The sequence below is a fragment of the Pseudomonas sp. F1_0610 genome (genome assembly GCF_047470865.1).
Taxonomy (GTDB): Bacteria; Pseudomonadota; Gammaproteobacteria; order Pseudomonadales; family Pseudomonadaceae; genus JAZDRH01.
In genome coordinates this window covers 56,504-113,825 of sequence record NZ_JAZDRH010000007.1, presented here as the reverse complement: position 1 = coordinate 113,825, position 57,322 = coordinate 56,504, and the positions used below count along the sequence as shown (strand labels likewise).

Sequence of the window (57,322 nt, the reverse complement as noted above, 5' to 3'; positions counted from 1 at the left end):
CTGAAATACGTACGCCTACGAGTACTTGCCCACGATTATTGAAGACACGCACGAGATCGCCATCTTTGATTCCACGCGATTTCGCATCCGTAGCGTTCATATAAATGGGCTCTCGCCCTTGTACACTATAAGTGGCACGGTATTCGTCCGATTCACACATTTGTGAATGTAAGCGTTGGTCGGGATGTGAAGATTGCAGCCAAATGGGAAATTGGCTAGACAAAGGCCCGCCGTGTGAGCGCTCAGCTTTCTCCATCCAGGTAGGGTGCCCCTTGCAGTCTGGATAGTTAAAACTCGCAATTTTTCGGCTATAGATTTCAATAAAGCCTGATGGCGTGCCCAAAGCGTTAATTTCAGGATCTTCACGAAATTCGGCGTGGCGTACCCAGTTTTGACCTTCTCCGAAGTCGACGTAGCCTGTTTGCCAAAATTCAGTAAAAGGAGGCATTGGATATTGGGCTTTATTGGCTTCACGACATTCTTCGTATAACAGCTCAATCCATTGCATTTCATCTAGTTTGCGTGAGTAGGCATCAGCCTTGCCAAAACGTTTGGTTAGCTCGTGGAAAATATGCATATCTGTACGTGATTGATAGAGCGGATCAACCAAGCGCTGCATAGCTAATATTCCTCGCGTGCAATAAGCGCCATATACATCAATATCATTGCGTTCAAATTGTGTGCAAGCAGGTAAAACAATATCAGAAAAACGGCAAGTAGCATTCCAGGAATAGTCAACAGTGACAACCGTCTCTAATGCTTGAAAAGCTTGTTGCATGCGGTTGTGATCTTGATGGTGATGCCATGGATTACAGCCACAAAAGACGGCCATTTTAAAACCAGGGAGCGTCACTTTGCTGCCGTTATAATCAATCACAGTGTTGGGCTTAAGCAACGCATCTATCCATCGAGCAACAGGCATAACAGCAGAAACACCGCGATAATCCTTATTGGTGTATTTAGGTGTAACACCTTCATCAGGGTTTAGCGGAAAGGCGCCTGGACTGGCAGCGCTAGTTGCAGGTACGCCAATACCACTGTAGTGATGTGAATAACTAATGCCTCCGCCAGCTAAACCAATTTGTCCAATCATAGAAGCAATAATGGCTCCCATCCAATAAGGCTGTTCACCATGTTGCTGGCGCTGTACTGCCCAGCCAAACATCAATTGAGTACGATCTTGAACCAGTAGGCGGGAAAATTCACGAATGGTATCAGCAGGTACGCCACAGATTGTTTCTGCCCATTCTGGTGTTTTTTCAATGCTATCTTCTGTCTTGCCTAAAACATAAGGAATAAAGCGTTCAAAACCCAGCGTATAAGTTTCTAGAAAGGCTGTATCATGTAAGTTTTCAGTGTACAGCGTATGGCAGATAGCCAACATAAATGCCACATCAGTGAGCGGGTTTAATTGGATTTGCTCACAGCCTAAGTAGTTTTGAGTTTTACTTTTTACAGGGTCAATACTGATAACCCGAATTTCTTTATTGGCTATTTTTTCTTTGAGCTGCTTGAAGTACTCATAGGATTCATGTGTTTCACAGTTCCAGCCAACCTGTAGGTTTTTAATTGGGTCGTTCGCCCAAAACACAATAAGCTTGCTGTTTTCAAGGATTAATGGCCATGAAGTGCCTTGCGCATAGACTTCAGTTGAGCCTAGTACATAAGGCATTATTACTTGGCCAGCGCCAGTAGAGTAATCGCCTGCTTTACTAACAAAGCTGCCGTGCATGGCAATAGCACGATTCATATGGTTGCCACAGCTGTGTATTTGTCCTGTTTGCCGCCAGCCAGTAGCACCAGCATATAAGCCAGAAGGACCATAGGTTTGCTGGATACGTTCGAGTTCCTCGTAAAAAAGATCAATAGCTTCGTCCCAAGTGACGCGAACGAAACGGTTATCTCCACGCTGGCTTCTATCACTTTTTTCTTTATTGCGTAGCCAATCTAAACGCACCATGGGATAGCGAATGCGAGAAGGGTTGTGGACTAGCCCGCGAATACCATTAAGCATATCCGTTGGGTTTTTATCTTTTTCAAAGGCAACCACTTCTGCAATTTCACCATTGGCGATGCGGGCGCGCAATGCGCCCCAGTGCGAGCCAGAGATTTTCCATTGGCTGGTGGCACCTGCTTGAGCTGCCCGCGCCATACCTTTGACAGTTAAACTCGGTGCAAATAAAGCGCTCACACCTGCTACTAGAGAGCCTTGGAGTAAACGGCGGCGGCTAGTGGAGAGAGGTGTCGTCATTATTAATGCTCCTGTTTATTTGCAAAATCAGAAGAGTGTGATTGCAGGTATTTGAGTACCAAACTTTGAGTTTGCTTGTTCATATTGGTGAACCCCACCATGCCATCAAATAATCCTGGCCAAGTGTTAGCATCAAAATGGTCGACAGCAGGTTGAGCGTGGCAGACGCTACAATTGCTTTGGTAAGTATCTTTTGCGTAATCCCATAGGTGATCTACTTTATCTGTCAGGTTTTCAGATTTCACCCAGCCAGTTAATTTGACCTGCTGCCAATCTAGCCCAGTCATGTCATCTTCTTTTTTATTGAGGATATTGATGGCATCACTTTGGGCAAAATCTTTCTCCAAAATAGCAGAGCGAATATTTAACCCAAAATCGTTATAGAGAACACGACCAAAGCCTTTATCTTTACGCCAAGCGTCAATAGAAACCTGCAATGCTTTGTCTTTTTCTTGTGTGAGTTGTAATGGCGTAGCAGCTAAAAGTGTGCCCACTTCTTCAGTTAAAGCGGGGTCTTTATAGAGTTTAGTTTCAACAATAGGGTAATAGGTATGTGTGTTTTTGTAAGATAGATGGTTGTTCTGACTAATGAGTGCTTGTAGTTTTGGATCTAATGAATTACCCATTTCAGGTAGATGGTGTGCAATACCTTTATGGCAATCAATGCAGCTTTGGTTGCGAGCGGCGGCGGCACGCATTTGAGTTTGTGCTTTAAGCGACATTTTGGAGAAATCCATGCTCTTATAATCATGGCAGTTTCGACATTCTAGCGAGCCATTTTTGCTCATACGGTTCCATTCGCGCTGAGCGAGCACAAGGCGTCTATCTAAAAACTTTTCACGCGTATCAATAGTGCCAACAATGGCTGAATATACTTCATTACTGGCTTGCATTTTTCGTGCAATTTTATCTGTCCAATTATGCGGAACGTGGCAATCAGAACAAATGGCACGCACTCCTGAGCGGTTGCTCCAGTGAATGGTTCCTTGTAACTCTTGGTAAGGGTTGTCACGCATGGCGTGACAACTGGTACAAAATTCTTCAGTATTTGTCACTTCCATGGCGGTATTAAATCCACCCCAAAAAATAATTCCAGCCAAGAAACTCACAACAGTTAGAACACCTAAGCTAATTTTTGTGGCAGGTTTGCTAATAGTGTTCCAGAATATTTTTATTAATTTAAACACGCTGACCTCCCTTTACTGTGTTAACCAAACTATCAGTCCATAAGCCCCAATAAAGCCAAGTGTTAGAATAGGGAATACAATGGCAACAATGGTAAAGAAAGAGAGCCATTCACGGCGTTTCGTTGGTTGGTCATTGGTATCATCTTGATGCATAAAGACTCCAAACAGGCTTTTGTGAATTGCTTATCTTTTTCGTAATTAAGTATTTATTAACAAAATATCAAAAGCTATGAAGTGGGTCTGTTTTTAAGAATTAATAGTTATATAGAAAAAGATATAACCGAGTGTAATAGTCTGAATTGCTAGGTGTAAGGACGTTTGAAATATGGTTATAAGCAATGAAACATTGATTAATCAGTACTTAGATGCGCTCTGGTTGCAACGTGGTTTGTCGCAAAATACACGCAGTGCTTATCACAGTGATCTTACGCATTTTGCAGCATGGCTTGAGGTGAAACAGCAGGTGCGCTTGGATCAAGTTGAGCGGTTACATGTTTTGGACTATTTAGCGTTTCGCATGCAAGAAAACTATAAGGCACGTTCTACTGCGCGCTTTCTTTCAGGGGTACGCGGTTTTTATCATTATTTGTTAGAAGAAAAGCGTATCGAAAAAGACCCTACATTACAGGTAGAACTTCCTAAAGTGGGGCGTGCTTTACCGGCCTCATTATCTGAAGCTGATGTAGAAGCATTACTAGCAGCTCCTGACTTAACAGATACTTTGGGCATACGTGATCGCTGCATGTTAGAAGTGCTATATGCTTGTGGACTACGTGTAACTGAGTTAGTTAGCCTTAGGTTGGACGAAGTTAATCTACGGCAAGGGGTTATTCGTATTACAGGTAAAGGTGATAAAGAGCGTCTAGTACCACTGGGTGAGCAAGCGATTGATAGTTTGACAGATTACTTACAGGGAGCACGCTTAACCTTGCTACAAGGTAGGGCTTCAGATGTAGTGTTTCCCAGCAATAGAGCAGTGCAAATGACGCGTCAAACATTCTGGCATCGCATTAAGTTGCACGCACAGGTTGCTGGGATTAATAAACACTTGTCGCCCCATACATTGCGTCATGCCTTTGCTACGCATTTGCTTAATCATGGTGCGGATTTGCGAGTTGTACAAATGCTGTTAGGCCATACAGATTTATCAACAACGCAGATTTATACGCATGTGGCACGTGCCAGATTGCAGCAACTACATGAGCAGCATCATCCAAGGGCATAGTACTTGGGCGGATTATTCAATAATGACTGATACGTTTTTTTGCCAAATGTGATAGCCTTACAGGCTACTTTTTCATGATCTAGCAAGTTGCAGTGCTAGAGATAAGAACTTTAATTAAATTGCTTTTCAATTCATTTTACGGGGAAGATATAGCGTGAAACCGGTAAAAGTTGGTATATGTGGACTAGGTACTGTGGGTGGCGGTACCTTTAACGTACTCAAGCGCAACGCAGAAGAGATTACCCGTCGTGCGGGTCGCGCTATAGAGGTTGTGCAAGTAGCTACCCGTGCACTGAACCCTAACTGCGATACCAGCGATACGCTTATTACCGATGATGTATTCACCGTTGTTACTAACCCTGAAATTGATGTGGTCGTTGAGCTAATTGGTGGCTACACCATTGCAAAAGATCTCGTTTTGCAAGCAATAGAAAACGGCAAGCATGTTATTACAGCCAATAAAGCGCTCATTGCAGTACATGGCAATGAAATTTTTGCTAAGGCCCGTGAAAAAGGCGTGTGTGTTGGTTTTGAGGCTGCTGTAGCTGGTGGCATTCCTGTTATTAAAGCTATTCGTGAAGGCTTAGCAGCTAATCGCATTAACTGGTTAGCTGGCATTATTAATGGTACGGGCAACTTTATTTTAAGCGAAATGCGTGAGAAGGGCCGTGCTTTTGAAGATGTGCTAAAGGAAGCTCAAGCACTAGGCTATGCCGAAGCTGATCCAACGTTTGATGTTGAAGGCATTGATGCAGCTCATAAGCTAACTATTTTGGCATCTATCGCTTTTGGTATTCCATTACAGTTTGATAAGGCCTATACAGAAGGCATCACTCAGTTGACGACAACAGATGTGAATTATGCAGAGAAACTAGGTTATCGCATTAAGCATTTAGGTGTGGCGCGTCGTACTGAGAAAGGTATTGAATTACGTGTACATCCTACATTAATCCCTGCAGATCGTTTAATCGCCAATGTTAATGGTGTGATGAATGCAGTTATGGTGAATGGCGATGCCATTGGCGATACTTTGTATTACGGCGCTGGGGCTGGCATGGAGCCAACCGCTTCGGCTGTTATTGCAGATATTATTGATGTTGCGCGTGTTATGGAAGCAGAGCCAGAAGCACGAGTCCCTTATCTAGCATTCCAAACAGATGCATTATCGAGCTTGCCGATTCTGCCAATCACTGACTGTGAAAGTGCGTACTATTTACGTATTCAAGCCAGTGATAATCCAGGTGTACTAGCCAAAGTAGCGTCTATTATGTCTGAGCGTGGAATCAATATTGAGTCTATTATTCAACAAGAAGCGGATGAACAGGAAGGCAAGGTGCCAATGATTCTTGTAACGCATCGCGTAACAGAAAGTCGTATTAATGATGCAATTGTTGCACTTGAAGCGCTAGACAGCATTACAGGTAACGTAGTGCGTATTCGTGTTGAGCAGTTAACTAATTAATTGGCGTAAGGCTAACAGGTTTAGATATGCGTTATATCAGTACTCGCGGCAATGCGCCGGCATTGAATTTTGAAGAAGTATTATTAGCTGGCTTGGCTAATGATGGTGGACTTTATGTTCCAGAAAATCTACCTCGCTTTACGCTTGAGCAGATTCAATCATGGAACGGCTTGCCTTATCATGAGTTGGCTTTTCATGTGATGCGCCCTTTTGTTGAGGGAAGCATTAGTGATGCAGACTTTAAACAAATCCTTGAAGAAACCTATGCGGTTTTTGCGCACGCAGCGGTTGCGCCATTGCGTCAGCTCGATAGCAATGAGTGGGTATTGGAGCTGTTCCATGGCCCGACCTTAGCATTTAAAGATTTCGCTTTGCAATTGTTAGGCCGTTTGCTTGACCACATGCTGACTAAACGTAATGAGCGTGCTGTTATTTTGGGCGCTACTTCAGGTGATACTGGATCTGCGGCTATTGAAGGTTGTCGCCGTTGCGAGAATGTGGATATTTTTATTCTGCATCCACATAACCGTGTTTCTGAGGTTCAGCGCCGCCAGATGACGAGCGCCATTAGCGATAACATCCATAATATCGCTATCGAAGGTAATTTTGACGATTGCCAAGAAATGGTCAAAGCTAGTTTCGCTGACCAAGCCTTCTTAAAAGGCACACGCCTAGTGGCAGTTAATTCTATTAACTGGGCACGGATCATGGCGCAAGTGGTGTATTACTTCCATGCTGCATTACAAGTAGGTGCGCCGGCACGCTCCGTTGCGTTCTCTGTACCAACTGGTAATTTTGGCGATATTTTTGCGGGCTACTTGGCGCGAAATATGGGTCTGCCAATCAATCAATTGATTGTGGCAACCAACCGCAATGATATTTTGCATCGCTTCATGAGCGGCAATCAGTACTTTAAAGATACCTTGCATCCAACATTATCGCCGTCAATGGATATTATGGTGTCGTCAAATTTTGAGCGCCTTTTATTTGATATGCATGGTCGTAACGGTGCTTTGGTCGCTCAATTAATGGATGACTTTAAGGCCACAGGTAAGCTTGCGGTAGAAGAGGATCGTTGGATTGAAGTGCGTAAGCTATTTGACTCACTCGCTGTCAATGATGAGCAAACCTGCGCAACTATTGCTCAGGTTTATGCCCAAACTGGTGAGTTACTAGATCCTCATACGGCTATTGGGGTTCATGCCGCACGTGAGTGTCGCCGTAGCTTGGCAGTGCCAATGATTACACTAGGCACAGCGCATCCTGTTAAATTCCCAGAAGCAGTCGAAAAGGCAGTGCCTGGCAAAACACCAGCGCTTCCTGCGCATATGGTCGATTTATTTGAGCGTGAAGAGCGTTGTACTGTGCTGGCGAATGATATTAAGGCAGTACAAAACTTTGTTAGTCAGCATGGAAATCGCGGTAAAGCTTTGTAAATCGCGATATTGAGTAATTTAAAATCCTGCAATGCTTTGGCTTTGCAGGATTTTTTTTGCTAAAAGATTTAATTATATGTGACAAAATATTTTATCTATTGTCTATAGAATGGTCATGATGCGTTGCTGTAAATACTATTCTGCTTTTGCTTGTTCTGCTTTTTCAAGAGTTATTCTTGCTTGTGTTCATGTAAAACAAAGTCTTTATTGCCCGTACTTGTTGCGCTAAGAAATTACTCAATAGCGCTAACAACATGACATTGAATGCGTTGCGTTATGCAAGTTGCTGCCCCAACTAAAAACTAACTTTAGAGACAATGTATGAAAAAAATCTACTCTGCGTGCTTAATTATGTTTGCTTTGCTATTTAGTAGCCACAGTTATGCTGGTATTCCTGTATTTTTTGGTGAAAGTGATGAGCTTTATCCTATTGAAGAAGTAGCGCCTATTAAAGTAGGTCGAGACGAATATCAACTAGGTTTTAGGGTTTATACCAAGTGGTTTATTTTTGGCTTATATGCTCAGGATAAAGGCTATATTCTGATTGATAAGCACAACAAGAATACCTATATTTTTCTAGATGCTGGCTTAGTAAAAGATTTGCAAGCTGATGATTTGCTGCCCCAAACTCTGCCTAGCTATAGCGTACCAACCTTGGAATATTTAAAAGGTTTTTCCTTATGGATTGCATTGTTAGTTCTAGGCTTTTTTGTGCTAAAAGGTATTTTCTCTAAGAAAGAAGAGGAAGAGGTCGCGGCTTAGTGTTTCTGCTGGCAGTATAGCTGGGACAGTTGTGCTGCCAGTTTTAGTGTCCTATGTGGCTTAATTGCTTTTCGCTCGTCTTACTTTGCAATCTGATTTATGCAAGATGCCTTTTATGAGCTTAAGAGCATTTCTAATTATTATTTGTTGTATTACCTGTTCGAGTATTAGTTTTATAGCGCAAGCTAAAACAGTGCGTTCTATGCCATTTTTGTTTGGCGAGTCGGACGTGTTGCATCCTGTTGAGCCCAGAACTTTTGTTCACTATCAGGGTGTTGATTATGTTTTGGGCTTTCATCTAACTAAGCAATGGTTTTTTTTAGGTTTAGGATTGACTGATAAAGGGTACGTACTTCTTAATCCTTATGGTAACACTAGTTATTTGCCCCTAACGGGCGAGCAAATTGCTTATTTACAGCAACAAAAACAACTGCCACAGGCACTACCAACCTATAAAATTCTACTCTTTGACTACATCACCGCCTATTCATTATGGTTGTTTTTATTGAGTGTAAGTATTGCTCTTTATTATGGAGTACGGGCTTTACGTCGAGTGCCATAAATGAGTATTACATCATGTAATATTGAGCCTATTAGTACTGTGACTAGTGTTAAAAACGGACTAGGTTTAGTATGAAAACTGTAGTTCTTAGCTAGTCATTGTTAAAGTTTATGGCATCAAGTGAAGCTGTTTTTAAGGTGAGAGGCTAAAAAGAGTGGTGATAGACTGTAACCATAAAGCCATTGGTAATGACATCAGGTGTTATTACTAATCATAGTAATTAAGGGATTTATATGTCAGATCAAGGCTCTAACCAGTTTAGCTTGTTAGTTAAACGTCGATTTGCCCCGTTTTTTTGGACGCAGTTTTTAGGGGCTGCTAATGATAATGTTATGAAGTTTGCCTTCATCATTATGGCAACCTATCAAATTTCATTATTTGGCTTATCTGCCACCTCCGCTTCGGCTTTAATTGGTGGTGTGTTTATCCTTCCGTTTTTCCTTTTTTCAGCCACTTCTGGCCAGCTAAGTGATAAGTACGATAAAGCTTGGATGATGCGCCATATAAAAAATATGGAAATCTTAGTTATGGCAGTGGGGGCGGTTGGTTTTTATTTGGCTGATCCGGTGTTATTACTTGTTTGCACATTCTTTATGGGCTTGCAGTCAACCTTATTTGGTCCCGTCAAATATGCCTATCTGCCAGAAGCTTTGAGCGATAGAGAGTTACTTGGCGGTAATGCGGTTGTTGAGTCAGGTACTTTTATTGCCATTTTATTAGGGCAGATTGTTGGTGGTAGTTTTATAGAGATTCCAGAAATAGGCGGTACTTGGGTTGCAGGTATTTGTTTATTACTCGCTATTTTAGGACGTATTGCCGTGCAGTTCGTACCTGGCCAGCAGGCACTAAACCCTCAGCTGAAAATTAATTTAAATCCTTTTTCTGAAACTTGGCGCAATTTAAAGTTTGCTCGTCAAACCCCAGCAATTTTTCACTCTATGCTAGGTATTAGCTGGATGTGGTTTTTAGGTGCTGCTTTTTTAAGTTTATTCCCAGAATATGCTCAGAGTGCGTTGCAAGGAATGCCGTCAGTAACCTTAGCTCTGTTAGGAGTGTTTTCTGTTGGTATTGGCGTTGGCTCATTACTTTGTGAGGTTCTTAGTCGTAAGCAAGTTGAAGTGGGGTTAGTGCCCATTGGTGCATTAGGTATTACGATTTTTTGTGTTGATTTTTATTTTGCTAGTCAAAACCTACCCAATCTTGGCGAGAGTTCTTTAGTTGCTTATCAGTTCTTTTGGAGTGGTGACTACTGGCGAGTTATCTTGGATTTAGGCTTCATTAGCTTGTTTGCAGGATTATATAGTGTACCCATGTATGCACTTATTCAGCAGCGCTCAGAACCTGAATATCGCGCGCGTATTATAGGTGCAAATAATATTTTAAATGCGTTATTTATGGTGGTTAGCGCTATTTTAGTGATGTTGTTTAGTACGCTGGGCTTGAATGCCGCTCAGATTTTTTTAGTAATAGGATTGCTTAATTTATTAGTCACAACCTATATCTTCTTATTAGTGCCAGAGTATTTTTGGCGCTTAGTGGCTTGGGTGTTAACAGCATTGGTATATCGCTTTGATGTGCGCGATAGAGAGCGTATCCCAAGCCAAGGCGCAGTAGTGCTAACCTGCAACCATGTGAGCTTTATTGATGCAGTGTTATTACTTGCCGCTAGCCCGCGCCCAGTTTACTTTTTGATGGATCACAGGGTTTTTCAGTCTAAGGTATTAGGTGCTGTGTTTCGTGCAGGTAAGGCGATACCTATAGCGCCACAAAAAGAAGATCCAAAAATTTACGAAGAAGCCTTTATTAAAGCTGCCCAGGTATTACGCGATGGCGATATTTTAGCTATTTTCCCAGAGGGCGCTATTACTCGAGATGGCCTGATGCATGAGTTTAAAGGTGGTTTAATGAAAATTCTGAACCAAGTTCATGAAGAGGGTAAGTCTGTACCAGTAGTGCCAATGGCATTATTAAATTTATGGGGCTCTTATTTTAGTCGTATTGATGGGCCAGCCATGAAAACGCCGTTTCGTCGTGGTTTTTGGTCGCGTGTTATTTTAAAAGTAGATGAGCCTATTAATAGTAAGGATATTACTATGGATATCTTGTATGAAAAGATTCGCGCATTAGGGGTTAAGTCTGTATTGGATGTTCAGTCATCTAACTCTGAAACAGAAAAGCCTATTCAATAGAATAGGCTTTTACTGTTTTACAGATACTAAAAAACCGGCATAAGCCGGTTTTTTAGTAGCAGATCAATTAAGCAGCAGCTTGAAGAGCTTTTAAATGCTCGTTCAGGCGGCTCTTATGACGAGCTGCTTTGTTTTTATGGATGATGCCTTTGTCAGCCATACGATCAATTACTGGTACTGCCAGTACGTATGCTGCTTGAGCTTTTTCCAAATCTTTGGCTTCGATGGCTTTTACCACATTCTTGATGTGGGTGCGCACCATTGAGCGTAGGCTACCGTTATGGCTGCGACGCTTCTCAGCCTGTTTAGCGCGTTTCTTGGCGGAAGGGCTGTTGGCCACCGTCGAACTCCTCGAAAACTTCTGAATAAAAGAAATAAAATAGGTCGCGAATCATACCGCAATGATGCTTGATGTCAAGCTAAAACCTAATACTGCACATCAGATTACGACCAACCGCGCTAAGTGTACCTGAAATTTTCATTCACAGCACCTCTTAGGCTAAATAAAGTGGAATTGCGTAACAATTCATTTGCTGCATCTTCTTATCTAGCATCTATAAGCACATCAGACTAAACTTGGGTGCTTGAGCCAAAAGGGGGCAAAATGGCTGAAGTAATTGCTAAAAAAGAATCAGGTTTGTTGCGCTCAGGCATAGTGGTGAGTGTAATGACATTATTATCACGCGTGTTGGGTATGGTGCGTGATGTAGTGATTGCCAATTTTTTTGGTTCTAGTGCGGCGGCGGATGCTTTTTTTGTCGCCTTTAAAATTCCTAATTTTTTACGTAGGCTGTTTGCTGAAGGGGCTTTTGCCCAAGCATTTGTGCCTGTGCTTTCTGAATATAGAACTAAACGCAGTCTGGCAGAGGTAAAGCAATTAGTTGATCGAACAGCTGGCACCTTAAGCTTTGTGCTGACTATTTTGACAATGCTCGGAATTGTTTTTGCGCCTTATATCATGATGCTGTTTGCTCCAGGTTTTAAAGATGATCCAGCTAAAATGGCGCTTGCTGGCGACCTTTTACGTATCACTTTTCCCTATTTAATGCTGATCTCTCTAACCGCTTTTTGTGGTGGTATTTTAAATAGTTATGGCCGTTTTGCAGCACCTGCTTTTACTCCTGTCTTGCTCAATCTCTGCATGATTTTATCGGTGTTATTTTTAACGCCTTATTTTGACCAGCCAGTTATGGCTTTAGGATGGGGCGTTTTTATTGCAGGTATTGTGCAGCTTATTTTTCAAATGCCATTTTTAATGCAGTTAAAATTACTGCCTATTCCTCGGCTAGTACGTAAAGACGAAGGTGTTAGACGTATTTTGATGCTCATGTTGCCGGCATTATTTGCTGTGTCCGTAAGTCAGGTGAACTTGTTACTGGATACAGTGTTAGCTTCATTTTTGGAAAACGGCAGCGTGTCTTGGTTGTATTATGCTGATCGTTTATCTGAACTGCCGTTAGGTGCCTTTGGTATTGCGATTGGTACCGTTATTTTGCCAGCGTTATCGCGGCAGCATACAAAAGAGAATGTAGAGGAGTTTGCCAGCACTATTGACTGGGCGTTGCGCATGGTTTTATTAGTAGGTGTGCCAGCAGCCTTAGCTTTGGGTATCTTAGCGGAGCCGTTATTAGCTACGCTTTATCACTATGGCAAAATGACCGATGCCGACGTGCACCAAGCGGCTCTAGCATTGCAAGCTTATTCGTTAGGCGTGTTGACCTTTATGCTGATTAAAGTACTAGCCCCAGGTTACTTTGCTCGGCAGGATTTAAAAACGCCAGTCAAAATTGCCGTGTTTTGTATGGTAGCGAATATGCTGTTTAACCTGATTTTAATTTGGCACTGGAAACATGTGGGTTTAGCTTTTGCTACTTCATTATCCTCTGTGTTTAATGCTGGGTTATTACTTTTAGGCTTGCAGCGGGCTGGCGTTTATAAAGCACAAAAAGGCTGGATAAAATTCCTTCTACAGTTGTTGGTAGGCTGTGGGTTAATGGTCGCCTTTGTGCTTTGGTATAATCAGCCTACTGAACTTTGGCTACGCTGGTCATGGGATAAGCGTGCTTGGGAAATAGCTATTTTAGTGGTCGGCGGAATTTTTAGTTTCGTCGTAGGGCTTGCAATAACAGGAGTTCGTTTACGCCATTTACGCCGTTAAACACTTTAAGCGTGAACAAATTAACCTGCTGTGGTTATAATCAGAGTCTTTTGTAAGTAAGTGCAGTCGTTATGCAGCTGATCCGTGGATTACAAAATTTACACAACTTCCATCATGAGTGTGTAGCAACCATAGGTAACTTTGATGGCCTTCATATTGGCCATCAGGCTATTTTGTTACGCCTTAAAGAAAGTGCTGCACTACTTAATCTACCTACCTGTGTGATTATTTTTGAACCGCAACCGCGTGAATTTTTTAATCCTGAAACAGCGCCTATACGATTAACACGTTTACGTGAAAAGTTAGAACTATTACAGCAAGCAGGCATTGATTATGTGCTCTGTCTTCATTTTAATAAGCGTCTGCGTCAGCTAAGTGCGGATGATTTTGTACAACAAATTTTAGTACAGGGCTTGCATGTCAAACACTTACAAATTGGTGATGACTTCCGTTTTGGCTGTGATAGATCTGGTGATTTTGCTTTCTTACAACAACAAGGTGAGTGTTTTGGTTTTACGGTTGAACCAACAGGCACTATTGAATTAGATGGTGTACGCGTCAGTAGTACGCGTGTACGAGATGCCTTGGCGCAGTCTGATTTTGCCTTGGCGCAGCGCCTTTTGGGGCGCCCCTATAGTATTACAGGGCGTGTTCTTTATGGGCAGCAGTTAGGGCGTACAATTAACGCACCTACAGCCAATGTACAATTAAAGCGGCACAAAGCCCCAGTTTGTGGGGTGTTTTTAATTAAAGCTACTCTGGTTAATGGAAAGGTGATTCCTGGTGTGGCTAATTTAGGTGTACGTCCTAGCGTTAAAAGCGATGGCAAGGCACACTTAGAGGTGCACTTATTGGACTTTTCTGGCAACTTATACGGCCAGCCTTTACATGTAGAATTTTTGCAAAAAATCCGTGATGAAAAGCGCTTTGCGTCTTTAGCTGAATTGCAAGAAGCTATTGCCGCTGATATTGCCTATGGCCGCTATCATTGGCAGCATTTTCACACCCTTTGATATAAGCGATTTGAGAACAAACATGACCGACTATAAAGCGACACTGAATTTGCCGGAAACGGCATTCCCGATGAAGGCGGGTCTTCCAACCCGTGAACCTAAAATGCTTGAGTATTGGGACAGCATTAATCTGTACCAAAAAATGCGTAACATCGGAAAAGGTCGCCCACGTTTTATTTTGCACGATGGCCCTCCTTACGCTAATGGTGCAATTCATATAGGTCACGCGCTTAATAAAATTCTCAAAGATATTATTGTTCGCAGCAAAACGATTGCAGGTTTTGATGCACCTTATGTGCCTGGGTGGGATTGTCATGGTCTGCCGATTGAGCACAAAGTAGAAGTACAACACGGTAAAAACTTACCTGCAGATAAAGTGCGTGGGCTATGCCGTGAATATGCGTCTGGGCAAATATCTGAGCAAATGCAGGGCTTTATTCGTCTTGGCGTCTTAGGTGAGTGGGATAACCCATATAAAACAATGAACTTTGCCAATGAAGCAGGTGAAGTACGTGCTTTAGCAAAGTTAGTGGAAGGTGGTTTTGTATTTAAAGGCTTAAAACCGGTTAACTGGTGTTTTGACTGTGGTTCAGCCTTAGCTGAAGCTGAAATTGAGTATCAAAACAAAACATCAGATGCTATTGATGTAGGTTTTAGCTGTGTTGATGTTGAAAAACTTTCTAGTGCCTTTGCTGTTAAGTTAGATAAACCAGTCCAAATTGTTATCTGGACAACTACCCCTTGGACGATCCCGGCTAACCAAGCCCTAAATATTCATCCAGAAGCAGATTATGCACTGGTTGATGTAGGTGATAAGTATCTGATTTTAGCGGAAACCTTGGTTGAAACTAACCTAGAGCGTTATGGTTTAGAAGGTAAGGTGGTTGCTCGTGCTAAAGGTGAAGCGCTAGAGCTTATCAATTTCCAACATCCATTTTATGCACGTTTATCTCCAGCCTACCTTGCAGAATATGTTGAGTTAGATTCAGGTACAGGTATTGTTCACTCAGCGCCTGCTTATGGTGAAGATGACTTCTATACCTGTAAACGCTATGGCATGACCAATGATGACATTATTAGCCCAGTGCAAAGTAATGGCGTGTATGTGGATAGCCTTGAATTTTTTGGTGGACAGTTTATTTGGAAAGCGAACGCCAATATCGTTGCTAAGCTTGAAGAAGTAGGCGCTTTACTAAAACACCAGCCTATTAACCACAGCTATATGCATTGCTGGCGCCATAAAACACCTTTGATCTATCGTGCTACAGCGCAGTGGTTTGTTGGCATGGATAAGCAGCCAGCACAAGGCAAAACCTTACGTGAGCGCGCATTAGAAGGCGTAGATAGTACGGCTTTCACGCCTGCATGGGGTAAGGCGCGTTTGCATAATATGATTGCTGATCGCCCAGACTGGTGTATTTCTCGTCAGCGTAACTGGGGCGTTCCTATTCCTTTCTTCTTACACCGTGCCACAGGAGAGCTGCATCCAAATACTGTTGCCTTAATGGAAGAGGTAGCCAAACGCATAGAGTTAGAAGGCATTGAGGCTTGGTTTAAGCTAGATCCTGCCGAGTTACTTGGCGCAGAGGCGGAACAATACGAAAAAGTAACAGATACACTTGATGTATGGTTTGACTCTGGTACTACACATTGGCATGTATTACGCGGATCACACCCTATTGCGCATCAGCAAGGTCCAGTAGCTGACCTGTACTTAGAAGGTTCTGACCAGCATCGTGGTTGGTTCCATTCCTCTTTACTAACAGGCTGCGCCATTGATGGGCATGCGCCTTATAAAAGCTTGCTAACCCATGGTTTTACTGTAGATGAGCAAGGGCGTAAGCAGTCAAAATCACTGGGCAATATTATTGAACCACAAAAAGTGATTGATAAACTAGGCGCCGATATTCTACGTCTTTGGGTATCCTCAACTGACTATTCAGGTGAAATGGCAGTTTCTGATACTATTTTGCAACGCAGTGCCGATGCTTACCGTCGTATTCGTAATACAGCACGTTTTTTACTCTCAAACCTCAATGGTTTTGATCCGGCGAAAGATCTTGTGGCTAACGATAAGATGCTAGATTTAGATCGTTGGGTAGTTGATGCGGCTGCATGCTTGCAAGAAGAATTACAAAGCGCTTATACCGAATATCGCTTCCACCATGTATATCAAAAAGTGCACAACTTCTGTGTACAAGAGCTAGGTGGTTTCTACTTAGACATTATTAAAGATCGTCAGTACACCACAGGCGTAGACAGTTTGGCGCGTCGTTCGTGCCAAACGGCGATGTATCACATTGTCGAGGCACTTGTACGTTGGATTGCGCCAGTTCTATCATTTACTGCAGATGAAATTTGGGCGTTTTTACCAGGTGAGCGTAATGAGTCAGTCATGCTTAATACATGGTACGAAGGCTTAGCTAAACTGGATGCGAATAGTCGTTTTGACCGTGCATTCTGGGAGCAGTTAATGCAAGTAAAAACCGCCGTAAACAAAGAGCTAGAAAATCAACGTGCGAATAAAGCCATTGGTGGAAATTTACAAGCTGAAGTGACTCTTTATGCCGATGAAGCCTTAACCCAATTACTGGCTCGCTTAGAAGATGAATTGCGTTTTGTGTTAATCACCTCAGCGGCCACAATAGCGCCGTTAGCGAGTGCGCCTGAGACAGCAACTTTGACTGAACTTAGCAATTTACGCCTGCAGGTTGTCAAGTCAAACCATGCCAAGTGTGGTCGTTGCTGGCACCACCGTGGGGATGTAGGAAGTAACGCTGCTCATCCTGAGCTATGTAACCGCTGTGTTGATAATATCGAAGGCACTGGTGAGGTACGTCACTACGCTTAGGTAGTGACATTTTCAGTCTTTTAAGGAAGCAGTATGAAAGCAGCTTTGGGCAAATTGCCATGGTTATGGATTAGCGTTGTCACCTTTATTATGGATAGGGTGAGCAAGCTTTGGTTCGACACTAACCTAGAGATGTACCAACAGATTAGTGTGATTCCAGATATTTTTAGCTGGACACGCTTATATAATAAAGGCGCCGCTTTTGGCTTCTTAGCTGACGAAAGCGGTTGGCAGCGTTGGTTTTTTGCCCTTATCGCCCTTGCTGTAAGTACTGTTTTAGTTGTTTGGCTAAAGCGCCTAAAATCTCATGAAACCTGGGTTGCTATTGCTTTAGCTTTAGTCTTAGGTGGTGCTTTAGGTAATCTGTATGACCGTATCTTGTTAGGGCACGTGATTGATTTTGTGTTGGTGCATTGGAAAGACCAATGGTATTACCCTGCCTTTAACTTAGCAGATACAGCCATTTGTATTGGAGCCTTTATGTTAATTATTGATATGTTTAAAGGCTCAAAAACTAAAGGCAGTGCAGCTGTTGGAGAGAACAAATGAATGAACAACGTATTGGCGAACAAAGCCGCGTAACACTGCATTTTGCTTTGAAATTAGATAATGGCGATGTAGTCGATAGTAACTTTGAGAAAGAAGCGGCATCCTTTGCCGTGGGTGATGGTAGTTTATTACCAGGTTTTGAGCAGCAGCTTTATGGCTTGAAGGCTGGCGATAAGCGCAGCTTCGAGATTCAACCAGAGCAAGGTTTTGGGCAACCCAATCCGCAGAATGTGCAAGTAATGCCGCGTAGCCAATTTACAGATATGGAATTAGATCATGGCATATTGGTTATCTTCCAAGATGCAGCCAAGGGTGAATTACCAGGTGTCATTAAAGACTTTGATGACACTCAGGTAACAGTGGATTTTAATCACCCACTAGCAGGGCGAGTAATCACCTTTGATGTTGAAATTATTGATGTCCACAACGCATAGTTTTACGCGTTAGGAGTCTGTACATGCAAATTAAGCTGGCTAATCCTCGTGGATTCTGTGCGGGCGTAGATCGCGCCATCGAAATCGTCAACCGCGCTCTTGAAGTATTTGAACCGCCTATTTATGTACGTCATGAAGTAGTGCATAACAAATTTGTGGTTGAAGACTTGCGTAATCGAGGTGCTATTTTTGTTGATGAGCTTGATCAAGTACCAGATGACAATATAGTTATTTTTAGTGCACATGGTGTTTCTAAAGCTGTGCGTGATGAAGCTGAACGTCGTGGTTTAAAAGTATTTGATGCAACCTGTCCGTTGGTTACCAAAGTACATCTTGAGGTGGTGCGTTACAGTCGAGAAGGGCGTGATTGTGTGTTGATTGGACACCAGGGACATCCTGAGGTAGAAGGGACAATGGGGCAGTATGACAGCAGTAATGGCGGTCATATTTACCTTGTAGAAGATGAGCAAGATGTTGCTCTACTTGAAGTAAAGTGCCCTGATAACCTAGCCTTTGTTACCCAAACAACACTCTCAATGGATGATGCCAGTCGCGTTATTGACGCTTTACGTCAGCGCTTCCCAGCGATTATGGGGCCACGTAAAGATGACATTTGTTATGCCACACAAAATCGTCAAGATGCGGTTAAACAACTTGCTAGTGAATGTGATGTTGTTCTAGTTGTGGGTAGCCCAAACAGCTCTAACTCAAATCGTTTACGTGAGTTAGCTGAGCGTATAGGAACACCTGCTTATTTAGTCGATGGTGCTGAAGACTTATCGAAAACATGGTTTGCCAAGGCTAAGGCTATAGGTGTAACCGCGGGCGCTTCTGCCCCTGAAATCTTGGTGCAAGGCGTTATTAAGCAGCTGCAAGCTTGGGGTGCTGAGGACGTATCTGAGCTGGATGGCAGACCAGAGAATGTTACCTTCTCAATGCCAAAAGAACTGCGCGTAGTGGAAGTTAGCGAATAATCAAATGTCAGTGGTTGGCATGGGTCAGCCACAACTTAACTCATTTACTATAAGGTTAATGCTTTATAGTTGCATAACAGGGGACTTACTGTGAAAAAAGTCGTAATTAGCGGAACGGGACTGTTCACTCCAAGCCAAAGTATTTCAAATGATGAATTAGTGGCTGCTTTTAATCAGTGGGTTCAGCTGTTTAATGCGGAAAATGCACAGGCAATTGAGCAAGGTGAAATTGAACCTGCGCGTGAATCTAGCTCAGAATTTATTGTAAAAGCTTCAGGTATTCAAAGCCGTTTTGTAATTGATAAAACAGGCATTCTAGATCCTAAACGCATGGTTCCGCATATTGCTGAGCGTTCCAATGACGAGCCTAGTGTAATGTGTCAAATGGCTGTGGCCGCCGCCAAAGAAGCCATGCAACGATCAGGTCGTACCGCGGCTGATATTGATGGGGTGATTGTCGCTTGCTCTAATATGCAACGTCCATACCCAGCTATGGCGATTGAAGTGCAACAAGAACTGGGCATTAATGGTTTTGCATTTGATATGAATGTGGCCTGTTCATCTGCTACTTTTGGTATGCAAACCGCAGTCAATGCTATTCAGGCGGGTAGCGCACGTAGCATTTTGATGGTTAACCCTGAAATCTGCACTGGACATCTCAACTTCCGTGATCGTGACAGCCACTTTATTTTCGGTGATGCTTGTACTGCTGTGATCTTTGAAGAGGCAGAGAAAGCTACTTCAAACTGCCAGTGGGAAGTGATTAGTAGCAAGCTAGTTACCAGTTTTTCCAATAATATTCGCAATAACTTTGGTTATTTAAACCGTGCAGATGAAACTGGCATTGGCGCTAAAGATAAGCTCTTTGTGCAAGAAGGGCGTAAAGTATTTAAAGAAGTATGCCCAATGGTGGCGCAGATTATTGGTGAACATTTAGCAGCGAATCATATTGCTGTTGAAGATGTTAAGCGTTTTTGGCTGCATCAAGCCAATCTTAATATGAATTTGCTAATTACCCGTCGTTTATTAGGGCGTGATGCAACAGACAGTGAAGCGCCTGTTATTCTTGATACCTATGCCAATACTAGCTCAGCGGGCTCAGTTATTGCGTTACATAAATATCAAGAAGATTTACCTAGTGGTGCTTATGGTGTGCTTAGCTCTTTTGGCGCAGGCTATTCAGTGGGTAGCGTGATTCTACGTAAAGTATAGCTAGCTAAATAAAGGTTAAAAAAGGCCAGATAGTAGATGCTATCTGGCCTTTTTTTGCCAGCTTATCTTAAATAACGTTCTTTCTAAATATACTATACCCCAGTATACTTACTGTTTGATACTAAATAGGTTATGCTCGTTTTCAGTTAAAAAGAGAATACTTATGCCTAGCTCTCCTGAAGAAAAGAAAAAAGTGCTTGCTCGTGTTAAGCGCATTAAGGGGCAAATTGAAGCGCTTGAGCGTGCTTTACAAGCCGAGACGGAGTGCCGTTCTATCTTGCAGCAAATAGCGGCTGTGCGTGGTGCAGCTAACGGATTAATGGCTCAAGTATTAGAGAGCCATATCCGCGAAACTTTCATGGATGAATCTCAGGCTAGATCAACACAAATACACTCGTCTGTGAATGACACCATTGAATTAATCCGAGCTTATTTAAAATAAGCTGATCATTTATGAGAGAAAAATTATGAAATCGCGTGCTGCAGTTGCCTTTGGTCCCGGCTTACCACTAGAAATTGTTGAGCTTGATGTTGCACCGCCGAAGAAAGGCGAAGTTATGATTAAAATTAGTCATACAGGTGTTTGTCATACTGACGCTTATACCTTATCAGGTGAAGATCCAGAGGGTATTTTTCCTGTTGTGTTAGGGCATGAAGGGGCTGGTGTTGTTGTTGAAGTAGGTGAAGGGGTAACCAGTGTACAGGTAGGAGATCATGTTATCCCGTTGTATACCGCTGAATGTAAAGAATGTGATTTCTGTAAATCGGGTAAAACTAACCTTTGTGTTGCTGTTCGTGAAACACAAGGTAAAGGTTTAATGCCCGATGGCACTACTCGTTTTTCGTATAACGGAGAGCCTGTTTATCACTATATGGGATGCTCCACCTTTAGTGAGTACAGCGTAGTAGCGGAAGTTTCCTTAGCCAAGATTAACCCTGACGCAAATGCTCAGCATGTTTGCCTGTTAGGTTGTGGTGTTACTACAGGTATTGGTGCAGTACATAACACAGCTAAAGTACAAGAAGGCGACTCAGTGGCTGTATTTGGTTTAGGTGGGATTGGTTTAGCCGTGGTGCAAGGTGCGCGCCAAGCGAAAGCAGGAAGAATTTTTGCAATTGACACTAATCCAGCAAAATTTGAACTGGCGAAACACTTTGGTGCTACAGACTGTATTAATCCAAAAGACTACGACAAACCTATCCAGCAAGTACTGGTAGAAATGACCAAGTGGGGGGTTGACCATACGTTTGAGTGCATCGGCAATGTTGATGTTATGCGTGCAGCCTTAGAGAGTGCGCATCGCGGCTGGGGGCAGTCTGTGATTATTGGTGTTGCTGGTGCTGGCAAGGAAATTTCAACTCGCCCCTTCCAGTTGGTGACTGGGCGTGTATGGAAAGGTACCGCCTTTGGTGGTGTTAAAGGACGTTCTCAGTTACCAGCTATGGTTGAGGATGCCATGAAAGGCGATATTGAGCTGGCGCCTTTTGTAACTCATACCATGACGTTAGATCAGATCAACCAAGCCTTTGACCTGATGCATGAAGGTAAGTCTATTCGTACAGTAATTCATTATTAATAGATTGCACCTAGGTATATTTAACTTAGGCGCGCTGTTCCGCGTAGGGTAGGAGTTATTTGATGACTTTGCTTGAACAACATGCTTGCTTTGGTGGCAGCCAGCAAGTTTGGCAGCATGCGGCAAAAACGGTTCAGTGTGATATGCGGTTTGCTATTTTCTTGCCAGAGCAAGCCCAATCTCAGCCTTTGCCTGTTTTATATTGGCTTTCAGGGTTAACCTGTAATGAGCAAAATGTCATTACTAAAGCGGGGGCTCAGCGCTATGCCGCTGAACATGGTGTTATTTTAGTTGCGCCAGATACTAGCCCAAGAGGTGATAATGTTGCCGACGATCAAACCTATGATTTAGGGCAGGGCGCTGGTTTTTATGTCAATGCTACCCAAACACCTTGGGTCAATCATTATCAGATGTATGATTATGTGTTACATGAGCTGCATGACTTGGTCTGTAAGCAATTTAATGCTTTAGATAAGCGCTCTATTTTCGGCCATTCAATGGGAGGGCATGGCGCTTTGGTATTGGCCTTGCGCAACCCTCAAGCCTTTGTCAGTGTTTCTGCTTTTGCGCCTATTGTTGCACCTAGCCAAGTTGCTTGGGGCGAAAAGGCCTTTGCTGCCTATTTAGGTGACGATAAGCAACAATGGATCGAATATGATGCTGTTGCTTTAATTGAAGCGGGAGCAAAAGTTGATGGTTTATTGGTTGATCAAGGTCTGGCAGATAACTTTTTAGATACGCAACTAAAAACAGAGTTACTTGCGCGTGCCTGTCAGCAGCAAGGAATAGATCACAGTATTCGGCTACAGCAAGGCTATGACCATAGCTACTATTTTATTGCGACTTTTATGGGTGAGCATATCGCTTATCATGCGCAACGACTTAAAGTGTAACTATTTAACCCAGTAGACTGTTAGTTTGTCAGTATAAACTAACGGTCTAATGTTATTTTTAGAATAAAAGAGTGAACTATGTATAAGTTGTGCTTCTATGTGCCAGACAGCCATTTGGAACCGGTTAAGGAAGCGATATTTGCAGCAGGTGCTGGCGCCATTGGTGATTATGACAAGTGTTGTTGGCAGACCTTAGGTAAGGGGCAATTTCGCCCGCTAGAAAATAGCCACCCCTTTATAGGTACGCAAGGCATTGTGGAAACTGTGCCGGAGTGGTGTGTTGAAATGGTGGTGCCAGAGGCTCATATTCGTGCGGTCATTGCTGCATTAAAACAGGCACATCCTTATGAAACTCCAGGTTATGATGTGCTACAAATGGTTGATTTGTAGTGAAAATGCAATCTCTCGTTCACTAATTCTTCATGTTACAGAAACCATTTTGTAACCCAATTCCCCGATTATGGTGCCCAACACCAACACACAAAGATGTTTTGGTTTTTTGCCAACTAAGGGGAATCATCAATGATCAGCAACAAGCTAGGTCTTCTACGTACACTAGGGTTCGGTTTCAGTGCATTAGCTATGGCAGTTTCAACTCAAGCCATAGCAGGTAACGTCATTACAGACGGTCCTGATATTAAAATCAAAACAAAAGGCGGTTTTGAAGCCAAGACGGTTGATGACCAATTCTCTTTTAAAATTGGCGGACGTATTCAGGCTGACTATGGCCAGTTTGATGGCGTATACACCAAGAACGGTAAAACAGCGAATGAAGCTTATTTTCGTCGCGCGATTTTAGAGCTTTCAGGTACTGCCTATCAGGATTGGAAATATGTATTTAATCTTGATTTTGCAGAAGATGGCAGCAGCAAGTGGGATGAAGCCTCTATTGCGTACACAGGCTTTCCTGTAACCATCAAAGTAGGTCGTTTTGATCCTGACTTTGGCTTGGAGAAAGCCACTAGCTCAAAATGGATTACAGCCATTGAGCGTTCAATGATTTATGACTATGCCAGCTGGGTTAATGATAAAGATGATGGCATGGGTATTCAGCTAAGTGGTACGGCTGCTGATATGTTCTATGCTTCTGCAGGTGTTAACCGTCCAAAAGGCAAAGAAGATGCCAATGGTAAAAATAAAAACACCTATAACATTCGTGCGGTATTTGCACCAATGGCAGAAGCCGGTAACGTGCTGCATTTTGGTATCAACTATGCAACCCGTCAAAAACTAGACTATGACGGTAGCATCAAAAGCCGTATGGGCGTACGTGGCACTACCGAAGACAAAAAAAATGGCCACCGTCCAGTCTTTGCTAAAACGGGAGAGTACGTTGATGCGAATGGCGACAAAGCATTTGCATTCAATAAAGATAGTGTTTGGGGCTTAGAAGCCGCATATGCTTACGGTCCGTTCTCGGCTCAGGGTGAGTATATTAGTCGTAAGATGGGCGCTAAGTCGGGCTCAGGCTACAAAGATCGTAAAGTTGAAGCCTATAACGTACAACTTGCCTATACCATTACAGGTGAAGCGCGTGGTTATAAATTAGATGGCGGTAAATTTGACTCAATTAAACCGCAAAACAGCTATGGCGCATGGGAAGTGTTCTATCGTTATGATGATGCTAAAGTGAAAAAAGCAGACCTTGATACCACAACAGGTGAGTTCTATAACACTAAAGCGCGTGGTCATACGCTAGGCGTTAACTGGTATGCTAATGAAGCTATCCGCGTTTCAGCAGATTACCTAAAAGCCAAAACCGACAAGCATTCAGCTAACGCTAATGATGATCGTAAAGGGGATGCCATCACTATGCGTTTGCAGTATGTGTTCTAAGTTGTATTAGTTGTTCAGAGTTTCTATTGGTTTTAGCCCCGCTTAGCGGGGCTTTTTTTTGTAACAAATTTTCACATGGAAAGCTCAGAAATTATCTTACAAACAACTTAAAATATTCTTTCTATTAGGGAAGGATAAGTCATGTTAGGTGATTCATTTGTTCTTATCATTGAAGATGATGAGCAAGAAAGAGCATATTTACAGCGATTATTTCAGTTTATTGGCAAGCAAGTTATTGCAAGCAGCCAAGAACAGGCCTTAGATAATCTCGAACAGGCTATTGCAAGGCAGCAAAAATTACTCTGTGCGGTTATAGGTAAAATAGAAAAAAACCAATACTTTCCATTAATTTACGCTATAGATCATTGTAACTCACACTTGCCCATTCTACTGATCGACTCTGTAGCTACAGTGCACTGGCCATTACCCATGCGCCAGCGTATTTTGCAGCAAATTCCTACCCCATTGACCTATCATAGCTTGATTGATGCACTGCATCGCGCTTATGTATATAGTGATATTTATCAGCCATTAAGCATAGGCAGCCCTAAATTATTTAGTAACTTAGTGGGAACAAGCCAAGCAATTAGCCAAGTTAGAGAGCAGTTACAAAAACTAGCTGATACAAACCAATCCTTGTTGTTATTAGGTGAGGTAGGGGTTGGTAAGGAAGTTGTTGCTCGCAATATTCATAACCAAAGCTTGCGGCGAAATCATCCTTTTGTTGTTTTAGATTGTGCGGCCGTAGAAGTAGATGTGATTCAAGCATTACTTTTTGGCTATAAACAAGGACTTGCTATGACGGACTTAGCGTCTCAGCAAGGTTATTTTGAATTAGCCAATCAGGGCACCTTGTATTTAGATGAGATTAGCGCATTGCCTTTAACGGTGCAGCAACAGATTGCACAAGTGATTGGTTCTAGCCAGTTTGTACGCGTTGGTGGTGTACAGGTTAATTCAACTAATGTGCGTATTATTTTAGCCGATCATGCCGATATATTGGCTTTGGCTGAGCAGGGGTTATTTAGCACAGAGCTGCTTGCATTAGTAGCTCCTCATATTTTGCACATACCTGCATTACGTCAGCGTTTAGAAGATATCCCTTTACTGATTCATCAGTTGGTGGCGCGCCTTGAAAAAAATAAAAGTAGCTCAATTCGCTTTAACTCAGGCGCCATTATGGCGCTGTGCCAATATTCATGGCCAGGTAATGTGCGTGAGTTAGCCAATTTGATAGAGCGTATGGCAACCCTATATCCACATGGTGTGATAGGCTTACGTGAATTGCCAGAGCAATATCGAGGTGCTAGTGAGTACGCCATTGAGCAACAAGAGCTAATAGCTGCTTTACAGCCAATCAGCGAAGGTCTTTATTTACCTGAAGAGGGAATAGATCTGCGCCGCTACTTGGTTAATCTAGAGCAGGAAATTATTGAGCAAGCTTTACAGCGTACTTCGGGAGTTGTTGCGCATGCTGCTGAGCTATTAGGCATGGGGCGTACCACCTTGGTGGAGAAAATGCGCAAATATCATATTGTCCGTAAGGATGCATAAAGCTTTATACTGTCGTTTTTAGTTTTAAGGTAAGACTATGGATCATCCAGCATACAGTTCACCATTGGGGAAAGTGAGCGCGTACGTCAGTGATTATGATGCAAGTTTGTTGTTTCCAATATCACGTCAAACTAAATGGGAAGAATTTAACTTAACCGCTCAAACGCTCCCTTACAAAGGGGTTGATATTTGGAACTGCTATGAGCTGTCATGGTTATTACCCTCTGGCAAGCCAGTAGTTGCTGTAGCCAGTTTCTTTGTCCCAGCCGACTCGCCTAATATCATTGAATCTAAATCGTTTAAACTGTACTTGAATTCTTTTAACCAAAGCCAGTTTGCTGATTTTTCACAGCTACAGCAGGTATTGGAGCGCGACCTATCTGCAGTCGCTGGCGCTCCTGTTAGTTGCGAGTTAATGAGTATTGCTCAGGCAAGCGCTAAGGGAATTAGTCAACTACGTGGCATTTGTATTGATGATTTAGACATTCAAGTATCGCAATACACTGAACCTAGTGCTGAACTATTAATCTGCGATCATCACCTACAGGTCGCGGAAACCTTTCATAGTCATTTGTTAAAATCTAATTGTCCTGTAACTGGGCAGCCTGATTGGGGCAGTATTAGCATTAGTTATCATGGGCCGCGGTTAGATCATGCTAGTTTTTTACAGTACTTGATTAGCTTTCGCCAGCATCAAGATTTTCATGAACAATGTGTAGAACGTATTTTCTTAGATCTTTATAAGTTGCTTTCACCTAGCGCTTTAAAAGTAGAAGCACGTTATGTGCGTCGTGGTGGTTTGGATATCAATCCGGTGCGTAGTACCAGTGAAGGTCCTTACAGTAATAAGCGCTTAGCAAGGCAGTGAAGATGAGTATTGCAGATAAAGTAAAGCTGGAAGCAAGCTGGAAAAATGTGCTGATTGATGAGTTTAAACAGCCTTATATGCAGCAATTAAGCCAATTTTTAAGAGATGAATTGGCGCAAGGAAAGCTGATTTATCCAGCCGGATCGTTAATTTTTAATGCGCTTAATTTAACCCCTTTGCAAAAAGTGAAAGTTGTTATTTTAGGGCAAGACCCATATCACGGCCCTAATCAAGCCCATGGTTTGAGCTTTTCTGTACCTAATGGTGTGGATATTCCACCATCGTTAGTTAATATTTATAAAGAATTAAAACGCGACTTAAATATTGATATTCCACAGCATGGCAACCTAGAAGCTTGGGCTAAACAGGGCGTCCTCTTGTTAAATACCAGTTTAACAGTAGAACATAAACAGGCTGGCTCACATGCTAATGCTGGGTGGCAGCCATTTACAGACAAAATCATTGAGATCGTGAGTCAGCAGCAAGCACATGTTGTATTTTTGTTGTGGGGTGCTCATGCACGTAGTAAAAAATCATTGATTGATGGCAAAAAGCACCTGATTTTAGAGTCCGTGCATCCTTCACCATTATCTGCTTACCGTGGCTTTATTGGTTGTGGGCATTTCAGTCATTGTAATAAGTTTTTAGCCCAGCAAGGCTTATCTACCATTGAGTGGCAAGTATAAGCTAGGCTTAGCTTGCCATCAGCGTTAAGCGACTGTTGCTAAACGTGATTTTTGACAGAGTGGATAAGCTGTTATACAGGGCTCAATACTTTCGTGCATGATGGTAAAATTATTGCCATACATATAAAGTGCCGTTTCTGTTGGGCCCTGCCAAATGCTGCAGACATTGCCTGCATTTTGCGCCTGTAGAAGGCGATCGCACTCTTCAAACACAGCCAGTGCACTATATTTTTTATAGATTTCATTTGGTAAGTCAGTACCATTTAGGTAGAGAGCCAAGCCTTCTTGACTGCCAAAGAAAGCTTGTTTGCAATCCTTAGTGGAGTTTTCAAAAATACTGATTTTTGACCCTTTAGGTGCTAAGGTGCTAGTAAATATTTGAATAATGAAATTAATATGTCGATCGTCTAGATTGTCCACCTCAAAGTAAAACTCACAACCTGTAGGCTCACCAATATCTGTATGAATCACCTTGGCTTGGGTTAACTCAATGGTCTTGTTTTCTTGTTGAATAAAGCGAGAACAAACGTCTTTTAACTGCTCACAGTCATTTGGGGTTAGGCGAGCATTCAAAAAAATAATAACTTTTCCGCCAAGCTCTGGATGGGTACAGTACATAACTTACTCATTAAATAAAACCAACATCGAATGTAAAAGTTTGCGTTAAGCCATGTGCTGACTTAACGCAAATAGAACTATTTTTTAAGGCTTTCCAATAGTACACCTAGGGTTTTATTGGCAGCTTCTTTGGGGTTTTTGCGTACATAGGCTTCTTGTTCTGCAATGACTGAAAATAAGCCATCTAGAGTTTTATCTGCGACATAGCTTTCTACGCTAGATTGTTTGGTTTTAATTCCAAAATTTGCCGCTTGCTCAGTTAAAGCCTTGTATTGCTGAATAGCGCCTACATCTTTGGTAGTTTGGCTGACAATAGGCATTAAACGCTCACGTAATTGGCTACGACTAGTGCGCTCAAGGTAGCGTGTAGCTGAATCGTTTGGGCCTGTCCATATCTCTTTCGCATCTTTAATGGTCATCTGCTGAACAGCTTGAGTTAACAAGGCTTGGGCTTCAGGAATGGCCTTTTCTGCGGCAAGGTTGAGGCTCTTTTCTACATCATCCACTAGTTTACCTTGTCCCATCATTTTTAAGGTTTTGGCTGCTTTGCCAAAATTACCTGGCAATTCAATGCGTAGCTTATCATTGTTACTAAAACCACCTGGTTGGCTGAGTTGTTTAACTGCTACTTTAGTACCTTGATCAAGTAATGATTTAACAGTAGAGCTGGCATCAGCAGCGCTAATATCATTAAGTGATAACGCCAAAGCTGTTTGTGTGGCAAAGACGCAAGTCAGTGCGAATAAAATCTTTTTCATTGTATAAGCATCCTATTATTGATGTTGTAAGCCGAAGTAAGCACAGCCGCGCTCTATGTTTTGCCCTATACGCAATTCAGCGGTTAAGTGATATTGGTTATCCGCCATGCTGTCGTTACAGTGCTGTTCTGTTAGCCAAAGCTGTAATGGTTGTCCATCTATAGTGGCACTGATATTGATATTGCCGTTAGGTAGTTGTTCTTCAATATAAGGAACAGCCTGAGCAGGTTCGCCTAAGCGTTGTAATAAAAAACCATTGTTTTCAATAGTGGCAATCCACGCTGGCTCGTTACCCATAGCTCGTAGAATTAAGCGCTTAAAACGTGCATCATCGCAGGCAAAGCCTTCTCGCTGAGTGCGATACACTTTAACTGGAGTAAAAGAGTGACCTTCTAATTGCCCAGCAATATCTACAAAAGAGCCATTAGCCTCTAATGTATTTAGGTTTTCTAAATATTCGTTATGGGCTGTTAGCTTTAATTGTTTTTTATCACAAGTAATTAAGGTCCAAGAATTATCAATATTTTTATTTAATGTACCTTGTAAGCGTTGTGTATTGAGTAGAGGATTATTCTCTGCGGTGGATGAAAAAAGAGAGCAAGCTGTGAGGAGAGGTAAGCCTAAGCTTAATGAAGCTAATTTTAATAAGTGCATACAAGGTCCTAATAGAAAGCAATTAAGTATTCTTTATTTAACGAATATTTAGTTGTAAAGGCTAGCGCTTTAGTTCATTAATTTTCAAAACTGAGTACTTTATAAGGTTTGTATCTGTTTATGTGGTTTTCTTGGTGTAATATAACGCGCTAATTGTTTTTTGTGTAAGAGGTGATGATGAGAGTTATTGGTATCGATTTAGGCACCACTAACAGCGCCTGTGGAGTTTGGATGGCTGATGGTGTCAAATTAATCCCTAATTCGTTAGGTGAATTCTTGACGCCCTCTGTCGTTGGGGTAGATGCTGAAGGTAAAGTTATCGTTGGACAAAGCGCTAAGGAGCGTTTGCTCTACCATCCAGATAAAACCATTGCAGCTTTTAAACGTTGGATGGGTAGTGACTATTCCATTAAATTAAAAGACCAAAACTTTACTGCAATTGAACTTTCATCACTGATATTACGCGCCTTAAAAGCTGATGCAGAAGCTTTCTTGGGGGAAACAGTTAGCGAGGCTGTGATCAGTGTGCCAGCGTACTTTAATGATAATCAACGCTTAGCAACAAAGCAGGCTGCAGAATTGGCAGGGTTGAAAGTTCAGCGTTTAATTAATGAGCCAACGGCAGCCGCTATGGCCTATGGCTTGCATGAGAAAAACGACGGTACGTTCTTAATTTTAGACTTAGGTGGCGGCACTTTTGATGTGTCATTATTGGAGTTTTTTGATGGCATTATGGAAGTGCATGCCAGTGCAGGCGATAACTATTTAGGTGGTGAAGACTTTGTCAATGCCATGATTGAAACTGTGCTTAACGAGCATGGAGTTAAACGTGAGGAGCTAGTAGATAACCAATTACAACAGCTTTATCGTCAAATGGAAATGGCTAAGCGCGCCTTGGGGACTCAAGAACAGACACTTGAGTTAGAGCTGGGTAGTAAAAGTGTTGAACAAAAAATAACGCTAGACTGGTTTGCTCGCCTTGCAACACCACTTTTAGTAAGAATTAAGCAGCCTATTGAAAGAGCACTACGCGACTCTAAAACAGAACGCTCGGCTATCGACGATGTATTGCTAGTTGGTGGTTCAACTCGCTTAGCGGCCTTTCGTTCAACAATAGCGAAAATGTTTGGGCGTTTTCCCGCTGCTAATCTAGATCCTGATACAGTAGTAGCCTCAGGTGCGGCTATTCAAGCAGGGTTAATCATGCGTGATGAAGCACTAGAAGATGTAGTGCTTACAGATGTATGCCCTTACACCTTAGGTACAGGCGTAGTTAACGAAGCTAGCCCCGATCAAGGTAATCTTTTTATGCCTATTATCGAGCGCAATACGACGGTGCCTGTAAGTATTTCTCGTAAGGTGTATAACGCTTATGATAATCAAGATCAGCTGCGTATTCGGGTGTATCAAGGTGAGCATCGTTTAGTACGTAAAAATGTTCTTTTGGGTGAGCTTTTAGTAGATGTAACGCCATTGCCAGAAGGGCAAGAGGTAGTTGAGATACGCTATAGCTACGATATGAATGGTTTGCTGGAAGTAGATGCCACAGTGCAGTCTACGGGTAAAACCTATAATAAAATTATTGAGCACGTTCCCGGCACACTAACAGAAGAAACCAAGCAAGCATCGCTAGAACGCTTAGCTAAGTTGAAGTTTCATCCGCGTGAAGGTGAAGAGAACCGCACCTTACTAGCACGTGGTGAGCGTTTGTATGAAAGTAGCTTAGGTACAAGGCGCGAATATATTGCTGAATTAATGGCGTATTTTGAAAAAGCGCTAGAATCGCAAAACGCAATTGAAATAGCTCAGGCGCGTCAGCAGATAAGTCGAGCATTGGATGAAATTGAAGGCGAGAGTTTATTTTAATGAATTGTTGGCAGCTTCTTAAAATACCCCCTACGGATGATAAGCGTGTAATTAAAAGGGCTTATGCTCAACAATTAAAAGCAGTGCGCCCTGATGTCGATCCTGAGGGATTTCAGCAGTTGCATCAGGCCTATCAGACTGCTTTACAGCTGGGTGAAAGCAGACTACTTGTTAATGCTGTTGAACCTGCATTAGCTGAGCCTGTAGAAATAGAAGATATTGCTTATCCTAGTCTGGCTCAGTCGCTAGATTGGCAAAAGTATGCACAGGTTAATCTGTGGTTTGCAGAGGATGCTCAGGCTAATCAAGAAGTTGTTTTAAATACAGCGCAAGTGGTAGAGCACAGTGCGGAAATAGAGCAAGCGAATGAGCTATTACGACAAGTTGAGCAACTGCTGTTAAATGGTCAAGCAAAAAATGATTTCCAGCAATGGCAATTTTTATTACAAAGTCCAGTGCTATTAGATGATCAAGCCTTTGCTTTACTGCAAATTGCAGTAGCTCAGAACCTTGGTCAAGATATTCAGCATAAAAGAAAAAATCGTGCACATATCAAGCTTGATCGGCAATTACTATTGAAGCTCAATGCTTATTTTTCTTGGGATGTTGATGAAGAACTGCGAAAATCCATAGGCGCAGAGCTCTATGATGATTTAATTGATGCATTAGAAGATCGCCTAAGCTTAACTAATGACCTTAAATACACTAATGTCAGTACCAGCGTCCATGAGGCTGAGCGCAAAGTTGATAAGATAAGTCGTGAGGATTTATCTCCTGCCTTTTTAACTGATCGCTTTATGGCATTTTTCTTTGATATATGGCTGGTGTATATAGTGGTCGTTTCTCAGTTGGCCAGCATCTTAAATATTGAAGTTGAACAACCTGTCATTAGCACCTTTGTGCTGTATGGCGTTTATAGTGCCATTTGTAGTGTGATCCCTAAGCTCAAAGGGACTGTTGGGCAGTACCTATTTAAGTTAACCACACGCGATCAGTACGCTAATCCATTGACCCTAAGACAAAGCAGCCTACGTGCCTTGTTAATCTCAGGTTATTTTGTGCTTTATGCTTGTGTGTTGAAAGTTGATGTGGGTTTTGGGCTTAGCGTTGTTTTAGTCTCAGTGCTTAATGCAGTGCCTGTTGCTATTGTGGTGTGGAAACTAGTAAAGAAAACCACATTGCATGATCTGTTAACTAAAACCGCTGTTTATAAAAAAAATAGTTAAACCTAATAATTAGCTGCACTCAATTTTTAAAAGTGCAGCTAATTAAAATTACTTCGTTTGTGGTTTGCGATAAGTTTCTAAAGCGTGTTGAAACCAGTCAGCACTTTTCATTTCCGTGTCACCACATTTCACTAAATAAGCTTTTCCACTAATACTGCTTTTAGTAGCTGCACGTTCAATAAAGTGTTCGGTTGTGTCTAGCCAACCTTTGCGAACAATATAATTATACTTAGTGGTTAAGTGATCAACGGCTTCTTCTGCGTTGTACCAACTACCATTACGGTTAAAGGTACAGTTAGAGTTTTTTAAGTAAGAAAATAGATAATCTACTTCGTTTTGCACTGTTTGGTTTAACTCAGCGCCAAAAGCTACTGATGAACTTAAGGCGCTGGCTAAAAATAGGCTTGATAACTGGAGCTTCATAGGTGAGTAGTCCGAAAAAATATCACCTAGAATACGATTATTCAGCTTCAGGTGTATAGCCTTCTTCTTTAATAATGTTAAAAGCTTGCGTTGCATCTATACCGTCTACTTCAACGCTATGGGTCGCCAAATCAATAGTCACTTGTGCACCAGCTGCTTCTAATGCTTTGCTAATTACGCCTTTGCAATGTCCGCAGGTCATGTCTTTTACTATAAAAATTGCCATGAGATTTACTCCTGTTTTTGGGGTGTGAAAAGAGTGTAAAGCTTGCCATTATGGCAAGGTCAAGCACTCTTTTATGAATAAAAACAGAAAGGAGAGAGCAGCCTAATAGTCGCTTTCGGTTAGATAACGATACTTATGTAAGAGGATCAGATAGCCTTCACGCATATAAAGTCCAAGTTTATCTGTCCAGGTTGAATTGTTGTAACGCGATGTGGGAGTAGGGGAAACCTGTACTTTAAAGTTGAGATCACGGGCCATTATCTTAGCCCGTGCCAGATGAAAAGAGTCGCTCACAATAATTACGGAGTTGATATTGTGTTGCTGCAAAATAGCGTGCGCATTTTTTAAGTTGTGCCATGTATCGCGTGAAGTCCCTTCAATATAAATATCATTTTCAGGAACGCCTTTACGTATTGCCCAGCGTGCGCCTACTTCGCCCTCTGTCGCATAACCTTGTTTAACAGTTCCGCCAGTAAAGACTAATTTATGGGTTAATTTATTCTGATAAATGTGAATCGCATGGTTGATGCGTTCTTTAAAAACAGGTGAGGGATAATCACCCCAAGCGGCTGCCCCCAGCACTATTGTTGCTTGAGCGTGTTCAATGGTGCGTGGTTTTGTGTAATGCCAAACATAAGCGACTAAGCCTGCGGTAAACAGACAAAGAAGTAACACTAGGTAGATTAGTGTTTTGAGTATTCGCTTAAGCATAGGCTGGGTAATAGATAAGACCATGATGGGTAACAGGATCAAAGAAGATTAATAGGCTGCATATGAATACTCAAGAAAAACATTGCTGATTGAGACTCTAGTATGACCTTGGCTAAGGTTAATGGTTGCCTGCTATTGAAGCAAAATGCAGTAAAAATATTCGATTTAATACAAGAACCAGCCGCCAAGTTGATCTTATACTACAGCCCATAATTACGTATTGAATCAAAAAATATAAATAGGAAACTACTGGCAATGAATGATTTTTCTCTGGTTATTAGCAGAATTTGTCAAGAATTAGATGTTCTGGTCAGTAAAGCCCGAGCCACGCTCAATGGTACGCCTGAGTCTATTGTTTCGCGTAGCACTTTGCAGGATGGACTCTTTGGTGAGTTAGGAATTTTTTTTACCAATACGGTTAATCCAGAGCTTATGCAGTTAAAACTCTCATTTAGTTCCAGTGATCATGAGGTTACAATTCCATGCATTGAGCATTTAACAACACAAACTATGCCAACGTTTAAACAGGCATTAGCCGCTGGCATTGTAAGTTGGCTTAAGCCACAAGAGAACGACCCGTTCTGGGCGCACACGGTATCTGTACAATTTAAATATCCTGCTCAATATGGTGTGCCCACAGAAACCAACTCATTGTTGATTACTATCAGCAATGAAACACGTAAAACAGCACTAAGAGCAACTATTGCGGATTATATAGAAAAGTCTATTATGCAAGGTAAATACCCGCCTAAAGAGCTGGATATTTTCTTTTTAATTCCCCATTTAGTTTCATACGAGCTTTATCCAGAAATGGATTATGCTTTTATTCACCATGTGGTGAAGCAAATATTAGTTAAGATTTCTAAAAAACATTACCGATCATTCACCATTCAATTGTTGTATAGCCTAAATAAATGGGCAGAAAATGAATTTTTACCAAAGTATTATCATCTAGAAGAGCCTTGGTTGAATCGTAGCGATTTATTTTTTAGTTTAAAGCCTGATTTAGATATTGGTGAGCGTAATGAAGTGGCTTTTGATGAAAAAGATCAAGATGCTGTTGAATTATTGGTTTATATCGCCCAACTAATTTTGCAAAATGAAGCTAGCTATAGTCGAGATAGAGGCATTGAGCATTTAGGCTATGCCGCTGAGCTAGGCTATAAACGAGCAAAAACTATTTTAAAACTAGGCAGTGGTTTATTACCAACAGAATTAATCAGCTTAAATAATGAAAATTTGCAGTGCATAGCCAATGACGTAATGGCTACAGTGACTATCAAAATCAAACAAGAAACAGCACCGGCTTATGAACAAGCACTGGTGTTTTTAAGCAAGTTGTTTCCTGCTGGTTTTCCTCGCAGTTATTGCATTAAGTTTTCCAGCAAAGTTAAAGCTAAATTTTTAGTGAACAAAATTGGTAAAAGTAAAACGCAGCAGTTTTTTGCCAATGCTGCGCAATATCCTGAAGTTTATCCAGCGCTGGCAACCTATGCTAAAGCAGCAATGGCAGAGTATGAATGGTATACCGATGCTGAAGCCGAAGACTGTGCTATGCCAAGTAGTTATGCGGTCTTTATATTGGCTATGGCAGATAAAGACTATTATCCCTTATTAGCGAAGTACTTAAAAACACTGGACGATGAACATCAGTCGGTACACCAGCAATTCTTAAAAACATGGTTGCTGCGAGATGGCATTACAAAAGCGAACGCTGCATTAGTGGTGGATTGTATGCTACGTGTAAATGGCTGTTTTAAAGCGAAAATTCCACATGTATTTGCCAGTAAGCCGGCATTAGAGTTGTTATTGGCGCACTCAGTAAAGGTCAGTAAAAACCGCTATGATGTGATTATTTTATTTATATGGGGCTCAATTAACGCTTTCAAGAAGGCGATCACAGAGGCTGGGCCTGAAATAAAAACATTGCTTGAACAAGTAGAGCAGCGTTATAGCTAGGTGTAATTCAAGTTTAGTTATGGAAAGCCAGCATTTATGCTGGCTTTCGTTTTTTGGTTTATTAGGACCTTTTAAAGACCAAGGCTAAACCTATTAGTATGGCAAGCATACCTGCAATCGCAAGGCCGGATAGACGATTACCTAATAATAAGTAATCCAATAACGCGGTAATCACAGGCACTAAATAGAACAAGCTAGTGACATTAACTAAGTTGCCTGAAGCTATCATGCGGTACAGCAATAGTTGAGCAATAACAGAAACGATTAGCCCTAACCAAATGATGCTGCCAAGCAATATCCAGTTAAACTCAATGTGTAGTGGTTGAGTAGGAATGAAAGCAAGGCACATGACTAGCGTAATAACGTATTGCATAGGCAACACTTGGCTTGGAGCCAGTTGCACTCTTTTTTGCAAAATTGCACCCAGGGTCATACATAGCAAGGCAGCAAAAGCAAAAATCAAGCCTAAAGGCGCGAGTTTAGCTTGCACTAGGCTTTGATAAACCACCATGGTTAATCCGGCAAAAGCTAATAGTAAACCTGCTAGGCGCCAAAAGGAAAAACGTCGTTCTGATATTGCCAAGGTTAAAATGGGCTGTGCCCCCATAATAGTGGCTATTAAGCCGGGGGTGACGCCATGGTCCATGGATTGAAAATAGGTGATAGAGTAAAGCGCAATTAACAAAAAGCCGGTGCTAAACACAATGGCTCGCTTGCCTTTAGGAGGAAGCAAAGGTTGCTTGCTAAAGCGGCTGATAATAAATAGCGCAGATAAGGCCAAAGCAAAGCGCAAGCTCAATAGAAGGTAAACTGAGCTTTGATCAAGCCCCCAACGAGTAAAAATTGCAGAGCTGCCCCAAATCAGGACGAATAATGAAACACTAGCAAAATTCTGCCAGCGAGAAGACAACATAGTCATATGAAAAATCCAAAATAATAGTTACAGCAAAACCGTCACGCTAAAGCGCTATCTGTACGGTTTACGAAAAGAAGCTTAAAAATTAAGCAACTACGACTACTGCTACAACTACTACTGGAGGATTCATGGCTATGCCTAAGAGGTAGAACATTAAAGTATTACTTTAACGCAGATGTGTATAAGCTTTCAATAAACAAACCTTTTGAAATTGTAAAGTATTGTTTTTAAAGGAAAATAAGTATTTGTAGGGAACTATCCAGAGCCTAGCTAGTCAATCAATGGAGTCAATTGGATAAGATAGGTTGTGTATGCGTAGTATGACTTGGGCGGTATTTTTATGCTTTAGCTGTTTATTTAGCGTGACTGCTCAAGCCCAAGGCTATGAGCAATGTAATAGAAAGTTAGCCCATTTAGAGAAGCAGCTGGCAGCCTCTAATACATATGGAAACTACCATAAGCAAAAAACATTAGAGCAAAGTATCGAGCGTGTTATTCAGGCATGCCAGATATCTGCTAATAAATATACACAGCCTTCCTACGCTTATTCAGGCACAACAGGCGCTACCTACAAGCAGTCTAGACAGAATAAACAACAACGTAAAATTGAGCAAAAACAAGACAAAGTTATTCAATTAGAGTTTGCGTTAGCCCGTTCTATTTTGGAGCGTGACTGGGATGCTATAGAGCGTAATTTACGTAAACTCGGTAAAGCGCGTGAAGACTTGGATAGGGCACAAAGGCGTTAAGTTTAATTTAGACAAGAATAGCAGACCCTAGAAAAGTTTGGTTTTATGCATATTCACTTTCAATAAACCCCGTTACTTTAACTAAAAAGTTTTCAATAGTACTTAATTCTGTTGCGTCAAATTGATTAAGAAATGCTTGGTATTTTTTATGAATCGTTAAATGCAAAGCATAGGCTTCCTCCGCTAACTCAATACCACTTTCAGTTAAACGGTAAAAAACTGTCTTTTTATTATGCTCTTGTTGATAGCTGGCAATAAGATTGTCATCCCACAATTTACTAATGGCTTTTGAAATGGCAGCTTTGGATAAACCTAAACTCTGGCTGAGGCTAGCATTATTGGCCTGATCACTACTTTTTAACGCAATTAACATATGTATTTGGGTTAGGCTGTAATCACCTAAGCGTTTTTTGAAAATTTCTTGTTGTTTTTGGATATTCATTTCTTCGGCATGCAGCATCTTAATAAATTGCTGATGTACATTTTCAACTAGTAGTTCTTTAGTGTTCATTGACTATTACCATTTTGTTAACTGGTAAACAATATTGAAGTCTACGCTGGTTGTCAATCTAGTCGAGTGTTGGATAACAGTGACTATTCTTTAAAATCCGATTGTATTTTGACTATTTATTTTTAGTCCTATCTAAAGAAGTATTGTCAAAACTGATACTTAATTAACTTTTAGTTGTTAAATACTTTGATCTCTGCAAACAAAAATAACAATTTTAAATAAAATGACACAATAATCTAAGTAGATGCTGCTTTTAACCAGACGCTTAGGTTAAGATTCGCTGGGGTATTTATATTTCAAAAATTGTATAAGGATACATTATGAAACTGGCTAAGCTTTCTGTTGCTACAGTGGCAGCAGTTACTCTTTTAAGTGGCTGTAAAACAATGGATACCACAGACCTAATGGGACTAGGTGCTCAAGCCTTCCAAGTAGCTACTTTTAGCGATGCAGATGCTCGCAAAATGGCTGATGGTGCTTGCCAAGAGTTTGATGCCCGCGAAACTATTGCTCCTGCTAACAGCAAATATACGCAACGCTTGAATAAAATTGCTAAAAATCTAGGCAATAATATTGATGGCGTACCATTAAACTATAAAGTTTATATGACTGATGAATTGAACGCATGGGCAATGGCTAACGGTTGTATCCGTGTGTACAGCAAGTTGATGGACGTAATGACTGACAACGAACTAGAAGGCGTTTTAGGTCACGAGATCGGTCACGTTGCATTAGGTCACTCAAAAAGCCGCATGAAAACTGCTTACATGGCAAGTTTAGCGCGTACAGCAGCTGCGAACTCTGGCAACGAAGCTTTAGCTAACTTATCTAATTCAGAGTACGGTCAATTAGGTGAGGCATTCGTTAATGCACAGTTCTCACAAGCAAATGAAACTGAAGCAGATACCTTCTCTTTTAATTACCTAACCAAGCGTGGTATTAAGCGCGAAGGTTTAGTGACTGCATTTGAAAAATTCGCGAAAATGGATGGCGGTGAAGGTAGCCTATTAAGCTCTCACCCATCTTCAAATGATCGTGTAGAAAATATGCGCACTCGCTTGAAAGAGCAAAAAGCAGGTAAGCGTTAATTACTTGCTGTTAGCTGTGACACAAAACGCCGCTATTAATTAGCGGCGTTTTTGTTTTGCTATCCTAAATTAAGATGCTTTATCCTGAACGCTAGCCTGATGGAGTTATGTAATGAATAATTTTAATTTTTATAACCCAACACGTATTTGTTTTGGTAAAGATACTATTAGTCAGTTGGATCAACTGGTACCTAAAGATGCCAAGATATTGGTATTGTATGGTGGTGCTAGTGCCGAAAAAAACGGTACTTTAAATGAGGTACGCCAAGCACTAGGTGCACGTGACGTCAGTTATTTTTCTGGGATAGAGCCTAATCCCTCTTTTGAAACCTTAAGTAAAGCCGTATCGCAAGTAAAGGCTGAGCAGCGTAATTTTCTCTTAGCTGTTGGTGGTGGTTCTGTGATCGATGGCACTAAGTTTGTTGCGGCAGCGGCACTTTATCCAGGTGACACATGGGAAATTATGCTTACAGGTGGGCGTAGTATTACACAGGCTTTGCCATTGGCTAGTGTGTTAACTTTGCCAGCTACAGGATCAGAGATGAACCGTGGTGGAGTTATTACTCAGCGTGCCACACAAAGTAAGCTATCCTTCAAAAGCGATCTGCTTTATCCTCAATTTTCTATTTTAGATCCCACTAAAACCTATAGTTTACCTGCCAAACAGGTCGCTAATGGGGTAGTGGATGCCTTTGTGCATGTGGTGGAGCAGTACTTAACCTATCCAGCTCAAGCGCCTGTGCAAGATCGCTTTGCAGAGGGCTTGCTACTAACCTTGATTGAGCAAGGCGAAACAGCAGTAACGCAAACGGATAATTATGAAGCGCGCGCTAACTTAATGTGGACAGCTACTCTGGCACTTAATGGTTTGATTGGTTGCGGTGTTCCACAAGATTGGTCAACACATATGCTTGGGCATGAGTTAACGGCGCTTTATGGCTTAGATCATGCACAAACCTTGGCTATTATTCTGCCTTCCATGTTAGCTGAAATGCGTCAAGCCAAGCATGGCAAACTTGTACAGTATGCCGAGCGCGTGTGGCAGATAACCCAAGGTAACGACGAGCAGAAAATACAGCAAGCAATAGCCAATACAAGGGCATTTTTTGAGCGTGTAGGGGTGAAAACCTATTTGAAAGATTACCAACTAGGTAGCGAGATTATTGAGCCTGTGATTGCGCAACTACAGGCGCATAAAATGACAGCCTTAGGTGAGCAACGTAATGTTACGCCAGAGGTGTGTGAGCGCGTATTACGAGCAAGTTTGTAGTTTTATATAAAACGCTCAATAGAGCGTTTTATTTTAAATTGGTTTGGCGAAACTCGCGTTGCATTTCACGGTTGGCATCACGCTCTTTTAGGACATGACGTTTATCGTGATCTTTTTTACCTTTAGCCAGTGCTATTTCACATTTAACCAGATGTTTTTTCCAATAAAGGGAAAGTGCAACACAGGTATAGCCTTTTTGCTGCACTGCGGTAAATATCTTTTCCAGCTCACGGCCTTTAAGTAATAATTTACGCGTGCGAATAGGATCGGCAATCACATGTGTGCTAGCTGTCATTAAAGGCGTAATATGACTACCAATAAGGTAGGCTTCGCCATCTTTTAAGAGAACATAGCAATCCGTTAAATGTGCTTTGCCCGCGCGTAAGCTTTTGACTTCCCAGCCAGCGAGCGCTACGCCTGCTTCAAAGCGTTCTTCAATAAAGTAATCATGCAGCGCTTTTTTATTTTGCGCGATGTTACCTGGGGATGTTTTCTTTTGTTTAGCCATAGCCTGCATTATAAGGATTTAGCATGTTGTTGGCGATAGGCAACGTGCTTTAGGTAAGTGATGCTTGAGAGACTCAAACGAATAGCTGACAATAATGCCTAATATTTTACTTTAGCAATAGTGCTAAATGCACTTTCTAACGAAAAAGAGCGCCAATGAGTATACATATCGAACGCACAGCCTTACTACCCTATACCGCGCTACAAATGTATGAATTAGTTAATGATGTGCAGCGCTATCCAGAATTTCTGCCATGGTGTGCCGCTACTAGTTTGCTAGAAAGCAGTGAAACTGCGCTTATGGCGAGTATTACAGTAGCCAAGCTTGGGGTTAAGCAAACCTTTAGTACTCGTAATGAGATGATTCCAGGCGAGCAGATACGCTTATCTTTAGTGGATGGCCCGTTCTCACACATGACTGGTATTTGGACTTTTAAAGCACTAAATGAGTCAGCCTGTAAAATTAGTTTAGAAATGGATTTTGACTATAAAGGAATGCTTATTAAGGCAACCTTAGGTCCTTTGTTTACTCAGGCTGCCAATACTATGGTGGATGCATTTTGCGCACGAGCTAAGCAACTTTATGGCTAATACAATTGAAATTGAAGTGGTTTATGCATTGGCGGATAAGCAAAAGATTGTTCGTTTATCCGTAAGCCCAGACACAACAGTGCGTCAAGCTGCGTTGTTATCACAGCTAGATAAAGACTTTGCAGGCTTAGATTTAGCAACAGCTAAGTTAGGCATTTTTGGTAAAGCCGTGATGAATCCAGAAGAACAGGTGATTGAGGAAGGGCAACGTGTAGAGATTTATCGACCTTTGCTGGCTGATCCTAAAGAAGTGCGTAAGCGCCGTGCAGCCGAAGCTGCTGCTAGACGCGCAGCCGAAAGTAATAGCAAATAGTTAAATAGGGTATTTTATAAAAAACTCTTTAGATTAAACCTATTACTTTTGCTTAATAGCGCACAGTCCCATTACTAGCAACAGGCTATGTTGCTAGCAGGGATTCTGATTGTATTACTCAATTGATCGTGGCGTAGGTGTGGCTTCTTGTTGGGTGCTATCAAGTTCTTCTTGTAACTGCTTTTCTAGCTCGCCAGCAGGCGTAGCAGGCTGTTTAGGCTGCTGTGTTGGCTCAGATAAAGGCTCTTGATTTACACCAGCAGGAAAGCTAGTTACACCAGACTCAGCGCCTAAAATAGCTTCGTCACGGCTTACACCTGGCTTAAAGTCCCCCCCCAGCGCAATTAACCGATCATTGGAGTCAAACAATAAGCTAATGCGTTCTTGTTGGCGTTTTTTATTGCCTAACTGAATGCTATAGATGTAGTCCCAGCGGCGAGTGTTAAAGGTGTCACTGACTAACGGTGAACCCATAATGTAACGAACCTGTGGCATAGTCATGCCTGGGCGTAATTGGTCTACCATATCTTGAGTAACTACGTTACCCTGTTGGATATCAACTTTATACACACCGGGGAATGAACAACCGGTTAATGCAAGTAGGCCAGTTAGTGAAAGACAGCATAACAAGTGTTTAGAATTTTGCATCAGCAGCAGACTTCCATTATCTTGGTAACAAATTTGTGTTCATCATACCTGCATTGCAGCGTCCTGCGAAGCGGCATTAGCGAGAAACAAACTATGGCGGAAAATATTGAATTACGTAAAGCGGGTTTAAAGGTAACTTTGCCTCGCGTCAAAATCATGCAAATTCTTGATGCATCTAACCCACGCCACATGAGTGCGGAAGATGTTTACAAGGCATTAATTGATGCTGGCGAAGATGTTGGTTTGGCTACAGTGTATCGCGTATTGACGCAATTTGAAGCAGCGGGCTTGGTCATACGTCACAACTTTGCCGGCGGGCATGCTGTTTTTGAATTAGATGATGGTAAACATCATGACCATATTGTCTGCACAGAAACGGGTGAAGTGATCGAGTTCTTTGACGACGAAATTGAACGTCGTCAGCATGAAATAGTAGAAGCTATGGGCTATGAGTTGTTAGACCATAATCTAGTACTTTATGTGAAAAAAAAGGATAAGTAACAGCTCATAAAAAAGCACTCAATATGAACTATTGAGTGCTTTTTTTAGCATTCGAGTTACCTATAGACGGGTTAAATCCTCTAAGCCAAAAGGCAAGCTTGGCTGTGGCCAGGTGAGTGGAAGTTGCGCAAAGGTTCTATGCAGTAACTGAGCCAGTAATAAATTGCGTAGCCATTTGTTGTCAGATGGAATGATATACCAAGGCTGATCTGTTTTAGCTTTACCTAAAATATCTGCCCAGTTTGTCCTAATTTCCTCAAAACGTTGATGCCCTGCAAGATCGTTACTTGAAATTTTCCAATGTTTTTCAGGGTTAATTAACCGCTGTTCTAGACGACGCTTTTGCTCGTCTTTAGAAATATGTAAATAAACTTTAAGTACATGGTAATTGCGTGCTTTTAACAACAATTCAAACTCATGTAGCTGCTGTAAACGAGCGTCTGCTTGTTCAGCATTAATAAAGCCATCGGCTAGATCGCTGACAACAGCTTCGTAAGGTGTGCGGTTAAATACGCTAATATAGCCTGCAGGTGGAATCTGCTCTTGGTAGCGCTGCAGAAAAGGTTGCTGTAGTTGTACAGCGGTAGGTTTTTGGAAATCGCCCACACGCACGCCTTGAGGGTTTAAACCGCGTAATAAATTACGAATAGCGCCATCTTTACCTGAGCAGTCCGTGCCCTGTAACCAGAGTAGTACTGAATGGCTACGATTAGCCCATAACAGTTGCTGTTGATAATCAAAGCCGTCACGAATTTTTTGCGCTAACTCATCGGCTAAGTTTTTTTCTAGCCCAAAAGTGAGTGCAGGGTCGATGCTGAGATCGGTAAATGTTGTGCACTGATCGAGTAGCTCATTCAGTGATGACATATTATTCCTTGGTGCGTTTAAGTTGATCTTTAAGTTTCGTTGGCAGCTTGTGAATAATCAGCCGATCTGAATCTTCGTCATATTCGACTTTAGAACCGAGTAAATGGGCTTCAAAACTAATGGATAAGCCTTCGGCCCGTCCAGTAAATCGGCGAAATTGAGAGAGTGTTTTCTTATCAGCTGGGATTTTTGGCGATAAACCATAGTCTTTGTGGCGAATGTAATTATAAAAAGCTTGTGGATTTTCTTCGTCCAATACTTCAGATAACTCATCTAATTGCATAGGTTTACCTAGACGGGTTTGAGTATTGGCATAGTCTACTAGTGCATCTGTTTTTTCCTTAGCTTGCTCTTCAGCAAGATCTTCGTCTTCTACGAAATCACTAAAGGCTTTAAGTAAGGTGCGTGTTTCATTGGGAGCATCTACACCTTCTTGGCAACCAATAAAATCACGGAAGTAATCAGAGACTTTCTTGCCATTTTTACCTTTAATAAAGGAAATATACTGTTTTGATTGCTGGTTATTTTGCCATTCTGAAAGGTTGATACGTGCCGCTAAATGAAGTTGTGAAAAGTCAAGATGCTTTGCAGTTTGGATAGCGAGTTGATCAGTCACACTCACACCTTGTGAATGATGTAGTAGAGCAATAGTGAGATATTGCGTCATACCTTGCTGAAAGTGTGCAAATAATACATGGCCACCTACTGAGAGGTTAGAAGCTTCCATTAGAGTTTTTAACTGCTCTGTTGCTTGTTGGCTAAAGCTCACAAAGTCTTGTTGATCTTTAACGTAGTTATCTAGCCATTGGCTAAAAGGGTAAGCAGTTTGATCTGGCTGGAAGTAGCCCCATACTTTGCTAGGCTTAGCGTTATAGCTTTCACTTACATCCACCACTAAATTTTCTAAGGCGTCAGTAATAGCTAGGCTTTGTTCGGCCAGTTGGCAACTAGCTGTGTTGCTATCAGGTGTTTTATCAATAAAGTGGACAATACAATGGCGAATAGGCATATCAAACTCAATAGGATTATAGACGAGTAATTTGGCTGCGCCCGCGGGTCAGGTCAGCCAGCAGTTGATTCAATTCATCTAAAACATGGGTTTCAAGGCTGAGTGTTAAATGCACCCCTTGTGCGTTATATGTTTCATGCTCAATGATACAGCCAGCCTGTACTAAACGGTTTTTGCAGCGTTCAATGTCTGCAAAAGTTAAATCGCAATAGGCTGCAATGCGTTGCACTATGGGGGTTAGCTGCGCCTGTTGTAGGCATTTTGTGGCGCCACCGCCATAGGCGCGTGCTAATCCGCCAGTGCCTAGTTTAATGCCGCCATACCAGCGAATAACCAGCACCACCAGATAATCGCAGCTTTGCCCCTCAATGGCAGCCAGTATAGGTCTGCCAGCCGTTCCACTGGGTTCTCCGTCATCATTGAAACGATATTGTTGTTCGCCACACTTCCAAGCCCAGCAATTATGAGTAGCCTCAGCTACGGAGTGCTGGGCAAGAAACTGCATGGCGTCTTGTGGCGTTTGAATCGGTGCCGCTAAGGTGAGAAAGCGGCTTTTCTTAATATCCTCTTCAAAGGATGCGCAGGCGGTTAAGGTAAACTGGTTCATTCACTCACAGGTTGGCTTGACTGTTGCTTAAACTTCTCAAGGCGCTCAATGACGTAGCGCACATGCAAGTGTAACTGGTACAGCTCATGTGTGTAAGAAAGTGGCACTTGCACGCTGGAAAGCTCGTCTTGCAATTTATATAAACGACCTAGTTCGTCATTGATATGTTCTGGCAAGGTGTTGTTATTAAAGCGGCGGTCGACGTTACGCAAGTACTTGTACCAACGGTAGGTGCGCGCTCGAATACGCCAACGGTAGATAGGACCAGCTATTTTAAAGAGCGGGAACATCACCATGATCATAGGAATGACCAAAATAATATAGCGGTCAGCCAAGGAGGCAATTCTAAAGGGTAAAAAGCGTTGTAATAAAGGCAAGCCTTTGGAGTGGAAGTAAGCGGCTTCGTCTAATAATGGGACGCTTTCAGGTGTGGCTTTTGGCCATGTATTGGCATCGTCAATTAGGGTGCCATCTTTCATGACATTTTTTGCTGCTTGTAAAATAAGAGGAGTGATAGCTGGATGGAAGTCCTCATTAGCCACTAATACTGCTGCCGATGCCATGGTTTTAATATTTTTCCGTGGCTCGTTATTAGGCAGATTTAATAAGCCTTCGCTAACATCCACAGTGTCTAAGAAAGGTAAGCGTTTTTGATAGGCGTTGGCGCGTGTAAAATCCATAATGTCCAATTTAGGATGGGCTGCCAGCATTTCAATCAGATTATTTTCAGCTGGGCCCATAAAAAAGGCCGCATCAATTTCTCCATCAATTAATGCTTGAGCTGCCTTTTTACCACTGATTGGCTGCCATGTTTGAGGCAAGCGCACATCATATAATTCGTTAATAGTGAGTAAGGGACCTATGGTTAACCTAGTGCCGCCTGTAGGTGTGCCAATAGCTACTTTGTAGTCACGTAAATCAAGAATATTGTCAACGGCTAAATCCGCACGCTTAAACAGCCAAATAGGTTCTTGAAATAATGCGCCTAAACTATGTAGTTGCTCTTTTTCGTTATCTTTTAATTCAAGCTCTTGTCCACTTTGCATAATACCAAGCTGTACTTTGCTATTTTTAGCCAGTAATTGCTGAATATTTCCACGTGAGCCAGAGGTGTAAACAATGTTTAGCTTAAAGCCTTCTTTAGCCAGTTCGTCTTTTAATTTCTCAGCAAACTGTACATAGGCCCCATCTTCTATGCCCGCCGCAATGGTGGCTGACATCGGTGGCGGTGGGGCAACAAAATAAAAAAGCCCAGTAATTAAACCGCCTAAAATGGGCACCAACCAAAGGTTGGCACGTAGAAAAATGCCTAAATCCTGTAATACGCGTGGCACGTAAAAACTCCTTAAGTTAAGAGGTTATGACTTCTTTGGGCGAGTTATGCCGAAGCGCTGGCGTCGTTCCCATAAACATTTACGGCTGACGCCTAAGTTTTTTGCAAGCTCAGTTTCATTCATGCTGTCTTGATGCTGTAAGACATATTGAGTGAAATACTCTTGCAAAGAGGCGTCTTGCTGGGCATTGCTTTCAGTTGCTTGGTTAATTTCAAGGCTATCTTCGATACCCATTAAGTCCGCTGTAATTTTAGCATCATCACATAAAATCACTGCTCGCTCGATCGCATTTTCAAGCTCCCGCACATTGCCAGGCCATGGGTAGTTTAGCAAGGCATGCTTGGCTGAGTCGGTGAATTGCATAGGTTCTATGCCCATGCGTTTGCAGCGCCGTGCTAATAATACTTTAGCTATCTCGTAAATATCGCCTTCACGCTCGCGTAGAGCGGGTAACTTTAACGCAATAACGTTCAGACGATAGTACAGGTCTTCACGAAATTGACCTTCTTGAGCGAGGGTTTTTAAGTCTCGGTGGGTAGCTGCAATTAAACGTACATCGACTTTTTGCGACTGAACAGAACCTACTCGGCGTATTTCACTTTCCTGCAATACACGTAATAAGCGAGCTTGAGCTTCTAATGGTAGCTCGCCAATTTCATCCAAGAATAAAGTTCCGCCGTTGGCCGCTTCGACTAAACCTGTCCGCGCACTAACAGCACCTGTGAAGGCTCCTTTTTCGTGTCCAAAGAGTTCAGATTCGATTAGGGTTTCGGGAATAGCAGCGCAGTTTACGCAGATCATAGGGCCTTGATTGCGTTTAGATAGTTTATGTAATGCTTGGGCAACTAGCTCTTTACCTGTGCCTGATTCGCCTTGAATTAAGACGTTAGAATCTGTCGGTGCTACTTTACGGATTTTATTAAATAGCGCCAGCATACCAGGACTTTTGCCAATAATTCCCGTATCGTTTTCTACGTCCTCTGCTGGTTGTGCCTGTGCGCTAAGGCTTTTTTGGTTAACAATGCGTTCTATTGCTTGCAGCATTTCATCATGTTCAAAGGGTTTAGCGATGTAATCAACTGCGCCCATTTTCATAATATCCACAGCAGAGCGTAAGCTAGCATAGCTGGTCATAATCAGCACAGGTACAGCGCCAGCGGTTTTTAATATTTCTGTTCCTGGCTCCCCAGGTAAGCGTAGATCGGTGATGATCAGATCAAACTGGCTGGCTTCAAATTGTTGGGCTTGAGCGACAGAGCCTGCTTCACTAACCTGATAACCATGCTTAACAAGTAAACGTTTAAGGGCTAGACGAATAATTTGCTCGTCTTCAACAATTAGAATATGAGGCATTGATTACAACTCTCTTTCAGGCAGATGTGCTAATGACAAATGCGCAGGTGACTCAGTAAAACGGGGTAGTCGAATAATAAAACGTGTGCCTATCTGTAATTCAGTATTGCAGGGGCTTTCAATAAGAACTTGTCCTTGATGCTCCTCGACAATAGAGTAAACCAAAGATAAGCCCAGCCCTGTACCTTGTCCTGGGTCTTTCATGGTAAAAAAAGGCTCAAAAAGGCGCTCACGGTGTTGCTCGGGAATGCCTTTTCCTTCATCCTCAATGATCAACTCTAACCATTGTGCCTGTTCACGGCTTCGAATCCTAATATTACCATTTTCTGGGCTAGCATCTCGTGCGTTACTCAATAAGTTGATTAGCACTTGTTGCAGGCGTTGTTCGCTACCTAATACATAATGTCGTTGCTCACATAGGTTTTGGAACACAACATAGGGTTTATCTTTATTTAATTGCAGTAAGCGAATGGCTGCCAGTGTACTTTGGTAAAGCGAGACGGGAAGATGCGCGCTAGTAGCATCACTTTTGTTGGTAAAGTTCATTAACGATTGAACAATACGTGTTACGCGTTGAGTTTGCTCTAAAATTAATAGGCTGTTCTCAACCAGTTCAGGATCATTGGGATATTCATCGCGCTGGATTTGTGCCAGACAGGCAATACCTGTAATAGGGTTGCCAATTTCATGGGCTACCCCTGCTGCAAGGCGCCCGATCGAGGCAAGGCGCTCAGCATGAATCAAGGTGTCTTCTAAGCGATGTAGCTCAGTAGCATCTTCAAGCATGATGACAACCCCTTTGTTTTCAAGTCTAGCTTGGTGCTCAATTATCGCTTTGTGTAGATTTAACCAGCGTGTTTCGTAGTCGCTTTTAAGTAGGTGTTTATAAATATGATTATCACAAGACTGACTAAACTCCACTAGCAGGCTACGCCAAGGTTCATCAATACTATTTAAACGTGAACCCATTACTCGGCTTGAGCTAATGCCAGTTAAGCGCTCAAGGGCATGATTCCATAATAGAATTTCATTTTCTTTGCTTAAAGAACACACACCCATGGGCAGTTCTTGCAAGGTTTGTCGGTGATGTCGGCGTAACGTATCAAGCTCAGCTGCTAAGCCTGTAAGGCGTGTTTTATAGTCTTCAAAGCGTGACTCAATGGAGTGGATATCTTCGCTCGCATAAGGTTGAGGTTGTTCTAAAAAAGGTAGAAAGCGATTAACAATATCCTGTGCAATACTTGGGCCTAATAGTCCTGAGAGGTTAATTTCTATTTGTTGGCGTAATCGGCGTAAGGCAAAAGGGCGTTGTTCTTCAAATGAGTAGTTTAAGTCATCTAAAGCCCGTTTTATCTCCCGGAGTGCTACATCTGAGCCAAGTGGAATGCCAAGTTGCTGTAAAAACTCATCAACGGATTGATGCTCTAGATTGGTATTTACGCTACGACGCGGGGCGTCAATAGTACATGCTAAGGCTGCTTGTTTTTCTTCAGGAGAAGACTGTGTCAGGCGAGAAACGAGAATAAAAACAGTGCAATTGACCGTGAAGGATAAAATAGCGGCTTTATACCAAGTAATCTGATCCAGTTGATAGGACTGTTCAATCCAAGGTAGTAGTTGTTGACCTAGTGTATCAAACAACGGCAGTAATAAGCCTAAACACCAAACACTTAATCCAGCCACAAGCCCTGCAATAAAGCCTTTGCGATTAGCTTTAGGCCAGTAAAGCACAGCTAGAGTTGCGGGTAAAAATTGCAAGGTCCCCGTAAAAGCAACCAAACCTAGGCGTGAAAGGTTGTGTTCTTGATTCACTACTAAAAAAATAAGATAAGCCGCTAGTACTAATGCAAGTACTAGAGCGCGGCGCATCCACTTAATCCAACGGTAAATATTGCTGGCAGAAGCCGGTTGATACAATGGCAATACAAGATGATTTAGCGCCATACCAGATAAGGCTAGAATTAGCACAATAATAACCCCGCTAGAGGCAGATAACCCACCTAAATAGGCCAACAGAGCCAGCTTTTCATTATTGAGATGAATGCCTAGCGTTAGGGTATAAAAATCAGGAGATGAAGGAATGTTAAGCGCTATTCCAGCCCACAAAATAACAGGAATAGGTAAGCTCATCAGTAGAAGAAATAGAGGCAACCCCCAGCTGGCGCTACGCATGGATTTTGCGCGTAGATTCTCAGTAAAGGCCATGTGATACATATGTGGCATCACTAACGCAGAGGCAAAAAAGAGTAATAATAGTGTGCGCCAAGGGCCGTCTTCGACGGGCGAGCGAAGCTGCTGTAGTTGTTCATGGTGATTATCCAGCCACAGATCTAAGCCTTCTAAGCCACCAAATACCTCAACTAAAACGTAGCCACCAATAAAAAGTAATGCAATAAGTTTAAGTAAAGATTCAAAGGCAATGGCAAATACAAAGCTTTGATGTTTTTGCCGTGAAGCAATATGGCGTGCGCCAAATAGCATGGTAAAGAGTGCAATAATAATGCAGAAAGCTAATGCTATAAGCTGTTGAGAAGGGTTGCCACTGAGTATGCCTATGCTGTCTGAGACAGCTTGAATTTGCAGCACTAGCAACGGTAATGAGGAGAAAATCATTCCAACAGTGGTTAATGCTCCCGCCCAATTACTGCGAAAACGAAATGCAAATAAGTCGGCTAAAGAAGATAGCTGATAAGCGTGAGTTAGGCGCAAAATAGGGGAAAGTAGCACTGGCGCTAATAAAAAAGCGCCTGAAATCCCTAGATAGATGGTCAGGAACGCAAAACCAAACTGATGTGCCATGCCAACTGAACCATAAAAAGCCCAAGCGCTGGCGTAAACACCTAAGGATAAGGTGTAAACCAATGGGTGACTCATCAATTTTTGCGGAATGTAGCCGCGCTCAGCAACCCACGCAACGGCAAAGAGTAAGAGTAGATAGCCAATGCTGATAATAATAAGTTGCGTCAGGCTAAAGCTCATCAAGATCTTTCTCGCTTTGCAGTACAAAGGTGACAACAATTAAAATCAGCCAAAGCAAATAAGGGCGATACCATGCGCCATCAGCGGCCACCCACCATTGCATAATGGCAGGTGAGAATAGATAAATCCCAACGACTAAAATAAGAACTAAGCGATAGATATACATGCTCAGGCTCAAGGCTAATTTGCTTTTGATACTACCTAAGCGTTTGCTCTAGTGCTACTCATACTATCGCTATAGGAATTTACCGTTGCGGTTTTCAGCTTTAAACACGAGGCTAACAGCGCTATAGCCTGCACGAAGAGGTGGCACTTCAAGACAGGTTGTCCACTGAGCATTAGGTGCGAGCAGTTGCTCAGCAGAATAACGAGGGTTGGGATGAACAGGTTGGGCAACATTTAATGTGCTGTTGGGGCGATAGGCCGCAATACTCCAGCTTAACTGGCTTAGGCTGTGCTTGTGTGTATTGTGTAAAGTAACAGCTAAGGGCGTTTGTTTGCCGCATTGTTCAGGCTGATAATCAATAGTTAACAGCAGCTCATTGAGCGCTTGCGCCGTTTTATTTTGTTGCAAAGCAATGGCCGTGGCTAAACTGATAAATACACCTAGCAAGACACACAGAATAATAATTGTCTGCTTAGGGTATCTAAACAATAACGCAAAAATCGCAGCAGGCAACAACGCAGGCGGTAGCATAGTTACTCCTGAGTATCACGTAAAAAGACCAGCTTGCTGGCGCTGGAGTCTTTTTCGCTAAAATAATAGCCTTCGCTGTTAAAAGCCTTTACTTGCTCAATATCCGTAAGCTGATTTTGAATAACATAGCGCGCCATTAATCCACGTGCTTTTTTGGCATAAAAACTAATGATTTTATAGTGCCTATTTTTTTCATCTTTAAATTCAGTATCGATAATACGGCCTTTAAATTGGGCTGTTTTTACTGCTGAGAAATATTCATTTGAAGCTAGGTTAAGTAGCGTATCATCACCTTGCTCTGCTAAGGCTTGATTTAACCATTGTGTAATTTGCTCGCCCCAAAACTCATACAGGTTTTTTCCTTTGTGATTGGCAAACTTGGTGCCCATTTCTAGGCGGTAGGGTTGCATCAAATCAAGTGGACGCAATAAGCCATACAAACCTGACAGCATACGCAAATGCTGTTGAGCAAAAGTAAAATCAGCGGCACTAAAGCTCTCAGCATCTAGCCCTGTATAAACATCACCTTTAAAAGCTAAAATTGCTTGCTTGGCGTTTTCAGGGGTAAAGGGTTGCGACCATTGTGCAAAACGTGCAGCATTTAATCCTGCTAGTTTGTCAGATAGCTTCATTAACTGGGCAATATCTTGTGGGCTTAATGCTTTAAGTTGATCAATTAACTGTTGAGAATGCTCAAGAAATTGTGGCTGGCTGTATTCGTCTGTTACAGCTTTAGTGGTGTAATCTAATGTTTTTGCAGGCGAAATAACCATTAACATAACGCGCATCTCCAAACAAATTTCTACTATTGTAGGCAAGCTTAGGCTGCTTGAGAACCAAAAGCATGGCTAAATATATTTATTAGCTTAATAGACTTTATTGTTGTAATTAAGGTCATAGTCCACACTCAGTCTTTTTATCCCTTCCACCTAGCAACAGAGAACGAATGTGCAACGACTTTTAAAATGGCTTAAGCGCCTAGCTGTCACTTGTGTTGTGCTTATTAGCGTATTTTTCTTAGCCGACTGGATAGATCCTCTACCTATGCCAGAGGATGATATGGCGCGCGTGGTGCTAGCCGAAGATGGCACACCATTGTGGCGCTTTGCAGATGAAAATGGTGTGTGGCGTTATAGCGTTAAGCTAGATGAGGTATCGCCACTCTATATTGATGCGGTTCTAACCTATGAAGACCGTTGGTTTTATGAGCATCCTGGAATTAATCCTGTTGCGCTAATAAGAGCTACCTGGCAAAACTTAACAGGCGGGCAAATTGTCTCAGGCGGCAGTACCTTATCAATGCAGGTGGCCCGTTTGCTTGACCCTCATCCACGTACTTTTAAAGGCAAGATAAAACAAGCGTGGCGTACCATTCAGCTTGAATGGCATTACTCAAAAGATGAAATTTTGCAGCTTTACCTTAATCGCGCACCTTTTGGCGGTACCTTAGAGGGTGTGGCTGCCGCGAGTTGGTCTTATTTAGGGAAATCACCGAAAGAACTTACGCCATCTGAAGCCGCTTTATTAGCGGTATTACCACAAGCTCCTAGCCGTTTACGTCCCGACCGACATCCTGAGCGAGCGCAAAGTGCGCGTGACAAAGTGCTTGATCGTTTAGCCGAGTTTAATGTTTGGAGTGCTGACAGCGTGCGCGAGGCTAAAGAAGACATTGTTATGCTGGCACCACGCAATGAGCCGCAGTTAGCACCTTTGTTAGCGCGTCGTCTGAATATCAAAGGTGCAGGTGAGCGTATTCACACCACAATAGATGCCAATTTACAGCGCCGCTTAGAAGATATGTTGTTAGCATGGAGTGTGCGTTTGCCCAAACAAACTTCCGCAGCTATTTTAGTGGTTGACCATCAAAGCCTTGCTGTTCAAGCCTATTTAGGTTCAGTCAATATTGAGGATGATCAGCGTTTTGGGCATGTGGATATGGTCAGTTCTATACGTTCTCCTGGTTCGACTTTAAAACCATTTTTATACGGCTTGGCGTTAGATGAAGGGCTGATTCATTCAGAGTCATTACTGCAAGATGTCCCTTTGCAAGGAGAATATCGGCCTGCTAATTTTTCACGGGGATTTATAGGGCCTGTATCTGTGAGCAGTGCTTTAGGCATGTCACTTAATGTGCCTGTGGTGCAGCTATTAAGTGTATATGGACCCAAACGCTTTAGCGCAGAACTACGCAGAGCAGGAATTCAACTGTATTTTAATCAAGGAGCAGAGCCGAATTTAGCTGTGATTCTAGGCGGTGTTGGCATGCGTTTAGAACATTTGGTTTCAGCTTATACTGCTTTTGGGCGCCAAGGAAACGTAGGCAAGTTACGCTTTAAAGTGGCTGATCCTTTAGTTGAAAAACCACTTTTGAGCGCCTCAAGCGCATGGATTATTCGTCGTATTATGTCGGGGCAGGCGCGTCCTGATATTGATCCTAACGCTAACCTTATTCAACGCCAGCCTTTAGCGTGGAAAACAGGCACTAGCTATGGTTTTCGTGATGCTTGGGCAATTGGTGTCAGCGATAGGTACGTTATTGGTATTTGGATTGGTAGGCCTGATGGAACACCTGTGCCTGGGCAGTTTGGGCTCTCATCAGCCACACCTTTGTTATTGCAGGTGCACGATATGTTAAGCCTGCGTGATCAGCAGCTTAACTTGCCGTTGATTGGTGATCCTAAACCAGCAGGTGTCAATGTGGCTGTTATTTGTTGGCCACAAGGGCAGGTGCTCAGTAAGGATGACCCGAATTGCCGGCGCACGCGTTTTGCATGGACAGTGGATAACACAGTTCCGCCTACACTATTAGCGGATCAGCAAAACTTACTACAGCCATTAACACAAACTATTTGGCTGAATCAGCAGAACTTACGTGTAGATGCTAGCTGTGCTGGCGCGCGTGCAGAGCAAATTACGCTTTGGCCTTCAGCATTAGAACCTTGGTTGCCAGTAAAAGAGCGGCGTAGCGCACGTATGCCAGCACTAGACCCAAAATGCCCACCGCTACAGCCGGAGCTAACTGAAACGCCTATTATTTTAGGCGTCACAGAACAAGCACATTTGCAGCGCCCGAAAAGTATTGATGAAGACTTAAGCATTGAATTTACTGTGCAAGGTGGCGCAGGCAATAAATGGTGGTTTCTCAATGGTGTCAGTGTAGGGCAAAGCGCAGAAGGCGAAAGCTTTAAGTATCAATTCACTGACTCTGGTAAATACCAGCTAATTATGCTTGATGAAATAGGGCAGATAGCCAAGTTGGAGTTTTTTGTTGATAACTAAGGCCATACTTTGTGGCTGATTGAGTGCCTATAAAAGCTATTGCTAAAAATCAATTGGCGCAGCAGTTGTGCGCTTTTAGCGTGGTATCTGTGCTAATCTCAAAAGAATAGATTGTGTTTAAATAGATAGTAAATGCTCTAAGGATTTTCTTATGCAAACAGCAGTATATGACTACTTTCGTAATGCGTTAGGTGTCGTTGGGGTGGCGCTGACTGAGCAAGGAATCTGTGCTATTGCTCTGGCAGATAATGAAGAGCAAGTACTCATTGAGTTACAGCGTTTGTGTCCTTATTTAGAATTTAAACGCGATGTTAAAAAACCTAAAAAAGCGCTTAAAGATGTACAGCGTTTTTTACTTGAGCAAGTCTATAGCGATCTGCCATTAGATATACAGGGCACGGAATTTCAAAAGCAAGTGTGGCAGGCGTTAATTGATATTCCAGCAGGGGAAACTCGTAGTTATAAGCAAATTGCCCAGCAACTAGGCCGCCCTAGGGCTTCCCGGGCGGTAGCTAATGCTTGTGGCGCTAATAAAATATCGCTACTGATTCCTTGTCACCGAGCAGTACACAGCAACGGCAGCATTGCTGGCTTTGGTTGGGGGGAAGATCGAAAACGTATTTTGTTAGCCAATGAAGCTGGCAGCATACTGTCATAAAATCTTGGACCTTGTGTGCGCAGGCAATCACCACGATAGCCGCTATAAGGCGGTATAAGAAAAGTGCTGAGTTTTTCTTAGATGGCGCCATTAGTGATACGAAAACACCCTGAAAACAGAGTGCTGCATAGCTAGTTGCTTGTGATAGATGCTAGACACTTAACCGATAAAATACGGCCAGATAGGCTAGGTAATATGGCGTATGCATCAATTAGAATTGATATTTAACTTGCCTAAGTTGTATGACCAAGCGGCAATTTTACAATTTCATCAACGTGACAACCAAGCTGTTGCAGAGTTATCTTTGCCTAATGGCTTTGCCAAGGGCTTTATGTGGCAAGCGCAGGCCATGGTGGTTGAAGTGCGCTACCAAACAGATAAGGTAAACTGCCTTTTTTTGAGTGAACAAGCACTGCCAGCAAAACAAGCATTGCAGCAATGGGCAGAGCACTTTTTAGGATTAAAGCAAGCTGTTGCAGCTTTTGTTGCAAACTATCAAACACATACTGATTTGGCTAAGTTATTTGCAAAAAAATCAGCATTGTCTGTAGCTCAAGCAGCAACCCCTTTTGAAGCAGTAACCTGGGCTATTATGGGACAGCAAGTAAGCGTACACGCAGCAGTCGCTATGCGACGTAAGCTTATTCAACAGCTGGGCCAGCAGCATGCTTATGGTTTGTATTGTTATCCTAATCCGCAACAGTTGGCCCATTTGAGTGAAGATCAAGCACGGGCTTGTGGATTGTCCTCTGCTAAATATCAAGCGTTACAAGCACTGGTAAATGAAATTCAACAAGGTCGACTAAGTTTAGCATTAAATGATTTTAAGGCAGATCCCTCTTTGTTAATGCAGCAGCTGTTAGCTATTAAGGGCATTGGGCCATGGACTGTTAATTACACATTAATGCGCGGTTTTGCATACTTTGATGGCTCTTTACATGGTGATTTAGCCGTGCGGCGCAATCTGGCTAAATTACAAGGCAAAGATAATATCAGTGCCAAAGAAGCAGAACAGTGGTTAGCTAATTTTCAACATAAAGCCTTGGCGGCAGCCTATTTATGGGCCATGGAAGCCGACGAAGGATACTAATTGTTCCATTCTCGAGTTAACTCACCTCATTTGGCTTAGCTAATTTTTCTTGTACTAGCGCCTTAAACTATAACCAAACGGGTATTTTTTAAGGAGAAAAAGGATGCAAACGCCTGCAGGTTACACAGCAACAGCTAAGTGGTTGCATTGGTTGATTGCTGGTATCTGGTGAAGTGTTTGGGGCTTGGGCTTGCTGGCTGTATATGCAGGTGATTAGCTTAATCCTGACCATGAG

The 57,322-nt window shown here is 42.3% G+C and carries 56 protein-coding genes (1 of these 56 only partly in view); 33 read left to right on the top strand and 23 right to left on the bottom strand.

Translation table 11 applies throughout. The features are described 5' to 3' along the window. The 3 genes in view from torA to VQ643_RS06090 are tightly spaced (at most 12 nt apart) and all read right to left on the bottom strand, a layout consistent with a single transcriptional unit that may run on beyond the window. Positions 1–2,251: the 5' portion of a trimethylamine-N-oxide reductase TorA gene (torA, locus tag VQ643_RS06100; protein WP_414198455.1), read on the bottom strand. The gene continues 236 nt to the left of window position 1, outside the view; 2,251 of the gene's 2,487 nt are visible here — the first part of the coding sequence; it begins with the start codon at positions 2,249–2,251; its stop codon lies beyond the left edge, outside the window. Positions 2,252–2,253: 2 nt separating this feature from the next. Then, positions 2,254–3,438, bottom strand: coding sequence for a pentaheme c-type cytochrome TorC (torC, locus tag VQ643_RS06095; RefSeq protein ID WP_414198454.1), 1,185 nt, complete (start codon positions 3,436–3,438; stop codon positions 2,254–2,256). Positions 3,439–3,450: 12 nt separating this feature from the next. Further along, positions 3,451–3,591: a periplasmic nitrate reductase, NapE protein gene (locus tag VQ643_RS06090; protein WP_414198453.1), complete on the bottom strand. Its 141-nt coding sequence runs from the start codon at positions 3,589–3,591 to the stop codon at positions 3,451–3,453. Positions 3,592–3,763: 172 nt separating this feature from the next. On the opposite strand from VQ643_RS06090, the gene xerD reads away from it, so the two are divergent. The 6 genes from xerD to VQ643_RS06060 all read left to right on the top strand — a co-directional run bounded on the left by xerD (position 3,764) and on the right by VQ643_RS06060 (position 11,074). Then, positions 3,764–4,663 (top strand): site-specific tyrosine recombinase XerD, encoded by a 900-nt coding sequence (gene xerD / locus VQ643_RS06085; RefSeq protein ID WP_414198452.1) that lies wholly within the window; start codon positions 3,764–3,766, stop codon positions 4,661–4,663. Between the two features lie 154 nt (positions 4,664–4,817). Then, on the top strand, positions 4,818–6,125 hold the full coding sequence (locus VQ643_RS06080; protein WP_414198450.1) for a homoserine dehydrogenase: 1,308 nt from the start codon (positions 4,818–4,820) through the stop codon (positions 6,123–6,125). A gap of 26 nt (positions 6,126–6,151) precedes the next feature. Continuing rightward, positions 6,152–7,561: a threonine synthase gene (thrC, locus tag VQ643_RS06075; RefSeq protein WP_414198448.1), complete on the top strand. Its 1,410-nt coding sequence runs from the start codon at positions 6,152–6,154 to the stop codon at positions 7,559–7,561. A gap of 321 nt (positions 7,562–7,882) precedes the next feature. After that, positions 7,883–8,323: a hypothetical protein gene (locus VQ643_RS06070; protein ID WP_414198446.1), complete on the top strand. Its 441-nt coding sequence runs from the start codon at positions 7,883–7,885 to the stop codon at positions 8,321–8,323. A gap of 115 nt (positions 8,324–8,438) precedes the next feature. Next, positions 8,439–8,885 (top strand): hypothetical protein, encoded by a 447-nt coding sequence (locus VQ643_RS06065; protein WP_414198445.1) that lies wholly within the window; start codon positions 8,439–8,441, stop codon positions 8,883–8,885. A 233-nt stretch (positions 8,886–9,118) separates the two neighbouring features. Next, entirely contained in the window at positions 9,119–11,074 is a 1,956-nt protein-coding gene (locus VQ643_RS06060) for an MFS transporter (protein WP_414198444.1), read from the top strand. Positions 11,075–11,141: 67 nt separating this feature from the next. On the opposite strand, the gene rpsT is transcribed toward VQ643_RS06060, so the two are convergent. Continuing rightward, a complete protein-coding gene (rpsT, locus tag VQ643_RS06055; protein WP_414198443.1) occupies positions 11,142–11,414 on the bottom strand; it encodes a 30S ribosomal protein S20 in 273 nt (90 codons plus the stop codon). A 264-nt stretch (positions 11,415–11,678) separates the two neighbouring features. On the opposite strand from rpsT, the gene murJ reads away from it, so the two are divergent. The 15 genes from murJ to ung all read left to right on the top strand — a co-directional run bounded on the left by murJ (position 11,679) and on the right by ung (position 27,679). Further along, on the top strand, positions 11,679–13,232 hold the full coding sequence (gene murJ, locus VQ643_RS06050; protein ID WP_414198441.1) for a murein biosynthesis integral membrane protein MurJ: 1,554 nt from the start codon (positions 11,679–11,681) through the stop codon (positions 13,230–13,232). Positions 13,233–13,303: 71 nt separating this feature from the next. Next, positions 13,304–14,245, top strand: a complete 942-nt coding sequence (ribF, locus tag VQ643_RS06045; protein WP_414198439.1) for a bifunctional riboflavin kinase/FAD synthetase — start codon at positions 13,304–13,306, stop codon at positions 14,243–14,245. 22 nt (positions 14,246–14,267) lie between these two features. After that, positions 14,268–17,096 (top strand): isoleucine--tRNA ligase, encoded by a 2,829-nt coding sequence (gene ileS, locus VQ643_RS06040; protein ID WP_414198438.1) that lies wholly within the window; start codon positions 14,268–14,270, stop codon positions 17,094–17,096. Positions 17,097–17,129: 33 nt separating this feature from the next. Beyond that, complete coding sequence (gene lspA, locus VQ643_RS06035; protein ID WP_414198436.1) at positions 17,130–17,645, top strand: signal peptidase II; 516 nt, start codon at positions 17,130–17,132, stop codon at positions 17,643–17,645. Further along, the gene (gene fkpB / locus VQ643_RS06030; protein WP_414198434.1) at positions 17,642–18,079 is read left to right on the top strand and encodes an FKBP-type peptidyl-prolyl cis-trans isomerase; all 438 of its coding nucleotides are present in this window, start codon (positions 17,642–17,644) and stop codon (positions 18,077–18,079) included. Before lspA ends, fkpB begins: the two co-directional genes overlap by 4 nt. A 23-nt stretch (positions 18,080–18,102) precedes the next feature. After that, a complete protein-coding gene (gene ispH / locus VQ643_RS06025; protein WP_414198433.1) occupies positions 18,103–19,053 on the top strand; it encodes a 4-hydroxy-3-methylbut-2-enyl diphosphate reductase in 951 nt (316 codons plus the stop codon). 90 nt (positions 19,054–19,143) lie between these two features. Then, complete coding sequence (locus VQ643_RS06020; protein WP_414198432.1) at positions 19,144–20,265, top strand: beta-ketoacyl-ACP synthase III; 1,122 nt, start codon at positions 19,144–19,146, stop codon at positions 20,263–20,265. Positions 20,266–20,428: 163 nt separating this feature from the next. Then, positions 20,429–20,707: a formaldehyde-responsive transcriptional repressor FrmR gene (frmR, locus tag VQ643_RS06015; protein ID WP_414198431.1), complete on the top strand. Its 279-nt coding sequence runs from the start codon at positions 20,429–20,431 to the stop codon at positions 20,705–20,707. A 25-nt stretch (positions 20,708–20,732) separates the two neighbouring features. Beyond that, positions 20,733–21,842, top strand: coding sequence for an S-(hydroxymethyl)glutathione dehydrogenase/class III alcohol dehydrogenase (locus tag VQ643_RS06010; RefSeq protein ID WP_414198429.1), 1,110 nt, complete (start codon positions 20,733–20,735; stop codon positions 21,840–21,842). A gap of 62 nt (positions 21,843–21,904) precedes the next feature. Beyond that, positions 21,905–22,735 (top strand): S-formylglutathione hydrolase, encoded by an 831-nt coding sequence (gene fghA / locus VQ643_RS06005; RefSeq protein WP_414198428.1) that lies wholly within the window; start codon positions 21,905–21,907, stop codon positions 22,733–22,735. 78 nt (positions 22,736–22,813) lie between these two features. Continuing rightward, complete coding sequence (locus VQ643_RS06000) at positions 22,814–23,125, top strand: NGG1p interacting factor NIF3 (RefSeq protein WP_414198426.1); 312 nt, start codon at positions 22,814–22,816, stop codon at positions 23,123–23,125. A gap of 132 nt (positions 23,126–23,257) precedes the next feature. Further along, positions 23,258–24,571 (top strand): OprO/OprP family phosphate-selective porin, encoded by a 1,314-nt coding sequence (locus VQ643_RS05995; RefSeq protein WP_414198424.1) that lies wholly within the window; start codon positions 23,258–23,260, stop codon positions 24,569–24,571. Between the two features lie 141 nt (positions 24,572–24,712). Then, positions 24,713–26,125, top strand: coding sequence for a sigma-54-dependent transcriptional regulator (locus VQ643_RS05990; protein ID WP_414198423.1), 1,413 nt, complete (start codon positions 24,713–24,715; stop codon positions 26,123–26,125). A gap of 37 nt (positions 26,126–26,162) precedes the next feature. After that, entirely contained in the window at positions 26,163–26,993 is an 831-nt protein-coding gene (queF, locus tag VQ643_RS05985) for an NADPH-dependent 7-cyano-7-deazaguanine reductase QueF (RefSeq protein ID WP_414198421.1), read from the top strand. 2 nt (positions 26,994–26,995) lie between these two features. Next, entirely contained in the window at positions 26,996–27,679 is a 684-nt protein-coding gene (gene ung / locus VQ643_RS05980; RefSeq protein ID WP_414198419.1) for a uracil-DNA glycosylase, read from the top strand. A 24-nt stretch (positions 27,680–27,703) separates the two neighbouring features. Here the strand turns inward: ung and VQ643_RS05975 are convergent, their stop codons facing one another. The 3 genes from VQ643_RS05975 to VQ643_RS05965 all read right to left on the bottom strand — a co-directional run bounded on the left by VQ643_RS05975 (position 27,704) and on the right by VQ643_RS05965 (position 29,709). Further along, positions 27,704–28,297: a hypothetical protein gene (locus tag VQ643_RS05975; RefSeq protein ID WP_414198416.1), complete on the bottom strand. Its 594-nt coding sequence runs from the start codon at positions 28,295–28,297 to the stop codon at positions 27,704–27,706. A gap of 77 nt (positions 28,298–28,374) precedes the next feature. After that, positions 28,375–29,055 (bottom strand): DUF4197 domain-containing protein, encoded by a 681-nt coding sequence (locus VQ643_RS05970; RefSeq protein ID WP_414198414.1) that lies wholly within the window; start codon positions 29,053–29,055, stop codon positions 28,375–28,377. A gap of 15 nt (positions 29,056–29,070) precedes the next feature. After that, positions 29,071–29,709, bottom strand: coding sequence for a COG3650 family protein (locus tag VQ643_RS05965; RefSeq protein ID WP_414198413.1), 639 nt, complete (start codon positions 29,707–29,709; stop codon positions 29,071–29,073). Positions 29,710–29,883: 174 nt separating this feature from the next. Here VQ643_RS05965 and VQ643_RS05960 point away from each other — a divergent pair, with 174 nt between their 5' ends. Together VQ643_RS05960 and VQ643_RS05955 are read left to right on the top strand one after the other, a co-directional pair. Further along, positions 29,884–31,575 (top strand): Hsp70 family protein, encoded by a 1,692-nt coding sequence (locus tag VQ643_RS05960; protein WP_414198412.1) that lies wholly within the window; start codon positions 29,884–29,886, stop codon positions 31,573–31,575. Further along, the gene (locus VQ643_RS05955) at positions 31,575–32,801 is read left to right on the top strand and encodes an RDD family protein (protein ID WP_414198411.1); all 1,227 of its coding nucleotides are present in this window, start codon (positions 31,575–31,577) and stop codon (positions 32,799–32,801) included. The genes VQ643_RS05960 and VQ643_RS05955 overlap by 1 nt, the downstream gene beginning before the upstream one ends. A gap of 48 nt (positions 32,802–32,849) precedes the next feature. Here the strand turns inward: VQ643_RS05955 and VQ643_RS05950 are convergent, their stop codons facing one another. From VQ643_RS05950 to VQ643_RS05940, 3 genes are all read right to left on the bottom strand, one after another. Then, complete coding sequence (locus tag VQ643_RS05950) at positions 32,850–33,224, bottom strand: DUF5329 family protein (RefSeq protein WP_414198409.1); 375 nt, start codon at positions 33,222–33,224, stop codon at positions 32,850–32,852. A 37-nt stretch (positions 33,225–33,261) separates the two neighbouring features. Further along, complete coding sequence (locus VQ643_RS05945) at positions 33,262–33,450, bottom strand: heavy-metal-associated domain-containing protein (protein ID WP_414198407.1); 189 nt, start codon at positions 33,448–33,450, stop codon at positions 33,262–33,264. Positions 33,451–33,552: 102 nt separating this feature from the next. Beyond that, a complete protein-coding gene (locus VQ643_RS05940; RefSeq protein WP_414198406.1) occupies positions 33,553–34,185 on the bottom strand; it encodes a YdcF family protein in 633 nt (210 codons plus the stop codon). A gap of 231 nt (positions 34,186–34,416) precedes the next feature. Between VQ643_RS05940 and VQ643_RS05935 the strand changes: the two genes are divergently transcribed. Then, a complete protein-coding gene (locus VQ643_RS05935) occupies positions 34,417–36,120 on the top strand; it encodes a DUF6138 family protein (protein ID WP_414198405.1) in 1,704 nt (567 codons plus the stop codon). A 61-nt stretch (positions 36,121–36,181) separates the two neighbouring features. Here VQ643_RS05935 and VQ643_RS05930 read toward each other — a convergent pair whose 3' ends face one another. Beyond that, entirely contained in the window at positions 36,182–37,039 is an 858-nt protein-coding gene (locus VQ643_RS05930) for a DMT family transporter (RefSeq protein ID WP_414198404.1), read from the bottom strand. Positions 37,040–37,347: 308 nt separating this feature from the next. On the opposite strand from VQ643_RS05930, the gene VQ643_RS05925 reads away from it, so the two are divergent. Then, a complete protein-coding gene (locus VQ643_RS05925) occupies positions 37,348–37,785 on the top strand; it encodes a DUF1090 family protein (RefSeq protein WP_414198403.1) in 438 nt (145 codons plus the stop codon). A gap of 43 nt (positions 37,786–37,828) precedes the next feature. Here VQ643_RS05925 and VQ643_RS05920 read toward each other — a convergent pair whose 3' ends face one another. Next, entirely contained in the window at positions 37,829–38,296 is a 468-nt protein-coding gene (locus VQ643_RS05920) for a MarR family transcriptional regulator (protein ID WP_414198402.1), read from the bottom strand. Between the two features lie 320 nt (positions 38,297–38,616). Here VQ643_RS05920 and VQ643_RS05915 point away from each other — a divergent pair, with 320 nt between their 5' ends. Further along, on the top strand, positions 38,617–39,384 hold the full coding sequence (locus VQ643_RS05915) for a M48 family metallopeptidase (protein ID WP_414198400.1): 768 nt from the start codon (positions 38,617–38,619) through the stop codon (positions 39,382–39,384). Positions 39,385–39,496: 112 nt separating this feature from the next. Further along, positions 39,497–40,654 (top strand): iron-containing alcohol dehydrogenase, encoded by a 1,158-nt coding sequence (locus VQ643_RS05910; protein WP_414198398.1) that lies wholly within the window; start codon positions 39,497–39,499, stop codon positions 40,652–40,654. 28 nt (positions 40,655–40,682) lie between these two features. Here VQ643_RS05910 and smpB read toward each other — a convergent pair whose 3' ends face one another. Beyond that, positions 40,683–41,162 carry an SsrA-binding protein SmpB gene (smpB, locus tag VQ643_RS05905; protein ID WP_414198397.1) on the bottom strand — a complete coding sequence of 160 codons (480 nt, stop codon included), beginning with the start codon at positions 41,160–41,162 and terminating at the stop codon, positions 40,683–40,685. A 155-nt stretch (positions 41,163–41,317) separates the two neighbouring features. Between smpB and VQ643_RS05900 the strand changes: the two genes are divergently transcribed. Then, complete coding sequence (locus VQ643_RS05900; RefSeq protein WP_414198396.1) at positions 41,318–41,752, top strand: type II toxin-antitoxin system RatA family toxin; 435 nt, start codon at positions 41,318–41,320, stop codon at positions 41,750–41,752. Next, the gene (locus VQ643_RS05895) at positions 41,745–42,065 is read left to right on the top strand and encodes an RnfH family protein (RefSeq protein ID WP_414198394.1); all 321 of its coding nucleotides are present in this window, start codon (positions 41,745–41,747) and stop codon (positions 42,063–42,065) included. The genes VQ643_RS05900 and VQ643_RS05895 overlap by 8 nt, the downstream gene beginning before the upstream one ends. Positions 42,066–42,179: 114 nt before the next feature. Here VQ643_RS05895 and VQ643_RS05890 read toward each other — a convergent pair whose 3' ends face one another. Further along, entirely contained in the window at positions 42,180–42,713 is a 534-nt protein-coding gene (locus VQ643_RS05890; RefSeq protein WP_414198392.1) for an outer membrane protein assembly factor BamE, read from the bottom strand. A 93-nt stretch (positions 42,714–42,806) separates the two neighbouring features. Between VQ643_RS05890 and fur the strand changes: the two genes are divergently transcribed. Further along, complete coding sequence (gene fur / locus VQ643_RS05885; RefSeq protein WP_414198391.1) at positions 42,807–43,214, top strand: ferric iron uptake transcriptional regulator; 408 nt, start codon at positions 42,807–42,809, stop codon at positions 43,212–43,214. Positions 43,215–43,274: 60 nt separating this feature from the next. On the opposite strand, the gene VQ643_RS05880 is transcribed toward fur, so the two are convergent. The 9 genes from VQ643_RS05880 to yaaA form a co-directional block, all read right to left on the bottom strand. Further along, the gene (locus VQ643_RS05880; RefSeq protein WP_414198389.1) at positions 43,275–44,081 is read right to left on the bottom strand and encodes a polyphosphate kinase 2 family protein; all 807 of its coding nucleotides are present in this window, start codon (positions 44,079–44,081) and stop codon (positions 43,275–43,277) included. A 1-nt stretch (position 44,082) separates the two neighbouring features. Next, complete coding sequence (gene yejK / locus VQ643_RS05875; protein ID WP_414198387.1) at positions 44,083–45,090, bottom strand: nucleoid-associated protein YejK; 1,008 nt, start codon at positions 45,088–45,090, stop codon at positions 44,083–44,085. A gap of 16 nt (positions 45,091–45,106) precedes the next feature. Then, complete coding sequence (locus tag VQ643_RS05870) at positions 45,107–45,697, bottom strand: IMPACT family protein (RefSeq protein WP_414198385.1); 591 nt, start codon at positions 45,695–45,697, stop codon at positions 45,107–45,109. After that, positions 45,694–47,031 carry a TAXI family TRAP transporter solute-binding subunit gene (locus VQ643_RS05865; RefSeq protein WP_414198383.1) on the bottom strand — a complete coding sequence of 446 codons (1,338 nt, stop codon included), beginning with the start codon at positions 47,029–47,031 and terminating at the stop codon, positions 45,694–45,696. Before VQ643_RS05865 ends, VQ643_RS05870 begins: the two co-directional genes overlap by 4 nt. 24 nt (positions 47,032–47,055) lie before the next feature. Further along, positions 47,056–48,384 carry a sigma-54-dependent transcriptional regulator gene (locus tag VQ643_RS05860; RefSeq protein WP_414198381.1) on the bottom strand — a complete coding sequence of 443 codons (1,329 nt, stop codon included), beginning with the start codon at positions 48,382–48,384 and terminating at the stop codon, positions 47,056–47,058. Positions 48,385–48,387: 3 nt separating this feature from the next. Then, the gene (locus tag VQ643_RS05855; protein WP_414198379.1) at positions 48,388–51,363 is read right to left on the bottom strand and encodes a sodium:solute symporter family transporter; all 2,976 of its coding nucleotides are present in this window, start codon (positions 51,361–51,363) and stop codon (positions 48,388–48,390) included. After that, positions 51,353–51,529: a hypothetical protein gene (locus tag VQ643_RS05850; protein WP_414198378.1), complete on the bottom strand. Its 177-nt coding sequence runs from the start codon at positions 51,527–51,529 to the stop codon at positions 51,353–51,355. The genes VQ643_RS05855 and VQ643_RS05850 overlap by 11 nt, the downstream gene beginning before the upstream one ends. A 69-nt stretch (positions 51,530–51,598) precedes the next feature. Continuing rightward, positions 51,599–52,060: a multidrug transporter gene (locus tag VQ643_RS05845; protein WP_414198376.1), complete on the bottom strand. Its 462-nt coding sequence runs from the start codon at positions 52,058–52,060 to the stop codon at positions 51,599–51,601. A gap of 2 nt (positions 52,061–52,062) precedes the next feature. Next, the gene (gene yaaA, locus VQ643_RS05840) at positions 52,063–52,839 is read right to left on the bottom strand and encodes a peroxide stress protein YaaA (RefSeq protein ID WP_414198374.1); all 777 of its coding nucleotides are present in this window, start codon (positions 52,837–52,839) and stop codon (positions 52,063–52,065) included. Between the two features lie 169 nt (positions 52,840–53,008). On the opposite strand from yaaA, the gene pbpC reads away from it, so the two are divergent. From pbpC to VQ643_RS05825, 3 genes are all read left to right on the top strand, one after another. Further along, positions 53,009–55,339, top strand: coding sequence for a peptidoglycan glycosyltransferase PbpC (pbpC, locus tag VQ643_RS05835; protein WP_414198373.1), 2,331 nt, complete (start codon positions 53,009–53,011; stop codon positions 55,337–55,339). A 151-nt stretch (positions 55,340–55,490) separates the two neighbouring features. Further along, positions 55,491–55,997 (top strand): methylated-DNA--[protein]-cysteine S-methyltransferase, encoded by a 507-nt coding sequence (locus VQ643_RS05830; protein ID WP_414198372.1) that lies wholly within the window; start codon positions 55,491–55,493, stop codon positions 55,995–55,997. 202 nt (positions 55,998–56,199) lie between these two features. Beyond that, positions 56,200–57,087: a DNA-3-methyladenine glycosylase family protein gene (locus tag VQ643_RS05825; protein ID WP_414198371.1), complete on the top strand. Its 888-nt coding sequence runs from the start codon at positions 56,200–56,202 to the stop codon at positions 57,085–57,087. Positions 57,088–57,322: the final 235 nt, after the last annotated feature.

What these genes read in the sequence shown, in the direction of transcription:
- VQ643_RS05955 (WP_414198411.1), top strand. Translation starts at nt 31,575, where the DNA reads ATGAATTGTTGGCAGCTTCTTAAAATACCCCCTACGGATGATAAGCGT.
- ileS (WP_414198438.1), top strand. Translation starts at nt 14,268, where the DNA reads ATGACCGACTATAAAGCGACACTGAATTTGCCGGAAACGGCATTCCCG.
- queF (WP_414198421.1), top strand. Translation starts at nt 26,163, where the DNA reads ATGGATCATCCAGCATACAGTTCACCATTGGGGAAAGTGAGCGCGTAC.
- VQ643_RS05915 (WP_414198400.1), top strand. Translation starts at nt 38,617, where the DNA reads ATGAAACTGGCTAAGCTTTCTGTTGCTACAGTGGCAGCAGTTACTCTT.
- fur (WP_414198391.1), top strand. Translation starts at nt 42,807, where the DNA reads ATGGCGGAAAATATTGAATTACGTAAAGCGGGTTTAAAGGTAACTTTG.
- VQ643_RS05890 (WP_414198392.1), bottom strand. Translation starts at nt 42,713, where the DNA reads ATGCAAAATTCTAAACACTTGTTATGCTGTCTTTCACTAACTGGCCTA.
- ung (WP_414198419.1), top strand. Translation starts at nt 26,996, where the DNA reads ATGAGTATTGCAGATAAAGTAAAGCTGGAAGCAAGCTGGAAAAATGTG.
- VQ643_RS05910 (WP_414198398.1), top strand. Translation starts at nt 39,497, where the DNA reads ATGAATAATTTTAATTTTTATAACCCAACACGTATTTGTTTTGGTAAA.
- yejK (WP_414198387.1), bottom strand. Translation starts at nt 45,090, where the DNA reads ATGCCTATTCGCCATTGTATTGTCCACTTTATTGATAAAACACCTGAT.
- lspA (WP_414198436.1), top strand. Translation starts at nt 17,130, where the DNA reads ATGAAAGCAGCTTTGGGCAAATTGCCATGGTTATGGATTAGCGTTGTC.
- VQ643_RS06010 (WP_414198429.1), top strand. Translation starts at nt 20,733, where the DNA reads ATGAAATCGCGTGCTGCAGTTGCCTTTGGTCCCGGCTTACCACTAGAA.
- VQ643_RS05925 (WP_414198403.1), top strand. Translation starts at nt 37,348, where the DNA reads ATGCGTAGTATGACTTGGGCGGTATTTTTATGCTTTAGCTGTTTATTT.
- VQ643_RS05850 (WP_414198378.1), bottom strand. Translation starts at nt 51,529, where the DNA reads ATGTATATCTATCGCTTAGTTCTTATTTTAGTCGTTGGGATTTATCTA.
- VQ643_RS05935 (WP_414198405.1), top strand. Translation starts at nt 34,417, where the DNA reads ATGAATGATTTTTCTCTGGTTATTAGCAGAATTTGTCAAGAATTAGAT.
- VQ643_RS05920 (WP_414198402.1), bottom strand. Translation starts at nt 38,296, where the DNA reads ATGAACACTAAAGAACTACTAGTTGAAAATGTACATCAGCAATTTATT.
- fkpB (WP_414198434.1), top strand. Translation starts at nt 17,642, where the DNA reads ATGAATGAACAACGTATTGGCGAACAAAGCCGCGTAACACTGCATTTT.
- VQ643_RS06065 (WP_414198445.1), top strand. Translation starts at nt 8,439, where the DNA reads ATGAGCTTAAGAGCATTTCTAATTATTATTTGTTGTATTACCTGTTCG.
- VQ643_RS05995 (WP_414198424.1), top strand. Translation starts at nt 23,258, where the DNA reads ATGATCAGCAACAAGCTAGGTCTTCTACGTACACTAGGGTTCGGTTTC.
- VQ643_RS05880 (WP_414198389.1), bottom strand. Translation starts at nt 44,081, where the DNA reads ATGTCATCACTGAATGAGCTACTCGATCAGTGCACAACATTTACCGAT.
- VQ643_RS05860 (WP_414198381.1), bottom strand. Translation starts at nt 48,384, where the DNA reads ATGCCTCATATTCTAATTGTTGAAGACGAGCAAATTATTCGTCTAGCC.
- thrC (WP_414198448.1), top strand. Translation starts at nt 6,152, where the DNA reads ATGCGTTATATCAGTACTCGCGGCAATGCGCCGGCATTGAATTTTGAA.
- VQ643_RS06000 (WP_414198426.1), top strand. Translation starts at nt 22,814, where the DNA reads ATGTATAAGTTGTGCTTCTATGTGCCAGACAGCCATTTGGAACCGGTT.
- VQ643_RS05960 (WP_414198412.1), top strand. Translation starts at nt 29,884, where the DNA reads ATGATGAGAGTTATTGGTATCGATTTAGGCACCACTAACAGCGCCTGT.
- VQ643_RS05940 (WP_414198406.1), bottom strand. Translation starts at nt 34,185, where the DNA reads ATGGTCTTATCTATTACCCAGCCTATGCTTAAGCGAATACTCAAAACA.
- VQ643_RS05930 (WP_414198404.1), bottom strand. Translation starts at nt 37,039, where the DNA reads ATGACTATGTTGTCTTCTCGCTGGCAGAATTTTGCTAGTGTTTCATTA.
- murJ (WP_414198441.1), top strand. Translation starts at nt 11,679, where the DNA reads ATGGCTGAAGTAATTGCTAAAAAAGAATCAGGTTTGTTGCGCTCAGGC.
- VQ643_RS05965 (WP_414198413.1), bottom strand. Translation starts at nt 29,709, where the DNA reads ATGCACTTATTAAAATTAGCTTCATTAAGCTTAGGCTTACCTCTCCTC.
- VQ643_RS05855 (WP_414198379.1), bottom strand. Translation starts at nt 51,363, where the DNA reads ATGAGCTTTAGCCTGACGCAACTTATTATTATCAGCATTGGCTATCTA.
- yaaA (WP_414198374.1), bottom strand. Translation starts at nt 52,839, where the DNA reads ATGTTAATGGTTATTTCGCCTGCAAAAACATTAGATTACACCACTAAA.
- VQ643_RS05830 (WP_414198372.1), top strand. Translation starts at nt 55,491, where the DNA reads ATGCAAACAGCAGTATATGACTACTTTCGTAATGCGTTAGGTGTCGTT.
- VQ643_RS05950 (WP_414198409.1), bottom strand. Translation starts at nt 33,224, where the DNA reads ATGAAGCTCCAGTTATCAAGCCTATTTTTAGCCAGCGCCTTAAGTTCA.
- VQ643_RS05900 (WP_414198396.1), top strand. Translation starts at nt 41,318, where the DNA reads ATGAGTATACATATCGAACGCACAGCCTTACTACCCTATACCGCGCTA.
- VQ643_RS05945 (WP_414198407.1), bottom strand. Translation starts at nt 33,450, where the DNA reads ATGGCAATTTTTATAGTAAAAGACATGACCTGCGGACATTGCAAAGGC.
- VQ643_RS06070 (WP_414198446.1), top strand. Translation starts at nt 7,883, where the DNA reads ATGAAAAAAATCTACTCTGCGTGCTTAATTATGTTTGCTTTGCTATTT.
- VQ643_RS05990 (WP_414198423.1), top strand. Translation starts at nt 24,713, where the DNA reads ATGTTAGGTGATTCATTTGTTCTTATCATTGAAGATGATGAGCAAGAA.
- xerD (WP_414198452.1), top strand. Translation starts at nt 3,764, where the DNA reads ATGGTTATAAGCAATGAAACATTGATTAATCAGTACTTAGATGCGCTC.
- VQ643_RS05870 (WP_414198385.1), bottom strand. Translation starts at nt 45,697, where the DNA reads ATGAACCAGTTTACCTTAACCGCCTGCGCATCCTTTGAAGAGGATATT.
- VQ643_RS05825 (WP_414198371.1), top strand. Translation starts at nt 56,200, where the DNA reads ATGCATCAATTAGAATTGATATTTAACTTGCCTAAGTTGTATGACCAA.
- VQ643_RS05970 (WP_414198414.1), bottom strand. Translation starts at nt 29,055, where the DNA reads ATGAAAAAGATTTTATTCGCACTGACTTGCGTCTTTGCCACACAAACA.
- ispH (WP_414198433.1), top strand. Translation starts at nt 18,103, where the DNA reads ATGCAAATTAAGCTGGCTAATCCTCGTGGATTCTGTGCGGGCGTAGAT.
- VQ643_RS05895 (WP_414198394.1), top strand. Translation starts at nt 41,745, where the DNA reads ATGGCTAATACAATTGAAATTGAAGTGGTTTATGCATTGGCGGATAAG.
- VQ643_RS06060 (WP_414198444.1), top strand. Translation starts at nt 9,119, where the DNA reads ATGTCAGATCAAGGCTCTAACCAGTTTAGCTTGTTAGTTAAACGTCGA.
- fghA (WP_414198428.1), top strand. Translation starts at nt 21,905, where the DNA reads ATGACTTTGCTTGAACAACATGCTTGCTTTGGTGGCAGCCAGCAAGTT.
- ribF (WP_414198439.1), top strand. Translation starts at nt 13,304, where the DNA reads ATGCAGCTGATCCGTGGATTACAAAATTTACACAACTTCCATCATGAG.
- VQ643_RS05845 (WP_414198376.1), bottom strand. Translation starts at nt 52,060, where the DNA reads ATGCTACCGCCTGCGTTGTTGCCTGCTGCGATTTTTGCGTTATTGTTT.
- smpB (WP_414198397.1), bottom strand. Translation starts at nt 41,162, where the DNA reads ATGGCTAAACAAAAGAAAACATCCCCAGGTAACATCGCGCAAAATAAA.
- frmR (WP_414198431.1), top strand. Translation starts at nt 20,429, where the DNA reads ATGCCTAGCTCTCCTGAAGAAAAGAAAAAAGTGCTTGCTCGTGTTAAG.
- VQ643_RS05975 (WP_414198416.1), bottom strand. Translation starts at nt 28,297, where the DNA reads ATGTACTGTACCCATCCAGAGCTTGGCGGAAAAGTTATTATTTTTTTG.
- VQ643_RS06090 (WP_414198453.1), bottom strand. Translation starts at nt 3,591, where the DNA reads ATGCATCAAGATGATACCAATGACCAACCAACGAAACGCCGTGAATGG.